Origin of the sequence: Pseudomonas sp. P8_229, from assembly GCF_034008635.1 — a bacterium.
In the GTDB taxonomy this organism is placed as follows: domain Bacteria; phylum Pseudomonadota; class Gammaproteobacteria; order Pseudomonadales; family Pseudomonadaceae; genus Aquipseudomonas.
In genome coordinates this window covers 776,045-831,503 of sequence record NZ_CP125378.1, presented here as the reverse complement: position 1 = coordinate 831,503, position 55,459 = coordinate 776,045, and the positions used below count along the sequence as shown (strand labels likewise).

General features: G+C 59.0%; 53 protein-coding genes, 5 tRNA genes and 1 pseudogene (2 of these 59 cut by a window edge). 30 read left to right on the top strand and 29 right to left on the bottom strand.

Annotated elements, in window-relative coordinates:
• Together QMK55_RS03665 and QMK55_RS03660 are read left to right on the top strand one after the other, a co-directional pair.
• Positions 1-604: the 3' portion of a capsule biosynthesis GfcC family protein gene (locus QMK55_RS03665; RefSeq protein WP_102356384.1), read on the top strand. The gene continues 143 nt to the left of window position 1, outside the view; the window shows 604 of its 747 coding nt (coding positions 144-747); its start codon lies off the left edge, out of view; it ends in the stop codon at positions 602-604.
• Positions 601-2,679, top strand: coding sequence for a YjbH domain-containing protein (locus tag QMK55_RS03660; protein WP_320328687.1), 2,079 nt, complete (start codon positions 601-603; stop codon positions 2,677-2,679). The genes QMK55_RS03665 and QMK55_RS03660 overlap by 4 nt, the downstream gene beginning before the upstream one ends.
• A 537-nt stretch (positions 2,680-3,216) precedes the next feature.
• Here QMK55_RS03660 and QMK55_RS03655 read toward each other — a convergent pair.
• From QMK55_RS03655 to QMK55_RS03645, 3 genes are all read right to left on the bottom strand, one after another.
• Positions 3,217-4,611 (bottom strand): undecaprenyl-phosphate glucose phosphotransferase, encoded by a 1,395-nt coding sequence (locus tag QMK55_RS03655; RefSeq protein ID WP_320328686.1) that lies wholly within the window; start codon positions 4,609-4,611, stop codon positions 3,217-3,219.
• 391 nt (positions 4,612-5,002) lie between these two features.
• Positions 5,003-5,656 carry a helix-turn-helix domain-containing protein gene (locus QMK55_RS03650; RefSeq protein ID WP_102355939.1) on the bottom strand — a complete coding sequence of 218 codons (654 nt, stop codon included), beginning with the start codon at positions 5,654-5,656 and terminating at the stop codon, positions 5,003-5,005.
• A 279-nt stretch (positions 5,657-5,935) separates the two neighbouring features.
• On the bottom strand, positions 5,936-6,676 hold the full coding sequence (locus QMK55_RS03645; RefSeq protein ID WP_102355938.1) for a winged helix-turn-helix domain-containing protein: 741 nt from the start codon (positions 6,674-6,676) through the stop codon (positions 5,936-5,938).
• Positions 6,677-7,181: 505 nt separating this feature from the next.
• On the opposite strand from QMK55_RS03645, the gene QMK55_RS03640 reads away from it, so the two are divergent.
• On the top strand, positions 7,182-8,012 hold the full coding sequence (locus QMK55_RS03640; RefSeq protein ID WP_102355937.1) for an undecaprenyl-diphosphate phosphatase: 831 nt from the start codon (positions 7,182-7,184) through the stop codon (positions 8,010-8,012).
• On the opposite strand, the gene QMK55_RS03635 is transcribed toward QMK55_RS03640, so the two are convergent.
• Positions 8,013-8,384 carry a DUF2388 domain-containing protein gene (locus QMK55_RS03635; RefSeq protein WP_102355951.1) on the bottom strand — a complete coding sequence of 124 codons (372 nt, stop codon included), beginning with the start codon at positions 8,382-8,384 and terminating at the stop codon, positions 8,013-8,015.
• Positions 8,385-8,459: 75 nt separating this feature from the next.
• Positions 8,460-9,455, bottom strand: coding sequence for a tRNA dihydrouridine(20/20a) synthase DusA (gene dusA / locus QMK55_RS03630; protein ID WP_320328685.1), 996 nt, complete (start codon positions 9,453-9,455; stop codon positions 8,460-8,462).
• Positions 9,456-9,657: 202 nt separating this feature from the next.
• Between dusA and QMK55_RS03625 the strand changes: the two genes are divergently transcribed.
• On the top strand, positions 9,658-10,035 hold the full coding sequence (locus QMK55_RS03625) for a DUF6232 family protein (protein ID WP_102355844.1): 378 nt from the start codon (positions 9,658-9,660) through the stop codon (positions 10,033-10,035).
• Between the two features lie 183 nt (positions 10,036-10,218).
• Here QMK55_RS03625 and QMK55_RS03620 read toward each other — a convergent pair whose 3' ends face one another.
• The 3 genes from QMK55_RS03620 to QMK55_RS03610 are packed head-to-tail and all read right to left on the bottom strand — an operon-like array spanning position 10,219 to position 11,904.
• A complete protein-coding gene (locus tag QMK55_RS03620) occupies positions 10,219-10,581 on the bottom strand; it encodes a hypothetical protein (protein WP_320328684.1) in 363 nt (120 codons plus the stop codon).
• Positions 10,566-11,348 (bottom strand): hypothetical protein, encoded by a 783-nt coding sequence (locus QMK55_RS03615; protein ID WP_320328683.1) that lies wholly within the window; start codon positions 11,346-11,348, stop codon positions 10,566-10,568. Before QMK55_RS03615 ends, QMK55_RS03620 begins: the two co-directional genes overlap by 16 nt.
• A gap of 10 nt (positions 11,349-11,358) precedes the next feature.
• Positions 11,359-11,904 (bottom strand): PAAR domain-containing protein, encoded by a 546-nt coding sequence (locus QMK55_RS03610; protein WP_320328682.1) that lies wholly within the window; start codon positions 11,902-11,904, stop codon positions 11,359-11,361.
• Positions 11,905-12,345: 441 nt separating this feature from the next.
• On the opposite strand from QMK55_RS03610, the gene QMK55_RS03605 reads away from it, so the two are divergent.
• A complete protein-coding gene (locus QMK55_RS03605) occupies positions 12,346-12,708 on the top strand; it encodes a DUF6124 family protein (protein WP_320328681.1) in 363 nt (120 codons plus the stop codon).
• A 50-nt stretch (positions 12,709-12,758) separates the two neighbouring features.
• Here the strand turns inward: QMK55_RS03605 and QMK55_RS03600 are convergent, their stop codons facing one another.
• Positions 12,759-13,127, bottom strand: a complete 369-nt coding sequence (locus QMK55_RS03600; protein WP_102355841.1) for a hypothetical protein — start codon at positions 13,125-13,127, stop codon at positions 12,759-12,761.
• A gap of 99 nt (positions 13,128-13,226) precedes the next feature.
• Here QMK55_RS03600 and QMK55_RS03595 point away from each other — a divergent pair, with 99 nt between their 5' ends.
• Positions 13,227-13,442, top strand: coding sequence for a hypothetical protein (locus QMK55_RS03595; RefSeq protein ID WP_102355840.1), 216 nt, complete (start codon positions 13,227-13,229; stop codon positions 13,440-13,442).
• A gap of 326 nt (positions 13,443-13,768) precedes the next feature.
• On the opposite strand, the gene QMK55_RS03590 is transcribed toward QMK55_RS03595, so the two are convergent.
• From QMK55_RS03590 to QMK55_RS03555, 8 genes are all read right to left on the bottom strand, one after another.
• Entirely contained in the window at positions 13,769-14,161 is a 393-nt protein-coding gene (locus QMK55_RS03590; RefSeq protein ID WP_320328680.1) for a hypothetical protein, read from the bottom strand.
• The gene (locus QMK55_RS03585) at positions 14,136-14,921 is read right to left on the bottom strand and encodes a transporter substrate-binding domain-containing protein (RefSeq protein WP_320328679.1); all 786 of its coding nucleotides are present in this window, start codon (positions 14,919-14,921) and stop codon (positions 14,136-14,138) included. Before QMK55_RS03585 ends, QMK55_RS03590 begins: the two co-directional genes overlap by 26 nt.
• Before the next feature lie 58 nt (positions 14,922-14,979).
• A complete protein-coding gene (gene copD, locus QMK55_RS03580) occupies positions 14,980-15,849 on the bottom strand; it encodes a copper homeostasis membrane protein CopD (protein ID WP_320328678.1) in 870 nt (289 codons plus the stop codon).
• Positions 15,850-15,852: 3 nt separating this feature from the next.
• On the bottom strand, positions 15,853-16,227 hold the full coding sequence (copC, locus tag QMK55_RS03575; protein ID WP_102358641.1) for a copper homeostasis periplasmic binding protein CopC: 375 nt from the start codon (positions 16,225-16,227) through the stop codon (positions 15,853-15,855).
• Positions 16,228-16,258: 31 nt separating this feature from the next.
• Positions 16,259-17,077, bottom strand: coding sequence for a copper resistance protein B (locus tag QMK55_RS03570; protein ID WP_256588268.1), 819 nt, complete (start codon positions 17,075-17,077; stop codon positions 16,259-16,261).
• A gap of 59 nt (positions 17,078-17,136) precedes the next feature.
• Complete coding sequence (locus QMK55_RS03565) at positions 17,137-18,843, bottom strand: copper resistance system multicopper oxidase (protein ID WP_320328677.1); 1,707 nt, start codon at positions 18,841-18,843, stop codon at positions 17,137-17,139.
• A 53-nt stretch (positions 18,844-18,896) separates the two neighbouring features.
• On the bottom strand, positions 18,897-20,168 hold the full coding sequence (locus QMK55_RS03560) for a hypothetical protein (RefSeq protein ID WP_320328676.1): 1,272 nt from the start codon (positions 20,166-20,168) through the stop codon (positions 18,897-18,899).
• Between the two features lie 125 nt (positions 20,169-20,293).
• Positions 20,294-20,764 (bottom strand): hypothetical protein, encoded by a 471-nt coding sequence (locus QMK55_RS03555; protein ID WP_098964677.1) that lies wholly within the window; start codon positions 20,762-20,764, stop codon positions 20,294-20,296.
• A 164-nt stretch (positions 20,765-20,928) separates the two neighbouring features.
• On the opposite strand from QMK55_RS03555, the gene QMK55_RS03550 reads away from it, so the two are divergent.
• The 5 genes from QMK55_RS03550 (at position 20,929) to QMK55_RS03530 (ending at position 25,275) form a co-directional block, all read left to right on the top strand.
• On the top strand, positions 20,929-21,594 hold the full coding sequence (locus tag QMK55_RS03550) for a ribonuclease T2 (RefSeq protein ID WP_102358644.1): 666 nt from the start codon (positions 20,929-20,931) through the stop codon (positions 21,592-21,594).
• A 136-nt stretch (positions 21,595-21,730) separates the two neighbouring features.
• Entirely contained in the window at positions 21,731-22,228 is a 498-nt protein-coding gene (locus QMK55_RS03545; protein WP_003226482.1) for a PAAR domain-containing protein, read from the top strand.
• Positions 22,229-22,231: 3 nt separating this feature from the next.
• Complete coding sequence (locus QMK55_RS03540; protein ID WP_320328675.1) at positions 22,232-22,960, top strand: alpha/beta hydrolase; 729 nt, start codon at positions 22,232-22,234, stop codon at positions 22,958-22,960.
• Positions 22,960-23,484 carry a hypothetical protein gene (locus tag QMK55_RS03535; RefSeq protein WP_320328674.1) on the top strand — a complete coding sequence of 175 codons (525 nt, stop codon included), beginning with the start codon at positions 22,960-22,962 and terminating at the stop codon, positions 23,482-23,484. Before QMK55_RS03540 ends, QMK55_RS03535 begins: the two co-directional genes overlap by 1 nt.
• Before the next feature lie 222 nt (positions 23,485-23,706).
• Positions 23,707-25,275 (top strand): diguanylate cyclase, encoded by a 1,569-nt coding sequence (locus QMK55_RS03530; RefSeq protein ID WP_320328673.1) that lies wholly within the window; start codon positions 23,707-23,709, stop codon positions 25,273-25,275.
• A 92-nt stretch (positions 25,276-25,367) separates the two neighbouring features.
• Here QMK55_RS03530 and QMK55_RS03525 read toward each other — a convergent pair whose 3' ends face one another.
• Together QMK55_RS03525 and QMK55_RS03520 are read right to left on the bottom strand one after the other, a co-directional pair.
• The gene (locus QMK55_RS03525) at positions 25,368-25,673 is read right to left on the bottom strand and encodes a hypothetical protein (protein WP_102358646.1); all 306 of its coding nucleotides are present in this window, start codon (positions 25,671-25,673) and stop codon (positions 25,368-25,370) included.
• An 89-nt stretch (positions 25,674-25,762) separates the two neighbouring features.
• Entirely contained in the window at positions 25,763-26,347 is a 585-nt protein-coding gene (locus QMK55_RS03520; RefSeq protein WP_320328672.1) for a GNAT family protein, read from the bottom strand.
• A 127-nt stretch (positions 26,348-26,474) separates the two neighbouring features.
• Here QMK55_RS03520 and xth point away from each other — a divergent pair, with 127 nt between their 5' ends.
• Positions 26,475-27,269 carry an exodeoxyribonuclease III gene (gene xth, locus QMK55_RS03515; RefSeq protein WP_102358648.1) on the top strand — a complete coding sequence of 265 codons (795 nt, stop codon included), beginning with the start codon at positions 26,475-26,477 and terminating at the stop codon, positions 27,267-27,269.
• A gap of 100 nt (positions 27,270-27,369) precedes the next feature.
• The gene (locus tag QMK55_RS03510) at positions 27,370-28,197 is read left to right on the top strand and encodes an arylamine N-acetyltransferase family protein (RefSeq protein WP_320328671.1); all 828 of its coding nucleotides are present in this window, start codon (positions 27,370-27,372) and stop codon (positions 28,195-28,197) included.
• A 2-nt stretch (positions 28,198-28,199) separates the two neighbouring features.
• Here the strand turns inward: QMK55_RS03510 and QMK55_RS03505 are convergent, their stop codons facing one another.
• Both QMK55_RS03505 and QMK55_RS03500 read right to left on the bottom strand, forming a co-directional pair.
• Entirely contained in the window at positions 28,200-28,532 is a 333-nt protein-coding gene (locus tag QMK55_RS03505) for a BrnA antitoxin family protein (protein ID WP_102358650.1), read from the bottom strand.
• Positions 28,533-28,535: 3 nt separating this feature from the next.
• Positions 28,536-28,821: pseudogene (locus QMK55_RS03500) on the bottom strand (BrnT family toxin).
• Positions 28,822-29,074: 253 nt separating this feature from the next.
• Here QMK55_RS03500 and QMK55_RS03495 point away from each other — a divergent pair.
• A complete protein-coding gene (locus QMK55_RS03495) occupies positions 29,075-30,601 on the top strand; it encodes a nucleobase:cation symporter-2 family protein (protein ID WP_320328670.1) in 1,527 nt (508 codons plus the stop codon).
• Between the two features lie 118 nt (positions 30,602-30,719).
• Here QMK55_RS03495 and QMK55_RS03490 read toward each other — a convergent pair.
• Positions 30,720-30,795 (bottom strand) — tRNA-Asn (locus QMK55_RS03490).
• A 228-nt stretch (positions 30,796-31,023) separates the two neighbouring features.
• Here QMK55_RS03490 and QMK55_RS03485 point away from each other — a divergent pair.
• Positions 31,024-31,254, top strand: a complete 231-nt coding sequence (locus tag QMK55_RS03485; protein ID WP_102358652.1) for a hypothetical protein — start codon at positions 31,024-31,026, stop codon at positions 31,252-31,254.
• Here QMK55_RS03485 and QMK55_RS03480 read toward each other — a convergent pair.
• Together QMK55_RS03480 and QMK55_RS03475 are read right to left on the bottom strand one after the other, a co-directional pair.
• Positions 31,251-31,451 (bottom strand): hypothetical protein, encoded by a 201-nt coding sequence (locus tag QMK55_RS03480; RefSeq protein ID WP_102358660.1) that lies wholly within the window; start codon positions 31,449-31,451, stop codon positions 31,251-31,253. The genes QMK55_RS03485 and QMK55_RS03480 overlap by 4 nt on opposite strands.
• A gap of 225 nt (positions 31,452-31,676) precedes the next feature.
• Positions 31,677-32,873 (bottom strand): amino acid aminotransferase, encoded by a 1,197-nt coding sequence (locus QMK55_RS03475; protein ID WP_102358653.1) that lies wholly within the window; start codon positions 32,871-32,873, stop codon positions 31,677-31,679.
• A gap of 337 nt (positions 32,874-33,210) precedes the next feature.
• Between QMK55_RS03475 and uvrB the strand changes: the two genes are divergently transcribed.
• On the top strand, positions 33,211-35,226 hold the full coding sequence (uvrB, locus tag QMK55_RS03470; protein ID WP_102358654.1) for an excinuclease ABC subunit UvrB: 2,016 nt from the start codon (positions 33,211-33,213) through the stop codon (positions 35,224-35,226).
• A gap of 116 nt (positions 35,227-35,342) precedes the next feature.
• Here the strand turns inward: uvrB and QMK55_RS03465 are convergent, their stop codons facing one another.
• Both QMK55_RS03465 and QMK55_RS03460 read right to left on the bottom strand, forming a co-directional pair.
• Positions 35,343-36,833, bottom strand: coding sequence for an MDR family MFS transporter (locus QMK55_RS03465; RefSeq protein ID WP_178082169.1), 1,491 nt, complete (start codon positions 36,831-36,833; stop codon positions 35,343-35,345).
• A gap of 49 nt (positions 36,834-36,882) precedes the next feature.
• A complete protein-coding gene (locus QMK55_RS03460) occupies positions 36,883-37,932 on the bottom strand; it encodes an HlyD family secretion protein (protein ID WP_102358657.1) in 1,050 nt (349 codons plus the stop codon).
• A gap of 228 nt (positions 37,933-38,160) precedes the next feature.
• Here QMK55_RS03460 and gltX point away from each other — a divergent pair, with 228 nt between their 5' ends.
• The 12 genes from gltX to QMK55_RS03400 all read left to right on the top strand — a co-directional run bounded on the left by gltX (position 38,161) and on the right by QMK55_RS03400 (position 47,700).
• On the top strand, positions 38,161-39,642 hold the full coding sequence (gene gltX / locus QMK55_RS03455; RefSeq protein ID WP_102358658.1) for a glutamate--tRNA ligase: 1,482 nt from the start codon (positions 38,161-38,163) through the stop codon (positions 39,640-39,642).
• A 203-nt stretch (positions 39,643-39,845) separates the two neighbouring features.
• Positions 39,846-39,921 (top strand) — tRNA-Ala (locus QMK55_RS03450).
• Positions 39,922-40,000: 79 nt separating this feature from the next.
• A tRNA-Glu gene (locus tag QMK55_RS03445) sits at positions 40,001-40,076 on the top strand.
• A 53-nt stretch (positions 40,077-40,129) separates the two neighbouring features.
• Positions 40,130-40,205 (top strand) — tRNA-Ala (locus QMK55_RS03440).
• Positions 40,206-40,283: 78 nt separating this feature from the next.
• Positions 40,284-40,359 (top strand) — tRNA-Glu (locus QMK55_RS03435).
• A gap of 181 nt (positions 40,360-40,540) precedes the next feature.
• Positions 40,541-41,080 carry a TetR/AcrR family transcriptional regulator gene (locus QMK55_RS03430; RefSeq protein ID WP_045122549.1) on the top strand — a complete coding sequence of 180 codons (540 nt, stop codon included), beginning with the start codon at positions 40,541-40,543 and terminating at the stop codon, positions 41,078-41,080.
• 29 nt (positions 41,081-41,109) lie between these two features.
• Entirely contained in the window at positions 41,110-41,943 is an 834-nt protein-coding gene (locus tag QMK55_RS03425; RefSeq protein ID WP_102358940.1) for an alpha/beta fold hydrolase, read from the top strand.
• Between the two features lie 48 nt (positions 41,944-41,991).
• Entirely contained in the window at positions 41,992-42,441 is a 450-nt protein-coding gene (locus QMK55_RS03420; RefSeq protein ID WP_025111177.1) for an acyl-CoA thioesterase, read from the top strand.
• A 158-nt stretch (positions 42,442-42,599) separates the two neighbouring features.
• Positions 42,600-43,559 carry a tRNA dihydrouridine synthase gene (locus QMK55_RS03415; protein ID WP_102358939.1) on the top strand — a complete coding sequence of 320 codons (960 nt, stop codon included), beginning with the start codon at positions 42,600-42,602 and terminating at the stop codon, positions 43,557-43,559.
• A 120-nt stretch (positions 43,560-43,679) separates the two neighbouring features.
• A complete protein-coding gene (locus QMK55_RS03410) occupies positions 43,680-44,126 on the top strand; it encodes an Hsp20 family protein (protein ID WP_320328669.1) in 447 nt (148 codons plus the stop codon).
• A 185-nt stretch (positions 44,127-44,311) separates the two neighbouring features.
• Positions 44,312-45,007 (top strand): DUF1266 domain-containing protein, encoded by a 696-nt coding sequence (locus QMK55_RS03405; protein WP_320328668.1) that lies wholly within the window; start codon positions 44,312-44,314, stop codon positions 45,005-45,007.
• Positions 45,004-47,700: a DUF805 domain-containing protein gene (locus QMK55_RS03400; RefSeq protein ID WP_320328667.1), complete on the top strand. Its 2,697-nt coding sequence runs from the start codon at positions 45,004-45,006 to the stop codon at positions 47,698-47,700. The genes QMK55_RS03405 and QMK55_RS03400 overlap by 4 nt, the downstream gene beginning before the upstream one ends.
• On the opposite strand, the gene QMK55_RS03395 is transcribed toward QMK55_RS03400, so the two are convergent.
• The 3 genes from QMK55_RS03395 to QMK55_RS03385 form a co-directional block, all read right to left on the bottom strand.
• On the bottom strand, positions 47,697-49,388 hold the full coding sequence (locus QMK55_RS03395; protein ID WP_102358936.1) for a molecular chaperone HscC: 1,692 nt from the start codon (positions 49,386-49,388) through the stop codon (positions 47,697-47,699). The genes QMK55_RS03400 and QMK55_RS03395 overlap by 4 nt on opposite strands.
• Positions 49,389-49,474: 86 nt before the next feature.
• On the bottom strand, positions 49,475-52,753 hold the full coding sequence (locus tag QMK55_RS03390) for a PAS domain S-box protein (protein WP_102358935.1): 3,279 nt from the start codon (positions 52,751-52,753) through the stop codon (positions 49,475-49,477).
• Between the two features lie 68 nt (positions 52,754-52,821).
• Positions 52,822-53,712: a LysR family transcriptional regulator gene (locus QMK55_RS03385; RefSeq protein WP_102358934.1), complete on the bottom strand. Its 891-nt coding sequence runs from the start codon at positions 53,710-53,712 to the stop codon at positions 52,822-52,824.
• A gap of 141 nt (positions 53,713-53,853) precedes the next feature.
• Here QMK55_RS03385 and leuC point away from each other — a divergent pair, with 141 nt between their 5' ends.
• Both leuC and leuD read left to right on the top strand, forming a co-directional pair.
• Complete coding sequence (gene leuC / locus QMK55_RS03380; protein ID WP_102358933.1) at positions 53,854-55,272, top strand: 3-isopropylmalate dehydratase large subunit; 1,419 nt, start codon at positions 53,854-53,856, stop codon at positions 55,270-55,272.
• Positions 55,273-55,282: 10 nt separating this feature from the next.
• On the top strand, positions 55,283-55,459 hold the start of the coding sequence (gene leuD / locus QMK55_RS03375) for a 3-isopropylmalate dehydratase small subunit (RefSeq protein ID WP_038363635.1). Its footprint extends 468 nt past the window's final position; 177 of the gene's 645 nt are visible here — the first part of the coding sequence; it begins with the start codon at positions 55,283-55,285; its stop codon lies off the right edge, out of view.

Genomic DNA, 55,459 nt, shown 5'->3' with positions numbered 1-55,459 from the left:
CGAAGGTTACTGGCTGGCGGGGGCGTTGCTGCGCCAGTCGTTGCTGGAAGAACAAGCCCGGCTCAAGGCCGGAGTGCTGTTTGATCTGGATGTGCTGCAGCGCATGGCCTCGCTGTTCGATCGACCGAGCCGCGCAGCGCTGGCGTTGCGTCTGGCCGAGCAGGTGCAGCAGATGCCGGTCACCGGACGCCAGGTCGCGGATCTCGACCCGGTCGCCGTGGAAGTCGGTTTTGCACGCAACATTCGTCTCGACGATGGCGATCGCCTGATCTACCCGAAACGCGTCGACGAAGTGCAAGTGCTGGGCGCGGTCGCCGACACCTGTCACGTGCCTTATCAGCCGCTGCTGGAAGCGCGCGAGTACCTGGAAAGCTGCACACCGCTGGGCGATGCCGAGGCCGATTATCTGTGGCTGATCCAGCCCAATGGTGCGGTGCGGCGTGTGGGCATTGCGCACTGGAATCGCGAGAGCGGGCACTTCCCCGTAGCCGGCAGCAAGATTCTGGTGCCGGTGAAAAATGATGATCTTGATCCGCCTGTTCCTGAACTGAATCAGCAGTTGGCCGAATTGATTGCCACGCAGCTGGCTGAGGTGGTTCGTTGAAGTTACGTGTTGCAGCTGTGTTGTTATTGCCGTGCGGCCTGGTGCATGCCGAGCCGCGCATTACTCAAAATGATTTCGGTGGCACGGGTCTGTTGCAGACGCCGACCGCGCGCATGGCCCAGGCCGGTGAACTGAGCGTCAATGCCAACCGCACCGAGCCTTACAGCCGCTACAGCGTGTCGCTACAGCCGCTGGACTGGCTCGAAGGTTCATTCCGCTACACCGCCATCACTAACCGCCCGTACGGGCCGGAGTCGATGAGCGGTAGCCAGAGCTATAAGGACAAGGCGGTCGACGCCAAAGTCCGGCTCTGGCAGGAAACCCACTGGGCGCCCGATGTCGCTTTGGGCTTCCGGGACATCGGCGGTACCGGCTTGTTCGCCAGCGAATATTTCGTCGCCAACAAGCGCTTTGATAATTTCGATTTCAGCGCCGGCATTGCCTGGGGTTATCTCGGTAATCGCGGTGACATCGACAACCCGCTGGGCTACCTCGATGATCGCTTCAAGACCCGACCGGCGATGGAAGGCACCGGTGATGTCAATGCCGGTTCGTACTTTCGCGGCAAGCCTTCGTTCTTCGGGGGCGTGAGCTATCAGACGCCGTGGGATCGGCTCAGCCTGAAACTCGAATACGAAGGCAACGACTACAAGCACGAACCGAAGGACAACGTGATCGTGCAGGACTCGCCGATCAACCTCGGCGCAGTGTTCAAAGTCACTGATTCGGTCGACGTCAGCGCGGCGTGGGAGCGGGGCAACACGGCGATGTTCGGCGTGACTTTTCACACCAATTTCGTTAGCCGCAAGGCCCCGGCCAAGACTTACGACCCAACGCCCGAACCGTTGCCGGCGAAGGCGCCGACCACGCCGCTCGATCAGGTCAACTGGGCCGATGTGTCGCAACGCCTGCAGCAAAATGCCGGGTACAAGGTCGAGCGCATCAGCCAGCGCGATTCCGAATTGATCGTGTACGGCGAGCAGCAGCGCTACTTCCATTCGTCCAAGGCGGTTGGCCGTGCGAGCCGGATTCTCGACAACAGTGTGAACGACGACATCAACTGGTTCACCGTGGTCAACAAGCGCTACGACCTGCCGCTGGAGGAGACCAGCGTGCCACGCCAAACCTTCCGCGAAGTGATCAACAACGAGGAACCGCTGGAGTCGTTGCACCGCACCACCGAGATCAATCCGGCGATGCCGCACAACGAGCAAACTCTCTACACCGAAGCGCCGCAGCATTTCAGTTATGGCGTCGGCCTGGGCTTCAAGCAAAACGTTGGCGGCCCTGATGGCTTGCTCTATCAGTTGAGTGCCGACGCGGACGCCGAGTACCGCTTCAACCGCAACACCTGGTGGAGCGGGCTGCTCAGTGCCAACCTGGCGAACAACTTCGACAAGTTCACCTACGATGCGCCAAGCGGCCTGCCGCGGGTGCGCACCGATTTGCGTCAGTACCTGACCACCTCGGAAGTGACCATGCCGTTGTTCCAGGTCAGCCATGCCGAGCAGTTGGACAAGGACCTGTATGGCATGGTCTACGGCGGGTATCTGGAATCGATGTTTGCCGGTGTCGGCGGCGAGGTGCTGTTCCGTCCGACCGGTGAGCGCTGGTCGGTGGGGGCGGACCTGAACTATGTGCGCCAGCGCGAATTCGACCAGGGTTTCGGCCTGCGCGACTACTCGGTCTGGACCGGCCACATCACCGGTTACACCGACCTGCCGTACGACACGTTGGCCGCGGTCAGCGTCGGGCGATATCTGGCAGGCGACTGGGGCGGCACGCTCGACATCTCTCGCGAGTTTTTCAACGGCGTACGCTTCGGCGCCTGGGCCACGATCACCACCGCCGGCAGTGCGGAGTACGGGGAGGGTAGTTTCGACAAGGGTATCTACCTGTCGATCCCGTTCGACGAAATGATGAGCATGTCGACCATGCGCCGCGCCAACCTCGTCTGGGCCCCACTGACCCGTGACGGCGGCGCAAGGCTCAATCGCAGCTTCCAGCTGCACTCGATGACTGATAGCCGCGAGGGCGACATGTTCTACCGCAACTTCTCGAAGATTACCGAGTAAACCCTCGGGGCCTGCAGGCTCGCTCCCACACAGGGGCCTGCGGCAAGCCACCCATGCCGATCCAGCCTCCAATCCCCTGTGGGAGCGGGCTTGCTCGCGAAGGCGTCAGCTCATTCAACAACCATGTCGCCTGACCCACCGCTATCGCGAGCAGGCTCACTCCTACAATGGTCCTGCGGCAAGCCACCCATGCCGATCCAGCCTCCAATCCCCTGTGGGAGCGGGCTTGCTCGCGAAGGCGTCGGACCATTCAACAACCATGTCGCCTGACCCACCGCTATCGCGAGCAGGCTCATTCCTACAATGGTCCTGCGGCAAGCCACCCATGCCGATCCAGCCTCCAATCCCCTGTGGGAGCGGGCTTGCTCGCGAAGGCGTCAGCTCATTCAACAACCATGTCGCCTGACCCACCGCTATCGCGAGCAGGCTCACTCCTACAATGGTCTTGTGGCGCGCCGTCGACCGTTCACCAAATCCCGCCCACAAAAAAGGGGACTTTCGTCCCCTTGTGGCATTGTCTGGTCTACCGTCAGCCCATCAATAAATATCCTTCGACAACAACGTAAACGGCGTCTTCACCAGGATCTTCAAGTCCAGCCACAGCGACCAGTTGTTGATGTAATGCAGGTCCATCTCGACGCGCCGTTGCATCTTGTCGATGGTGTCGGTCTCGCCACGGCAGCCGCTGATTTGCGCCAGCCCGGTGATGCCCGGCTTGATTCGGTGACGGGCCATGTACGCAAGGATTTTCCCCGAGTAGTAGTTGTTGTGCGCCACCGCGTGCGGACGTGGGCCGACCAGGGCCATCTGCCCCTGCAGCACGTTGAACAACTGCGGCAGTTCGTCCAGCGACGTGCGGCGGATGAAACGCCCGACCGCAGTAATGCGCGAGTCATTGCGGCTGGCCTGAATCACTTCACGATCATCGTGTACGCGCATCGAACGGTACTTCCAGACCTGAATCACCTTGCCGTTCCAGCCGTGGCGATCCTGCTTGAAAAACACCGGGCCAGGCGAGCTGATCTTCACCGCCAGCGCAATCAGCAGCAGCAGCGGGCTCAGCAGGATGATCGCCAGCAACGCTACGCCTTTTTCCACCAGGCTTTTGCTCAGCGCAGCGGTAGGGCGGCTGGTCAGCGGGCTTTCGTTGAGGCAGATCGCCGGCAGACCGTCCACCACCTTCACCGAGTGATTGAGCAGAGTCAGACTGTTCAAGTCCGGGACCCAGACCACGTCAACGTTGGCACCCAGCAAGTCGACGTACATCGCCTCGATTTTCGCGGCCTCCGCCAACGGCAGGGTGATGTACAAGCGGCGGATGTCATGGTCCTTGATCAGTTGCAGGAGATCTTCCTGATCGCCGACCACACGCGGTGCATCCGAATCCAGATCCGCCGTCGCGCCATTGCTGACCAAACCTACCAACGGCAGGTTTTCCACTTGACTGATCTTCTTCGCCAAGCCCAGTGCCAACTCACCCGTACCGACGATCAGGGTTTTCTGAGCGCTGGTGCGGGAACGCTGGTAGTACTTGGAAAAGGCATGCAGTGGCGCATACAGCAACGCCTGGCCGAGGAAGCCGTACACCGCCCAGCTCAGCGTCACTTCACGGGAGAACACCTCATCGGCCTTGCACACGAACGCGATGCAGGCCAGTGCGACCATGGTCATCGACCAGCCCATGAACAGCCGCCCCAGACCGGTCAGGTAATTGTCCTGTTTACGATACACACCGCTGAACGTATACGCCGGAACCGAGGCCAGTACCGCCAGTGTCGCGCACATGCGGTAATAGAACTCGACGGTTCCCGTGTGCTGTTCCGCCAGTATGAACAGCAGCGCAACAATGAAACTCTGCGCCAGCGCCCATTGGCCCCAGAAGGTAAGTCCCTTGAGGCCGTTATTTCGATTGATCCGTAGAGAAAGTTCCATGAAATATCCCCAGAAATACGTCCATTCAGGTTTCGACAGTTGAAGTCCGAGTTGCTAAGTAGGCTTGTTGTTGTTATTGGACGAGTGTCCTGAGGTAACAACGTCGATAGGCCGAACTGTCGTCAATCAATAGACTAAATTATTGCCGGAGAGGGTGTCTGACGAGTTCTAACAAGATGGCACAATGCCAACTTTTTAATAGTCAAATACAAGGCTGTTAGAAAAGGTCGTGGAGGAAGAGGTGAATAAATGATGTTGTGTTTGTTACTGTAGGAGGGGTGGAGGCAGGGAGCTTACATTTACCAGGGGAGGTGAAATCAAACAGAGTGCTCTTGTTGTTCTTGTAATCGCACTGTTTTCTGTTTGTTTTGTCCGCGGATATCGGCGGTGTTTACGCAACGATTTCCTGGATGAGGCAATAACCGCGGTTTCTTACGGCACGAAACAATCGCTCACCATTACTGGCGCTTTTGAACTTGTCCTGCAGGCGACTCAGGCACATCTCAAGGCCACGATACTGCTCCGGCTCGCGGCCGATGCTGAGGATCAGGTCATCTCGACTGACCACGCGTTCTTCGTGATGGAGCATCTTTCTGACCAGCGCGGTTTCCAGCCCGGTAAGGCTGATCTCGACGCCTTCCTTGACCAGTGCGCCTTGATCCAGGTGCCAGGTTTCGCTGCAGGGAGCACTGTCTTCAATGGCTGCCACTCGATTGTCGGTTTCCCCGCTCATCGTCGGGACGCTGTGAAACCGATTGGCCGATTGTGCGGCCAGCCATTCCGATTCGAGGGTGGCCAGTATGCGCTGGGTGTCGTGTTCAATCGTGCGGGCGACGTTTTTCCGGGTGCCACTTGGGTAAGAGAACTCCATCAGCATGGGGGCGGAAGAGGGCGAAGTAGCACCTTCAATAAACATTTGTGCCTGAGACGTACCAAACGAATTGAAGCGCTCGCTGGACAGAATGCTCTCAAGTTCACGCTGCGACGTTGTACTGTGAGTCACGACGACAAAATATTTTCTCGGGAGGGTTGTACTAGTTTCCATGTCTCTCTCCTAAAATGTGCACCAAAATGGGCGAAAAGATAAATCGGCAGGCGAGCAATGACTTCCTTGGAAGTAATCGACAGGCAGGGTCTGGGCCCAAAATGGCCCTCGATAAGTTCCACTCGTTCTGCTGCTATGTTGTTAAGTTTATTGTTATGGTTCGGTGTGGCCGCGCTCATTCAATTGCTTGATTATTAGTAGATTTGAAGTGGAGCTAGAGCTGTATGGTTGCATATGACGATCCTTCGTAAGTATGCAAAGAGGATGGCTGCCCGTGAGTCAGGCAGTCGATATCAGACCCCGCATCAGGCGATAGCCGTAGCCGCGGATGCTCTGAATCGCGTTCGTACCATACATGTCCTTGATTTTTCCACGCAAGCGGCTGATCGATTTTTCCAGTGCTCTCGGGTCGTAGAAATTGGTATTGAGCCCCATGATGCTGGCGATTTCATCATGGCTGAGAATGTGATTGCTGGTCTGCGCAAAAGCTTCCAGGATCTTCATCTCGGCAAACGAGATGTCGAGTTTCTGGCGGGTTCCCAGCAGGCAGATACGCGTCGGGTCGAGCGTCAGATTTATATCCCGCTGCCACTCTTCGCTGTTGAAGAACTCACCGAGCAACTCCGCGCCTTCGTCGGAAAGAGTATTGAGTTTGATACAGAAGTCGGCGCCGGCAAGAAAGTACTTGATCTTGTTGAAGGCGCCACGACCGGTGATGACCGCGCAGATGATCGGCTTCAAGTTGTCGGTGCGCAGGTTCTCGATCAGCGCAAGATTGTCTTCCAGCGCTTGCGGACTGTCGATAATGATGAAGATGGCGCGATACGAACCAGAAAGTTCATTGTGCTTATATGAACTAGTGTATGAACCGGCCTCAAGTGCCATATCAGTGCGTACGTGCTGTGCGACCAGCGCTCTAAAATGTTCGGCCACGCCACGGGTACGGCCCAGAGTGAGTACACCGGGATCATCGTTTGTCGGGCGCGGACTTCTAGTCGCCAAGTTCCCTGAGAGCATCATGCATTGACTCGAATTAGGTGCTGACATCGGGATGTTAAAGCACCGGTTCTCATCTGTGACTGACAATTGGTAACATTCACGCGATTTTTAGACGTGGCTCCCGAGTTTTCTAACAATAATTAAGCATTTCAAGCTTTTAGTTGATTTTCTCGGGGCTGTGAACTAGTCGTCACATAGTGGCAATGTGAAATTGTGCCACTATTTTGAATCTGCGACCAAAGCTTTGTTCATGTCCAATTGCCACTGCATGCGCTCATGGAATAGTGTGAGCTTGATCACACTTTATTGGTTGGTCGAACTTTTTGCTACTAAATGCTTAAATATTTTCACAGTGGTTCGTAGGCGGACGTTTATTAACATGGCTTGAGTGTGTCTTTTGATAAGACATATTCTCCGTCGCCTGATCAGGCAATGGGTGTCGTTATACCGATTGTTTAACTTCAGATACTCAATTCCTGAATGCAGTTGACCGGTCGCTCATCAAGAGCGCTCTGACGGAGGATTAATGGATTTCTGGACCTTTATCCAGGTGTTGATTTTAGGCGCGGTAGAAGGCCTGACCGAGTTCTTGCCGATCTCCAGTACCGGCCACCAGATCATCGTCGCCGACCTGCTGGACTTCGGCGGTGAACGCGCCATGGCGTTCAACATCATTATCCAGCTGGGTGCGATTCTGGCCGTGGTCTGGGAGTTTCGACCGAAGATTTTTGAAATCGTCAAAGGCCTGCCCACTCAGCGCAATGCGCAACGTTTCACCCTCAACCTGTTGATCGCCTTTCTTCCGGCGGTGGCGCTCGGCGTGTTGTTTGCCGACAAAATCCATCAATACCTGTTTAACCCGATCACCGTGGCAGTCGCGTTAGTCATGGGCGGCATTGTGATGTTGTGGGTCGAACAGCGTAGCCACGTGGTGAGCGTCGAGCATGTCGACGACATGCGCTGGTCCGATGCGTTGAAGATTGGCTTCGTACAATGCCTGGCGATGATTCCCGGCACTTCGCGCTCCGGCTCGACCATCATCGGCGGTTTATTGTTCGGCTTGTCCCGGAAAGCCGCCACAGAGTTCTCGTTCTTCCTCGCCATGCCGACCATGGTCGGCGCCGCAGTGTACTCAGGCTACAAGTACCGCGACCTGTTCCAGGCCAGCGACCTGCCAGTGTTTGCCCTGGGTTTCGTCATCGCCTTCATCTTTGCCATGATCGCCGTGCGCGGCCTGCTCAAATTCATCGCCAACCACAGCTACGCCGCGTTCGCCTGGTATCGGATCGCGTTTGGCTTGTTGATCCTGGCGACGTGGGTGTTTGGCTGGGTGAGCTGGACCGAAGCGGCGGCGTGATCACTGACTGCTGATCAATGTCGCAACGGCGAGGTCGCTCAATGCCGAGTCGGGCGACTCCTGACGGTAGCGCTGCAAGGCTGAGGTGAAATACGCGGCTTGCAGCATGCCGTCGCTGGCGAGGTAGAGGCGGGCATCCTCCAACTCTTCGGCAGAGTAAACGCGTTTGTGGCTCTCAGTGGTTTCCTGGCTGGCAGAAAACGGCGTGAGCAATAAAGAGACAAACGTAAAACCGGAGAACTGCGTGACCTCCCAAGGCGTGTCGGTACGCCCCATGCAGAAGCCGTCGCAGTGTGCGTAAACATTGGAAGTGACGCTGAGCAAGGAAAGGAGGGTGTAGCGTTTGAAACCAGTGAAATTAAACGCGGGCATAAACCAAAGACATCCTGTCAGCACAACAAAAAGCCGGGCAATGCTCATGCGTTGCCCGCACATTCAAACCATCAATCAACGGCCTTCAAGCAACTCAGCCGCCTGATCCAGCAACGCCAGCGGATCCTTGGCCTTGTGAATATCCACCGACAACAACTGGCGGAATTTACGCGCCCCCGGGAACCCGGTGCCCAAGCCCAGCACATGCCGCGTGATGTGATGCATCGCGCCGCCCGCCTGCAAATGCTCGGCGATATAAGGCCGCAACTGCGCCAGCGCCTCTGCACGGCTGATCACCGGCGCGGTGCTGCCGAACAACTGCTGATCCACCTCCGCCAGCAAATACGGATTGTGATAAGCCTCACGCCCGAGCATCACACCGTCAAAGGTCTGCAAATGCTCATGGCAGGCCTCCATCGTCTTGATCCCGCCGTTCAGCACAATCTCCAGCTCCGGAAAGTCCGCCTTCAACTGCGCCGCCACGTCATACCGCAACGGCGGAATGTCGCGATTCTCCTTCGGCGACAACCCCTCCAGAATCGCAATCCGCGCATGCACGGTAAAACTGGTACACCCGGCATCCCGCACCGTACCGACGAAATCACACAACTCGGCGTAACTGTCCCGCCCATTGATCCCGATCCGATGCTTCACCGTCACCGGAATCGACACCGCATCACGCATCGCCTTCACACAATCCGCCACCAACTGCGGATGCCCCATCAGGCAGGCGCCGATCATGTTGTTTTGCACACGATCGCTTGGGCAGCCGACGTTGAGGTTCACCTCGTCGTAGCCGTGCTCCTGGGCCATGCGCGCGCACGCGGCCAGATCGAGCGGCACACTGCCGCCCAACTGCAGCGCCAGCGGATGCTCGGCTTCGTTGTGGCGGAGGAAACGTTCGTGATCGCCATTGAGCAGCGCGCCAGTGGTGACCATTTCGGTGTAGAGCAGGGCGTTCTTCGACAGGAGGCGTAGGAAGAAACGGCAGTGGCGGTCGGTCCAGTCCATCATCGGGGCGACGGAGAAGCGGCGGGAGAGTGGGGCGGGTGTGGCGGAGATAGGGGACATTGGCGGTTCTGGATTGGGTGGGGCTGGGAGGTGGGGGAGTTTATCAGGATTGAGGGTGGTGGGCTTGCAGATGCTCTTCCATGGTACTCGTCGCATTTAAGAGTGCTTTTTTCGATCAATCGACTAGCTAGGGGTGGCGATTTGATGGCCGAACATCTATTTTCTAGAGCAACAAAACCACAAGCTTGTGAAAGGAAAAGCAATGGACGCTCAGCAAGAAAAGGTCTTTTTTGACGAACGTGAAGTAAAGGTTACCAACAGCCGGTTCATCCTTCCGGGGCAAAAGACGTTTGCGATGAGTGGAGTCACGGCTGTGAAAACCTCTCAAATAAATCCTAACCGTACTTGGCCCGTACTGCTGATGATCGTTGGGGTGATTATCGGATATAACAAAGGTATCAATACGGTTTCCGTCGTCTTGTTTTTTGCAGGTCTTGCTTGGTTCTTTATGCAGAAGACGATCTACACAATTGTGCTTACTACGTCCTCTGGAGAGCAACAGGCGCTGCAAGATGTGGATCTGTCCTGGATTTCCAGAGTCGTCGGCGCGATAAATGACTCAATCATTCATCGGGGATGAAAAAGTGACGGATTTATTTAGAGGCTGAGGTTTCGGCGGTAAATAAATCCGTCCCCTTTGTTAGTCCTTTGTTAGTCGTTGGGATGCTTGGTAGTAAATACATACGCCAATTTTTCGTTTCAAACACAGCTTCATCAGTAATCCTAAGCCTGCTATTTCGATATGGTCTTTTGTTCAAGGTGGTTAACTCTTGTAGTGTTTTTTAATCTCTTTCCAGATATAGCTGTACCTGAATTCTAGCCAACGTATTAATAGTTTGTCTTTTTGGCGGCGAAAGTAACTATTTTTTCGCATGCTTAGCATGCTCTCTATGTCCGCTTTCAAATTTTCTAAATTGAATGCTGACCATATCATTGGAATCACCGTCTCAAGATTCGTATGACAGACAGGCGCTATCTCGTGATAGAGAATTCGCCTGATCTCCTCAGGGTCATAGTTTTCGGTTTGGCGCGCAATAGCTTCGTAATCAACTTCTGTATCAACAAAAGCGTCAGATAGCGCCCAATAGACGTAAGCGAGTTCCTCATCCGTCATTGAACGTTCCATGTCAAAAACTCCTCCAGTTCTTCATCCAGACTATCCGCCACTACGTCGCCAAGAATACCGCCTGCGACGCCTCCCGCAACCACAACTGCGATTGCACAGACCGGGGCGGCGGGTCCGCACAGCATCGAAATACTCAATCCGGCTAACGCACCACCGGCGGCGCCTCCACCCAGGATAATCCCTTGGCGTCCGGCTTCTTTTGGCTTGTTGTCTGCTTTGTAGATCTCAGAGGCAGCGAAGGCAGCGGTTACAATCCATGCGACCTTACCGGTGACTTTCATCATCTTCGTGCCACGAGTAACCTTGGCATTGTCTACGCCGGACTTTTTCAGAATCAGATAATGGACTTTAGACTTTTCTGCATCGGTCAAAAGGTCAAACTTTTTCTTGAATAGCGTGTGAGCGTATTTGTCTAAAGTGGTCTGTAGTGTTGGGCCGTTGAGCTTGATGTATTCCGCAACGGCGACGCCCTGAGCAGACGTAAACTTGCGGTGCTCGTTCATAATGTTGTTTCGCATTTCTTGGCAGTAAGCAACGCCGTCTTTGGCTGAAACCTTTCCTGCCATGACCTCAGCCTCAACCAGGCGAGACATTTCCTTGATCTTGGCTTGATATTTCAGACGAGTATTAGCGTCTTTAATAGCATCAGTCGCAAAACGTGCTGCTGCGCCTTCCATTCCAGCGATTGCCATTTCTAAAGGTGAGCTATGAAGATCGTGCTCTCTCTTCAAGACATAGCTACCAGTAATGAGCATTGGTTCTGTCATGAGATACTCCTTATCTCTGAATTTTGCCGAGAATAGTTTCCAGAATCGACGGGCCGCTTTGGATCTCGTCAGTTCCGTAATCAATCGCAGTACAGGCCTTGCCCGTGGGATTTGAAAATTTCACCGTGTTATTTGCGTCAAACACGCCTTCCATTTTAGAGCCGTCTTCAAAATGAGCGACGCAGGAAAGTCCTTCATAGTTTTCGTTAGCCGGAATTTTGAACCCGATCCAGTCGCCGTGAACGACCATCGGGGTAGGTGGAATGAAGGGAGCAGGGGTATGCGAATCACCAATGATCACCGTACCTGATCCGCCAATGATGATGTCACCATGAGTGCCGACCGTATCGACAAGCGCGGCGTTTTTGCCGTTTATGAAAACTGTCCCTGAAACCGCTGATGCCAATGCGCTGCCACAGGTGCAGGCGTCGCCTTTTCGGGCGGCTGCAAGTCCGTCGAAGAATACGTCGGGGGAACCGGAGGCGATGGCTTTGGGGCCGTGCCCGGGCATTGGGCAACTGATGGGATCGGTGATGCGTGCGGCTGGCTTTGCCATGGTTGACTCCCTGTCAACGAATGAACCGGTGCCGACTTTATCAGACTTGCTTGGACCCGTGCCTTGGTACAGCGCCTTCAATTTAAACGGTTGAGATTCAGTCTGTTTAAAGTGTGGTGGTCAGCACGGATTCGGCCCTACACCACCTTGCGCCTCCCCCTACACCTAAGACAGAATCCGCCGGCTTGTGCGTCTAGACCGTGGGTTCTATCGTTCTCGGGTCACTGAAAACCAGTGATCGGGTTTGGTAGCCCGAGTGTTAGATGTACAGCGTCACCATCACCGATCGTACTTTCGATCGGGGTCTATGGTGGTCATGTACAGGGCGTCTTCGGGCGCGCCGGCTCCTAACACCCGGTCTACCAACCTGTTCATGGCCGCCACCCTTCGTTTGGTAGCGAAAGAGTGAAGCCTTCACTAAAAGTGTTAGGAGTTTCATCCATGATCAAACCAACCCCAAACCCACCAGAAACCGACCCCGCATCCCCCTACGAATCCCTCGATTCCCGCAAACTCCACGAAGCCGCCGAACGCGCTCTCGATCACTACCTCACTCCAACCAGCCAGATCATGGCCAGCGTCAACACCGCCAAACCGATGTTCCTCGCCAACCCGGCCTACGACACTGAATCCCTGCTCGCCAACGCCAGTGAGTCGCTGGGTTCCGCCACCACCATGCTCAACGATTTCGCCGCGTTGCTGGATATCTCGCACCGCAAGACGCTGCTGGGCATTGCGCAGGTGGTGATGTTGGGGGAGTTGGCGGTGAATCAGGCGTTGGATAACGTTGAGTTGAAGGCGTAGGGCGCGTGCCTCTGTGGCGAGCGGTCAGGCCGGTGCCACGGAGGGCTGTATCAGCTCGATTGTTTGAGGTGGGCTGACAGTTCTTTCCAGACGTCCCGATAGCTGAAGCGCAGCCAGGCGGTATGTAGATTATGAAGTTGCCGGCGAAACCTGCTGTTCCTGTTGGCGAGCAGCATTTGCTCGATTTCCCGGTTCAACCAGTCGGGTTCGAAGCCTGTCCAGATCGGGGGAAGTACGCATTCCAGGTTGTCGGCGCAGACGACGGCGACTTCCGAGTAGAGGATGTTTTTGAGCAGTTCCGGCTCGTAGCCTTTGATTTGCTCAGCGATGTAGGGGTAGTCCACCCCAGTGTCGACAAAGATGTCGGACAGGGCGGCCCTGATTTTGTACAACTCGCTGGGAGTTGGTGAGTGTCCCATGAACCTGAACCCGTGCTGTCGATCCGCAAAGTTTCATCTTGCCACACGCGGTGAAGGCCTACGATGCTTGCACAAGATCATCCCAAGGGGAGCCGTACCATGCGCACCAATGTCGTCAAAGTGCTGTTGATCGCTGCAGCTGTCTCGGTATTGAGTGCCTGTTCGGGCTCCGGTGGCTTGACCACCACCAGTTGTTTTTCCTCGGATTGCCAATCGCCGGAGGGTCGCAGTAATGCGACGACGCTCAAGTTTGGTGGCAACAGTATTGGCAGCAGCTTGAATCAGTACAGTTCCGGGATGTTGCATGACGATTGATGGAAATCGAGGCTGATACTGAACTTGTGATGAGGGGATTTGGCGAAACGTCGCACCGCCCCGATGGGTCGCGGACTCCGCTTTTAAAACAGAGGACTGCTACGCAGTCCATCGGGGATAAATCCCCTCGCCACAGGTGTAATTCGCTCCATTGGTGTATTGGCTCTACAGGTGCAATTAGTTCCACAGGTTCACCTGTTTCCTCAGGCTCCACCGGTTCAGTGTTCAGACAATAGAAAAGGCGCCCATATCGGGTAATGCCGATCAGTTAAGCGCAGATCCCCTGTGGGAGCGGGCTTGCTCGCGAAAGCGGTGGGCAGTCAACATCAATGTTTGTTGGGCCGATGTCTTCGCGAGCAAGCCCGCTCCCACAATTGATCTTCGTTGCTTTGAGCATTGAGTTCGCTTAACTGATCGGCGTTGGCCCATCTCGGGCGCCTTTTTTTTGTGCCTGCCGCGTTACAGGTAGTGCTTGAAGCTCCCCACCATTTTCTCCACCGCCGGCCCGACAAACTATTCCTTTCCTTGTCGTACAGGTCGATGTGGCTCGCGCCTTCAATCAGAATCAACTCCTTCGGCTCCAACGCCTTCTCGATCGCCAGTTCGCTGAAGTAACGGGTGTCGGCTTCAGAACGGGCGCTATCGTCCTGACCGCCGCGCCGGACAGCCAGGCCAGTGAAGCGCTGAAACCGCTTACTGCGGCACAGCCAACCATTCACCAATGATCTTCTGATAAGTGCCGGTGACTTTGCTCAGGTGCAGCCACTGATCGACGTACAACTTCCAGCTGATGTCATCGCGCGGCAGCAGGTAAGCCTTCTCGCCGTACTGCATGTACTGGTGCGGATTCACCGCGCACAAACCGGGTTTGAGTTTCTGCTGGTACAGCGCTTCCGAGGCGTCGGTGATCATCACGTCGGCCTTGTTGTCGAGCAACTGCTGGAAGATCGTCACGTTGTCGTGCAGGGCCAGTTGCGCCTTGGGCAGCAGGGCGTGGACGAAGGCTTCGTTGGTGCCGCCCGCGGGTTCGACCAGGCGCACGTTGGGCTGGTTGATCTGCTCGAGGGTCTGGTACTTGGTTTGATCGGCGCAGCGCACCAGCGGGATCTTGCCGTCGCTGTCGAGGGTGTTGCTGAAGTAGGCTTTTTTCTGCCGCTCCAGGGTGACCGAGATGCCGCCCATGCCGATGTCGCACTTGCCGGCCTGCATGTCTGGCGTCAGGGTTTTCCAGGTGGTCTGCACCCATTCCACTTTGACCCCGAGGCTGGCGGCCAGCGAGCGCGCCATGGCGATGTCGATACCTTCGAAGTCGCCGTCGCTGCGCTTGAAGGTGTAGGGCTTGTAGTCGCCGGTGGTGCAGACGCGCAGTTGGCCTTGTTGCTGGATGCTGTCGAGGTGCGAAGGCGTTTCCTGGGCCTGAACGGCGGTGGCCAATGTCAGCGCACCGCAAAGGATCTGGGTGCTTTTTAGAATTGTCATGGAGATCGGGCTTTTGAAGAGGACGGTGAGCCAGTGTAGTGAAAGGCCTTCGCGGGTGTCATCCCGCGTCCGGGCTCAACGTGCCGAGCCACGCCACCAAGGCGACGATCAGCAGGGCCATGCCCAGTTCCAGCAGCACGCTGCGTCTTAGCGCATTCGCCGCGACGACGTGCTGCTCATCGCGTACTGATCGTTCCAGCGCAGGCCCAAGGTGAAAGCGGTTCAGCGCGGCCAGCACCAACATCCCGGCAAACAGCAGAACCTTGATTGCCAGCAACATCCCGTAGGTGCCGAATAGCATGTCATCCAGCTTCGGGCCGACGATGAACAGGTAATTCACCACGCCAGTGATCGACAGCGTCAGCACAATCGCCGCGCCGACCCATTCGAAGCGTTTCACTGCATCAGCCAACAGGCGAATCCGCGTTTCATCCACACGGCCACGGGCCAGCAACACCAGCGCCAGCATGCCCCCCAACCATGCACCCGCCGCCAGCAGATGGAGGATGTCGCTGAGGAAATGCCAGGCCCGCAGCAGGCCCTCATCCATCGCCCCGTGTCCGCTCCACGCGAGAGAGGCGAGGGCGATCGCTCCGGCAATCGACACGATCCAGAAAACCGGCCGGATCAGCACTACAATCAGCACCACCAGGCGCACCACCCACGCCGCCCCGACATCCGTTTCCAGCAGCATCATCTGCAGGTGCGGCCACAGCGCGGCGAACTCGGTTTCGCCGCTCATGGCGCTGGTCATCAGCAACAATCCAGTCACAGACAGCAGCGCCCCGAGCAACGCCAACCCACGCAACATCGGGCCAAACCGCAGGACGACGTTACCGCTGTACAGCGCAAACAACGCCATCCCGAACAACAGCAGCAAATTCACATACAACGCCAGACGCAGGATGATGTTGCTCAGTTCAATCATCGCTCACTTCACTTTGAACATGACGTTGCCGGTGATCGGGTGCGTGTCGGACGACACCGCGCGCCACTCGACCTTGTAGGTGCCGACAGGCAGCGGGTCGAGCGGGGTGACGAGCATGGTTTTCGGGTCGCTGCCGGCGCTGATCCTGGCCTTCATCGGCATCGGCGAATGGGCCATGCCGGGCATCTCGGTCATCACCAGTTTGGCGCCAGAGAACTGGGTCAGCAGGTTCTCGGAAAAGTGCAGTTCGATCTTGCCGGGTGCTGCGCCGTCGGCGCCGTCGGCCGGGGTCGATGACAGCAGTTTCGGGTGGGCCTGGGCGAGGGTGCTCAAGAGCAATCCGCTGGCGAGTACAAGGGTGATATTCGACGTGCGCATGCAAGACCTCTGGGTTGTTTTCTAATGGGATTCAGAACCACATCCGCACGCCAAGCACGAGGCGCGCTTCGCTGCGATCCTCGCCTTCTTCGCGAGCGTAATCGGCGGTGTTGCCGTAGGTGCGGTTCCACGTCACGCCGATGTACGGCGCAAATTCACGGCGGATTTCATAGCGCAGGCGCAGACCTGCTTCGGTGTTCGACAGACCGGAGCCGAGGCCCCGTTGCGGGTCGTTCTTGCCGTAGACGTTGAGTTCGGCGGTGGGCTGCAGGATCAGCCGGTTGGTCAACAGAATGTCGTAGTCGCCCTCCAGCCGTACCGCGCTTTGCCCGCCCTCACCGAGAAACGCGGTGGCCTCGGCCTCGAAGTTGTACAGCGCCATGCCCTGCAAACCGAACGCGGCCCAGGTTTGCGGCGCGCCGGGTTTGAAGTCCTGGCGCACGCCGCTGACCACGTCCCACCACGGTGAAATGGCGTGGCCCCACAAGGCCTGGATCTCGGCGTCCTCGGTCTTGCCGTTGCTGCGTTCGCCTTCCGAACGCAGCCACAGGCGATCGATGTCGCCGCCGATCCAGCCAGACAGATCCCAGGCCAGCGTGCTGCCGTCATCGGCGTCCTGCCATTCGAGTTTGTCGGCAAGGAAGTACGTGTTGATTGCACTGTCATGCACCTGATGGCCGCCGGGACTGACGAACACGGCGGCGCGGTCGGCGTCGGTCAGCACCGGGATCGGCGTGCGGCTTTCAGTCGGCGCGGGTGGCTGCATCATGCCGTCGTCCATGCTTTGCATCGAGTGATCCATGCCGGGCATCTGGCTGTGATCCATGCCCGGCATGTCGTTGGCCGCCATGGCGCCTGTGCCGATGAGCAACACGCAGAACGCTGCGATTCGAGTCATGATCGGCCCCTTCATTCTTCCACCCGCACTTCGCGGAACATGCCCATTTCCATGTGATAGAGCAGATGGCAGTGATAGGCCCAGCGGCCCAATGCATCGGCTGTCACCCGGTAACTGCGGCGGGTGCCGGGCGGCATGTCGATGGTGTGTTTGCGCACCTGGAAGTTGCCGTTTTGGTCTTCCAGATCGCTCCACATACCGTGCAGGTGGATGGGGTGGGTCATCATTGTGTCGTTGACCAACACCAGGCGAATGCGCTCGCCGTACTTGAGGCGCAGCGGCTCGGCGTCGGAGAACTTGATGCCGTTGAACGACCAGGCGAATTTCTCCATGTGCCCGGTCAGGTGCAGCTCAATCGTGCGGCCGGGGTCGCGGCCGTCCGGGTCTTCGAAGGTGCTGCGCAGGTCGGCGTAGGTCAGCACGCGGCGACCGTTGTTGCGCAGACCGAGGCCAGGGTCATCGAGTTTGGGGGCGGTGCTCATGGCTTGCATGTCCACCAGCGGATTGTCTTTCTCGCTGGCGGGGTGGGATTGCATCGGGCCTATCGCCGAGTGATCCATGCCCGCCATGTCGCTCATGTCCATCGAGCCGTGATCCATACCGCCCATGCCCATGTCGTCCATGGTCACCAACGGACGTGGGTCCAGCGCAGGCACCGGGGCTGACAAACCGGCACGCGTTGCCAGGGTGGCGCGGGCGTAACCGGTGCGGTCCATGGCCTGGGCGAACAGGGTGTGGGCCTCGGCGGCGGGTTCGACGATCACGTCGTAGGTTTCCGCCACCGCGATGCGCAGCTCATCGACGCTGACCGGTTTGACGTGCAAGCCGTCCGCCGCGACCACGGTCATTTTCAGTCCGGGGATGCGCACATCGAAGTAGGTCGTGGCCGAGCCGTTGATCAGGCGCAGGCGCAGTTTTTCGCCGGGGCGAAACAGCCCGGTCCAGTTGGAATCGGGGGTGTGGCCGTTGATCAGGAAGGTGTAGGTGGCGCCACTGACGTCAGCGATGTCGGCAGGGTTCATCTTCATTTCGGCCCACATGGTGCGGTCGGCGACGGTGGCGCTCCAGCCTTTTTCGCTGACGTCGTCGATGAAATCGCCGACGGTGCGCTTGTGGTAGTTGTAGTAGTCGGACTGCTTTTTCAGGGTCTTCATCAGGCTGGCCGGGGCTTCGTCGGTCCAGTCGCTGAGCATCACCACGTAGTCGCGGTCGTACTGGAACGGCTCCGGTTCCTTGGCGTCGATCACCAGCGGCCCGTAGACTCCGGCCTGTTCCTGCAACCCGGAATGGCTGTGATACCAGTAGGTGCCGTGCTGCCGCACCTTGAACTGGTAGACGTACACGCCACCCGGTTCGATGCCATGGAAACTCAGGCCCGGCACGCCGTCCATGTTGGCCGGCAGCAGGATGCCGTGCCAGTGAATCGAGGTGCTGTCCTTGAGCCGGTTGCGCACCCGCAGCGTCACCGTATCGCCCTCGCGCCAGCGCAGCAGCGGGCCGGGCAGACTGCCGTTGATGGTCAGCGCGGTGCGTGGGCTGCCGGTGAAGTTGACCGGGGTTTCGCCGATGAACAGCTCGAACTCGCTGCCGCTCAGTTGGTTGATCTGCCCCGATTCGCTTAGCGCCCAGACCGGCGCGCGCCACAGGCCGAGGCCGCCGAGCAGGCCGCTGGCGGCGAGGCCTTTGACGAAGGCGCGTCTTGAAGTGGTGGAAGGCATGCGCTGGAAGTCCCCGTTTGACACATGACGGGGAGGCTAACCAGCGCTGGCTTTCAGTTGGCTGAGAGGGGGATTACAGTTTTGACAGGTTCAGCTGTCTGCTCACTCAAGCGTTTGAATTCCAGCGCTCGTGATGATGCGTGAATGGGATTTAAAACAGCTGAGCGCAAGTGCTCCCAGCCCACGACGTGTTCAGCGCGCTGTTGCCAGGTGAGCGCACGTGCAAGTCCGGGGCGCAACGGTTTCTGGGTCACCTTGCTGTTGCGTGTGGCAATGCAGAAACCTGTGTAGCGAGGCAGGTCATACAGGTTCAAGCGCAACAAATCTCTGCTGCACAACAGCAAGATATCGCCGAAGGCGAACAATGGAAACGCCGTGACTTCGACCTTTTTCTTTTCATTGAGTCTGGTTCGCCACTCTCTGTTATCTACGTCGCCGAGGCTGATGCTTTCATCCAGAATGAAACGCGCCGGCATTTGACGGATAGCCAGGTTTCCGGCGGCTGCGTAGGTGATGCTTGGCATTGCTCCAGGTGATAGAAGAAGAAACGCGCTGAACAGCACCAGTGCTGTTGCGATGCCATAAGCGATACGCGCAAAGACATGACCTTTACTGATGTAAAAAATGAAAACCGGAACGAGGCTCAAAACGAGTGTGCCTAAGCAGAGTAATCCGACGACCATTACTGCGTCAGCGTTATCTTCGCCGACGTAAGTCGAGAGAATTAATAAGGTCGGGAGTGAAGCGAAGAGAACGGCAAGGCCGACGATGCTACCGATAAGGAGTCGAAAGAAATTTTTCTCCCAGCCCAGCATTTTTTCGGTGTTTTGGTTGAAGATTTTTCGAAAGGGTTTGAACAGGAAAAGCGCGGAGTAGGCGAGCAGGGTTACCAAAAAGACTGTCAGCATCGAAATCCCGGCACTGAATCTTTCAGGAAAAATGAAAAGTAGAATAGTAAAAGTAAAAAAGCCAGAGCACAGAGGAAGTAGCAGCCAACTAGCGATTCGATTGTGTTTTTTGGGTACTTTATCGAACATCGACACCGTGATGCCGTAAAAACAAGCGCTGGCGGAGAGTACGACCAGATAGCCGATCATGATCAGCACAATTAATTGCAGCCAGATGGCAAGCACCGATTTGGCATCGATACTCGGCAGGAAAAGATCTGTACGACCAATCGCACGGGTATAGATATACAGCCCAAGGATCGCCAGGCCTGCACCAAGGAGGCCCAGCGTGACGGTGATCTGGCTCCAGTAATCAAGAACCCGTTTGAAATTGCGTTTAAAGAATTGCGTAAGCGGCGTTACGGTCAAAGCATCCATGCGGTCAGGTTTTCCAATGGGTTGGACTAGTGGTCCTGTAACGACAAGCGGCCAGAATCCTTTAGGAAATCTGGCCGTTGAGTGTGGCGGATCGAGCACTCAGTCTTGATGGTGACAGAGAGTACCTAAAGCCCCAGTCCTTCCTGCACCACCTGCAACAGGTTGTTTTCGGTCAGCGCGATGGCATCCAGCTCCTGACCGGTTTCCACCGTCTGCAACCACCAATGACTTTCGTGGTGTTCATCGACGGTGCGCAGCAGATAGGTGTTGCGCTCGGGCAGGGTGATCTGCACGCGCCCGGCGCCGTCCTCGGTAAAACGCGCGATGGGATCAAATGTCAGGGTTTGTTGGTTGGCCTCTATCACCAATTGGTCGATCGCGTAATCGTGGCTTTCGCCATCGGGCGAGCTTTCGCAAACGTGGGTCGGATTGCGGCGGATTTTCAGGCCGACTTCGGTGACTGGCTGCAGCCAGGCCTCGATGCGGTGGTACAGATCGTAGACCTGCGCCGGCCAGCAATCGATCTCCAGCGCGGCATCCGCGTGGGTATGCCGGGTTTGCTTGAGTTTGGCGGCCAGTTCGTCTGCTTTACTCATTTCGGATCCCTTGGTTTGATGTCTGCCTGTTAATCGTAGACCTTTCAACGGCGTACGGCGTTGCCTTGCGTCATGCGCTTGCAACACAAGCGTGTCGAAATCAGCGCTGGCCAGCCTGGCCAGGATCGAAAACCACGGACGCAGGCGTCCCAAGGAGCGGGTACATGAAAAAGCTGTTTACAATTCTGGCGCTGATCGCGCTGACGGCCGGTAGCATCGGCCTGAGTTCGGCGCGTCAGTCGCACGCCAGCAAAGTGCAAACGGAGGCGGTGGCGGGGCAGTTCGATTACTACCTGCTGACGTTGTCCTGGTCACCGACGTTCTGCCTGACCCATAAAGATGACGTGCAATGTTCCGGCAAGGGCTACGGCTTCGTGCTGCACGGTTTGTGGCCGCAATATGCCAACGGTGGCTGGCCGGAATCCTGCCCACCGCTGACCATGCTGACGGCGGCGGAAACCAGCAAGGGCCTGACGCTGTTCCCGACCAAGAAACTGCTCGACCACGAATGGTCCAAGCACGGTACCTGCAGCGGTCTGGGTGCGATGGGTTATCTGGACGAAGCGGACAAAGCCGTCGGCGCGGTGAAAATCCCCCAAGAGCTGCAACCGTTCAGCAGCTCCTACTACTTTGAAGCCCAGGAAATCGCCGACCTTTTCCGCAAGGCCAACCCGGGGATTCCAGCGGATGGTATCGCGGTAGTCTGCAGCGGTCCGGAACTGTCGGAAGTGCGGGTGTGCATGGGCAAGGATCTGCAGTTCGGTGCCTGCGGCAAGGGCGTGAAGACCCAGTGCCGGGCGGGGGATATTCGGGTGCCGCCGTCGCGTTGATGTGAGCAGTTCCCACGAACAGAAAAGGGCGCCCCGATCGGGCGCTTTTTTTTGCCTGAAGGTTTGAAGCACCCGGAAAATTCACGCATGCTTGCGCCCCCCAAAGGATGACCCGCCACACTGCAAGGAGCTGTTCATGAGCGGAAAACCCGCCGCCCGCGTCACCGACCCAACCGCCTGCCCACTCCCGGGACATGGCACCAATCCGATTGCCAGTGGCTCGCCGAATGTGAATTTCGACGGATTGGCGGCTGCGCGAATGACTGATAAATCAGCGTGCGGTAGCCCCATTACTGGCGGCGTTTCCTCGACGGTGTTTATCAATGGCTTGAACGCCGCGACCCTGGACAGCACCGGGGGGCACGGCAATGTGGTCATTGGTGGGTCAGGCACGGTCATCATCGGTGACACAGTAACAGCGGCGCCTTTCAGTGGTCTGCTGCCAATGCCGGTGCATTTCACGGACAAGTTGAAACTGGTCAATGACGTGACCGGTGAGCCCATGATCAATCATCCCTACGTGATTCAGCGCGCAGATGGGCGACTGGAACATGGGGTGTCTGACGCTAACGGGTTCACCCACGAAGTCAGCTCGCACCTGCCTGAAACCATCAAGTTGTTTTTGGAGGAGTGAGGCATGGCCGCTGAAACAGTAACGTGCGCGAAAGGCAACAATTACAAGTTGCACAAGGAACATGCGCTGACGGACAAGAAGGATGTCAGTGACAAGCCTGTGCCGGTGGAGAGTACCAAGGCGATTGTGTTTTTTATTGGCGGCGCAGGGGATAAGGAAAGTTATTATTTTTCCGGACCGTTCGGGAACGTGAACCAGGCCATGACCGGTTTCGACAAACGTAATTTAGACCTGACCAAACTAGGCAAGTATAAATCCCAATGGCTTGGGTATAACGAGGTTCGGGGAAAGAAGGACATCCAAAAAAATGTTCTCAACATAATTCCCTACAAGTCTTGCCCAATCTACATTGTCGGTCACAGCCTTGGGGGATGGAACGGCGCGCATTTGACCTGTGTAATGTCGGAGTGGGGTTACAGGATCAACATGCTCGTTACGCTCGACCCCGTAGGTGAAGGTACTTTGGTGTGGCTGGGGTCCGATATCTACGGAGACAAACCGACACCGGTGGCTGATTTCTGGATAAACATAAAGGCTATGCCCTCCAAGCCAGACCAATCCGACTCGGTGGCGGATTTTGGGGAAAAATGGCAAGTGCTGTGCGGGCCTGACATTAATGTCACCATGGATACGAACCACGCTAATGCTCCAGCGATGTTTACCCGACCTGTCGCTGAAGGAAAATCGGCAAGTGACTTGATGTTCGAGTCAATTCGAGAGAGCAATCGCTGATGAAAAGATTGTCTGTTCTTCTGTTGGCCATATTGTGCTCGTCATGTGCCAAAGATCACACAGTGCCTCCTGCGAATCTCAACTTTCTGTCAGTCGAAAGGGAAAGTATTGGTCTGCTTTACAAAATTCATTACGGCTCGGATGTAAATCTTTTGGATTTGTTCGGAAGAGGTATGGAGAAGGGCGCAGCGTCGACGATGTTTGAGTGTCCGCTTGGTGATGATCAGAATTTTTCCATCACTAACCGATTCAGGTACTCGGCTTACGGACTGATTGAGGTGGACGAAACCAGTCAGGCAGGCGGTAAATTCAACTACATGACGAGTGCTTTTTTGCGACAGACCCAAAATAACGGTACTTCGCAAGAGGATCTCTCTGTACAGGAGTTGAATGACCTTCTGTTTGGTAAACAACAAATCCCCTGCAAAGTCGTCGTCACCGCGTACGGCTACAAACCCTACTACTCAAACACCATGAACCTGCCGGTCGCGGATCTGCTGCGCGAAATCAACAAACCCCGATAACCGTCATCGGTGCCCTGCGCAGATACGCGAGGCGATCACCCGCAAAACCACAACTGAAAATAAATCGACGTGCGGAGGTCATCCATATCCCTCGCGCGCCGATACAACGGGGCGGGCGAGTGTTGGCGCGGCGGGTTTGCCGAGCACACCCCGGTGGGCTACGCTCACGAAAAGCAAGGGTTTCGGGCTGCGGCCCCTGTCGTACCTGCCCAGGACACGTTTTTGCCAATCCCCATTCACGACCCGCATCAGACTCCCGGCACGCTTAAACGCTTGCCGCTGCGCAAGGCGGCAGCGTTGTTCATCGTTGCGGTGTGCCTGTGCCTGTCCGGCTTGCTCTATTTGCAACTGGAGCAGACGCGGCGCCAGGATCTGGCGAACGCGCAGATCGCCTCCACCAACCTGACCCGGGCCATGGCGCAGCAGGCCGAAGACACCTTTCTGGCCGCCGACCTGGTGCTCACCAGTCTGGCCGATTGGGTCGAGGACGATGGTTACGGCGCCGCGCAACGACCGCGTCTGCAAAAAACCTTCGCCCGTCGGGTGCAGCAACTGGAACAACTGCACGGGATGTTCCTGTTCGACCGCGAGGGGCAGTGGGTGATTACCTCGTTTCCCGACTTGCCCCGTGGCGACGGCGTGGTCGACCGCGAATACTTCAAGTTTCACCAGCAGAACGTTTCCACCGTGGCGCACATCGGCCGGGCGATTCGCAGCCGCGAGAATGGCGAGTGGATCATCCCGATCTCGAAACGCATCAACGACCGCGACGGCAATTTTCAGGGCGTGCTGATGGCCGGGATCAAGATGGCGTACTTCGACCGGTTCTTCAAAAGCTTCAGCCTCGATGACAACGGCATCATGTTCCTCGGACTCAAGGACGGCACCCTGCTGGCGCGGCGGCCGTTTGACGAAAGCCTGATCGGTTCGTCGCTGGCGCAAGGCAAGATTTACCAGAAACTGCTGCCCGAAGCCCCCGCCGGCACCGCGATGATCCGCTCAGTGGTCGATGGCGTGGTGCGTTTGTACGGTTATCGGCAGTTGGGCTCGTACCCGCTGGTAGTCGCGGCGGCGTCATCGCGCGACACGATTCTCAAGGGTTGGTATGAGCGGGCCTTTCAGTCCAGCGTGATCGTCGCGCTGGTGATCCTTGGCGTTGGCTTGTTTGGCTGGGTGTTCATTCATCAGGTGCGCGACGGCGAGCGCATCGAGAAGAACCTGCGCAAGGCGCAACGGGCGCTGGAGCAGATCGCAACCCATGACAGCCTGACGGGGCTGGCCAATCGGAGACTGTTCGAGCGCTCACTGGAGATCGAATTTGCCCGTGGCGCGCGGCAGTCGAGTCCGGTCGGCCTGATCATGCTCGATATCGATTTCTTCAAACGCTACAACGATGCCTACGGCCATGTGGCGGGCGACCATTGCCTGACTCAGGTGGCCCAGGCGTTGAAGAGTTGCTGTCAGCGTAAAGCCGATCTGGCAGTGCGTTATGGTGGCGAGGAATTCGCGGTGCTGCTGCCGGACACTGACATCAACGGCGTGCTGGCGATTGCCGGGCAGATTCGCCGCAGCGTGATGGACAAGCGCATCACCCACAGCGGTTCGCCGACCGGGTATCTGACGGTGAGTCTGGGCTGTTACTCGTTTATTCCCCGCGGCAATGACAGCCTGGAAGTATTTATCCAGCGGGCCGACGCGGCGTTGTATCAGGCGAAGAATGCCGGACGCAATCGCGCGGCGGTGTTGTCGCTGGAGGCGGAGGTTGCCGAGTTGATGCGTTCGGATCGCTGAGGTTTTCGCGATCAACTGTGGCGAGCGAGCGAGCGAGCGAGCCGCCGTCGCCACAGTTTCATGTCTAACTACCAACCATCACGCCGGTTCATTCAGCTGCCCGAGCCACCGCCCGCGCCGCCAGTCCCGCCGCCTGCCGCACCGGTTCCGCCGCCAGCGCCCGAGCCCGATCCCATGGCGCCGCCGTTGGTGCCGGTGCCGTTGCCAGAACCGGGACTGCCAGCGCCGTTACTGCCGGCAGGCGCGCCCGGGGTGTTGTCCGGTGGCTTGGGCGTGCTTTTGTTGACGTCGGGGTTGGTGCCGGAGGTGGCGGAACTGTCGTTCGCCGCAAAGCTGGCGGCCGAGGCGCTGGCGAGCAGGCCGGCGAGCAACAAAGAGGTGAGTGTGTGCATTGTCATGGTACGTCTCCAGAAAGGGTCGGTTACCTGAATTTGGTCTGACACCGGTCGCGGTTGGTGCCGATTGGCTGACGAGCGGTTAACGAACCTCAGCGTCGCTCGTCCGCCAGTTTCTGCTCCAGCGCCAGGCGCACCTGCGGCCACTCGTCATCGATGATGCTGAAGCGCACCGAGTTGCGCTTGCGCCCGTCCGGCATGATCCGCTCGTGGCGCACGATGCCTTCCTGCTGCGCACCGAGGCGCAGGATCGCGTCGCGCGATTTCTGGTTGTTCTCGTCCGTGGTGAACTGCACCCGCACGCAGTCGAGCACCTCGAAGGCATGGCGCAGCATCAGGTACTTGGCTTCGGTGTTGACGAAGGATTTCTGCCAGCGCGCGGCGATCCAACTGCTGCCGATTTCCAGTTTGCGATTGAGCGGATCGATCTTCCAGAAACGGGTCGAGCCGATCACTTCGCCGTTGTCCTTCAACACAATCACAAACGGTATGACCGTGCCGGCGTCGCGGCCGTCGAGGGCCTTTTTCAGGTAGCTGTCGACGGTGCTCGCAGACGGCACCACGGTGACGGTGAGGTTCCACAGCTCGCCGTCGGCGGCCGCGTGGAGCAGGGCGTTGGCGTCGCTGTACTGAAGCGGGCGCAGGAGGAGGCGCGGGCCTTGCAGCGTGGTGAGCATGGGTGCAGGTCTCGGCAGATCGGGCGGGTGGCGAGCGCCTATTACGCCGCAGCCGGATGATCCGATGCAACCACCGTCGTCAGCCCAAGGTCACAATCTTCACACGTTGTTTGCCGGAGCCTGGACGATGAAAAACCTGCGGATCGCCACCTTCAACGTCAACGGCTTGCGTGCGCGGCTGCCGAACCTGCTGGAATGGCTCAAGCGCGAGCAGCCGGACATCGCGTGCCTGCAGGAACTCAAGTCGGTGGACAGTGCATTCCCTGTTGCCGAATTGGAGGCGGCGGGTTACGGCGCGACCTGGCAGGGTCAGGCGTCATGGAACGGGGTGGCGATCCTCGCCCGCGATGCGCAACCGCTGGAAAGCCGCCGTGGTTTGCCGGGCGACCCCGAGGATAAGCACAGCCGCTATCTGGAGGCGGCGGTGCACGGTGTGCTGGTCGGGTGCCTGTACCTGCCCAACGGCAACCCGCAACCGGGACCCAAATTCGACTACAAACTGGCCTGGTTCGAGCGCTTGATCCGCTACGCGAAAGACCTGCAAAGCAGCGATCATCCGGTGGTGCTGGCCGGTGATTACAACGTGGTGCCTACCGACATGGACATCTACAATACGCGCTCCTGGCTCAAGGATGCGTTGCTGCAACCCGAGAGCCGCGAGTGTTATCAACGCTTGCTGGCGCAGGGCTGGAGCGATTCGCTGCGACACCTGTATCCCGACGATCGCCTCTACACGTTTTGGGATTATTTCCGCCAGCACTGGCAAACCAACTCCGGCCTGCGCATCGATCATCTGCTGCTTAACCCAGCACTCAGTCCGTATCTACACGAGGCTGGGGTAGATGCGTGGGTACGCAATGAGCCACATGCCAGCGACCATGCCCCGACCTGGATTCGCATCGGTTCACGCAAACGTCGGTAGCGGTGATTGGCGAAATCAATTGTCGGACTCAGGGGGCAATCCCGTATACATGTCGGCCATCGGCGCAGCGATCCGCGGCCACATGCAAAAGGACTGAGCAATGAGCGAGCCACGTCTGGCGAATCCGGCGTTGTACCTGCAACGCCTGGGGTTCGATGCCCCACCGGCACCGACCCTGGAAACCCTGCGGCAATTGCAGTTGCGCCATACCGGGGTCTTTGCCTTCGAGAACCTGTCGACGATCACGGGCGCGCCGGTGCTGATCGATCTGGCATCGGTCGAGCAAAAAGTCCTGAACGGTGGCCGTGGTGGCTACTGCTACGAACTGAACAATCTGTTTCTGACGTTGTTGCTGGAATTGGGCTTCGAGGCGCGTGGCATCTCGGGGCGCGTGGTGCTGGCGCAGCCCGAAGGCACGTGGACGGCGCGCACCCATCGCTTGAGTCTGGTGATCATCGATGGCGAGCGCTACATCACCGATGTCGGCTTCGGCGGCATGGTGCCGACCGCGCCGCTGCTGCTCGATATCGAGGATGCACAGCCGACGCCGCACGAGTCCTATCGCATCGAAAAACAGGCCGACGGCTACATGCTGCGCGCCGATGTCGCGGGCGAGTGGCGGTCGATGTACCTGTTTGATCTGCAACGCCAGGAAGATATCGATTACACCCTCGGCAACTGGTATGTCTCGACCCATCCCGAGTCACCGTTTGCCAAGCGGTTGATGGTCGCGCGTACTGGCGATGGCTGGCGTCGGACACTGAACAACGGCAGCTTCGCGATTCATCGCATGGGCGCCGAGAGTGAGCGGCGCGAAATGGCGGATGTCGATGAACTGATTGAAGTGCTGGAGCAAGAGTTCGATCTGCGTCTGCCTGACCAGCCACAGGTGCGCCAGTCGCTGGCGCGGATGCTCGTGCCCGTCTGATTTCAGGGCTTGGCTTCCGGCTCCAGAACCCGGCGGATTTCCCCGACCGCCGCCGACAGCTTTTTTTCCAGACTCTTGAGGTCGGCGGCGGTAATCCCCTGCTTGAAATGCCCGGCGTGCGGCACGTCGGGCTGCTGCGGTTTGCTTTCAGCCTCCAGCAGGGCGTGGCGCAAGGTGTTGTTGATGACCGTCTGATAACCGAACCCTTCATTTTCCGCCACGCTGCGGGCGGCTTCGATGACGGCGTCGTCGAGCATGATGGTGATGCGGGTCTTGCCCTTGTTGGGCGCCAGAGCGCCGCGTTTGCCCTGCGAGAAGTCATATTCATCTTTCATCGGTCAAGCCTCCAGAAAGTAAGCGCAACATTCGCTCGGTGTAGCGACACGTGCAGAAATGATTCGAACGACATTGGCTTCGCGATAACTGTACGCAACCACCAGCAAACGCCCTTTGCCATCGAGACCGAGGGTGATCCAGCGCTGTTCGTCATGGTCGTTGTCCTCAATCCGTCAGGGCGCGTTCGTCGTGAAAGACCGGCTCGGTCTCGGCAAGGCTGACGCCCCTGTGCTTGAGTTTGTTGGCTGCGTTCTTGCTTTTGTCGAACTGAATTTCGAATGACTTCATTATGCATACTTTATATGTATAAAAAAGAGCGCCCATGCACCGCTGGTCGCCATGAACACTTCAGCCTGGTGCGATAAAAACGGGGGCAGGAGGGGATGTGTTGCCGGATTTGTGGGAGATGGAGGTGGCGAGATAGAAGGTTGGGTGGCTACCTATCCATTATGTGACCGGCAAGTTGTATACAACTCTATGGACATTTGTCACGAGTATTGAATACAGTGTGCGCATAACAAAAACCAGGGAACCCCCCAACATGAAAACGCCCCATGTTTCACACCAACGGCCCGAGGACGAAAATCTCGGGGTCGGCGCGAATATGGCTTACGGCCTGCAACATGTTCTGACGATGTATGGCGGTATCGTCGCGGTGCCACTGATCATCGGTCAGGCGGCCGGCCTGTCGCCGGCGGACATTGGTTTGTTGATTGCTGCTTCATTGTTTGCGGGGGGGCTGGCGACACTGCTGCAAACCCTGGGTCTACCGTTTTTTGGCTGTCAGTTGCCGCTGGTGCAGGGCGTGTCGTTCTCGGGTGTGGCGACCATGGTCGCAATCGTCAGCAGTGGCGGGGAGGGCGGCTTTCAGTCGGTGCTGGGGGCGGTAATTGTCGCGTCGTTGATCGGCTTATTGATCACGCCGGTGTTCTCGCGCATCACCAAGTTCTTCCCGCCGCTGGTGACCGGCATCGTGATCACCACCATCGGCCTGACGCTGATGCCGGTGGCCGCGCGCTGGGCCATGGGTGGCAACAGTCACGCGCCGGACTTCGGCAGCATGCAGAACATCGGTCTGGCGGCGGTAACGCTGGTGCTGGTGTTGCTGCTGAGCAAGGTCGGCAGTTCGACCATCTCGCGCCTGTCGATCCTGTTGGCCATGGTGATCGGTACGGTGCTGGCGGTGTTCCTCGGCATGGCCGACTTCTCCGGTGTCGCTCAAGGGCCGATGTTCGGCTTCCCGACACCGTTCCACTTCGGCATGCCGACCTTCCACTTCGCCGCCATCCTGTCGATGTGCATCGTGGTCATGGTGACCCTGGTGGAAACCTCGGCAGACATCCTGGCGGTCGGTGAAATCATCGGCACCAAGGTCGACTCCAAGCGCCTCGGTAACGGACTGCGCGCAGACATGCTGTCGAGCATGTTTGCGCCGATCTTCGGTTCGTTCACCCAAAGCGCGTTCGCCCAGAACGTCGGGCTGGTGGCAGTGACCGGGATCAAGAGCCGTTATGTGGTGGCCACTGGCGGTATCTTCCTGGTGATTCTCGGCCTGCTGCCGTTCATGGGACGGGTGATTGCGGCGGTGCCGACCTCGGTGCTCGGCGGTGCCGGTATTGTGCTGTTCGGCACAGTGGCAGCGAGCGGCATCCGCACGCTGTCGAAGGTGGATTACCGCAACAACGTCAACCTGATCATCGTCGCGACGTCGATCGGCTTCGGCATGATCCCGATTGCCGCGCCGAACTTCTACGATCATTTCCCAAGCTGGTTCGCGACCATTTTCCATTCGGGCATCAGCTCGTCGGCGATCATGGCGATCGTGCTGAACCTGACCTTCAACCACTTCACCGCCGGCAATTCGGATCAGCAGTCGGTGTTTGCCGCAGCGGAAGAGCGGACCCTGCGCTATCGCGATCTGGCGGCGCTGCGTGAAGGCGATTACTTCAGTGACGGCAAGCTGCATGATTGCGATGGCAAGGAAGTGCCGGTGATCGAGGTCGATTCGGATCATGACCATGGTCACGGTGCGCCGAAGACGCAGATGAAGAGCGGCGAACACGTCTGACCGCTGATGGCATGAAAAAGGCCGATCTGGAGACAGATCGGCCTTGTTCGTTTTGCAGCGGATTTTCGATCATCCACAAAAAAGCCCCTGAATCTTTCGATTCAGGGGCTTTGCTATTTGGCTCCACAACCTGGACTCGAACCAGGGACCCAATGATTAACAGTCATTTGCTCTACCAACTGAGCTATTGCGGAATTGGTGCGTATGTTACTGATTCAAAAAGAGAAGTCAAGCATTGGGTGTGAAGTTTCTGGTTTTATCAGGACGGACGGTGATTTGTCAGTGATTAGCGATTACCAGAACCGCCTCATACGTCTACCATGGTCGCCCGGAAGTGGTCACACGCGCTGCCGGCCATTCGCCGAAAAGGTACGCGCCATGAATCAATCCGTTCTCGTTTCCCGTCCAGACGAGGTGTTCGCATGAGCATCGCGCAAATCAGCCTGCCCAAAGGGGTCGGCCCGCACGCCGAGAAACTCTTCGACGCGATCACTCAGGCCAGCACCACTGAAGAATTGAACCGTGCTGGCGGCAAGGCCGAAGGGTTTGTGCTGGGCCTGGAAAGCACCAAGGCGATAAAAAGCCAGATCGCCGAATCGCTATACGTCGCTTATGACGATGCGGCCAGTCAGCGCGCGAGCGAGCTGGCTTAACTGCCGAAGGTGATCGTGCCTAGCAGCAACTTGGCGTAAGCCGCCGTGGCGGCCAGTTGCACCAGCCACAGGGCCAGGCCACCGAGAAACACCCCTGCTGCGACTTGCAGCACCAGGCTTTTTTCGCGTTTGGCCGATGCGCGGGGGATGAAATCATCCAGATCGTCACGGTCGGCGCGCAGGTTGTCGTTTTTCATTGGGTTTCTCACAAAATTCTGAGGTGTACACATTAACCTGTAGGAGTGAGCCTGCTCGCGATAGCGGTGTGTCAGACAGTGATGATGAGCCTGACGAGACGCCATCGCGAGCAGGCTCACTCCTACAATGGGATTTATGTGCAGTCTAGAGGTTAAGCAGCGTTCATTCGGACAAATAAAAAACGGGAAGCCCCAGGGCTTCCCGTTTCTCATTGCAAAGCGCAATCAGATGACCTGAACGATCGCATCCGTTACCGCTTTGATGTTGCTCTGGTTCAGCGCGGCCACGCAGATGCGGCCGGTGTCCAGGGCGTAGATGCCGAACTCGTTACGCAGGCGATGCACTTGTTCAGTGGTCAGGCCGGAGTAGGAGAACATCCCGCGCTGACGGCCGACGAAGCTGAAGTCACGCTGCGGGGCTTTTTCGGCCAGCAGGGCAACCATCTGCTCGCGCATGCCACGAATGCGCAGACGCATTTCAGCCAGTTCGGCTTCCCACTGGGCGCGCAGTTCCGGGCTGTTCAACACAGCGGCGACGATGCTTGCACCGTGGGTCGGCGGGTTGGAGTAGTTGGTGCGGATCACGCGTTTGACCTGCGACAGCACGCGCGCGCTTTCTTCTTTCGACTCGCTGACGATCGACAGGGCGCCAACGCGCTCGCCGTACAGCGAGAACGACTTGGAGAACGAGCTCGAGACGAAGAACGTCAGGCCGGACTCAGCGAACAGACGCACAGCTGCGGCGTCTTCGTCGATGCCGTCGCCGAAACCCTGGTAAGCCATGTCGAGGAACGGCACGTGACCTTTGGCCTTCACCACTTCGAGCACGTTGTTCCAGTCCGCCGGGGTCAGGTCGACGCCGGTCGGGTTGTGGCAGCAGGCGTGCAGGATAACGATCGAGCCGTTCGGCAGGGCGTTGAGGTCTTCGAGCATGCCGGCACGGTTCACGTCGTGGCTGGCGGCGTCGTAGTAACGGTAGTTCTGCACCGGGAAGCCGGCGGTTTCGAACAGCGCGCGGTGGTTTTCCCAGCTCGGGTCGCTGATCGCCACGACGGCGTTCGGCAGCAGTTGCTTGAGGAAGTCGGCACCGATTTTCAGTGCGCCGGTTCCGCCGACGGCCTGAGTGGTGACGATCCGACCGGCAGCGATCAGCGGCGAGTCGTTACCGAACAGCAGCTTTTGCACCGCCTGGTCGTAGGCCGCGATGCCGTCGATCGGCAGGTAGCCACGGGAGGCGTGCTGAGCAGCGCGAATGGTTTCGGCTTCGATCACGGCGCGCAGCAGGGGAATTCGCCCCTCTTCGTTGCAGTACACACCGACGCCCAGGTTGACCTTGGTGGTCCGGGTATCGGCGTTGAATGCTTCGTTGAGGCCCAGGATTGGATCGCGGGGTGCCATTTCGACAGCGGAGAACAGGCTCATTATTACGGCGGCTCTGAATGGATAATGGAGGGACGTGTGGCGCTCCAGCCGAATGCACTAGAGCGGTGCACAAACGGGGAGCTAGTATAGAGGCCATCACTGAGCAATGGCGACAGGCGATTAGGTTTTTCGGCCAAGTTTTTCCGATTATTTTTTGACCGTTAGTCGATTGGTCTTGTCGCAGACTTTACCGGATGTAGGACGTTTGCCTTGAAAGGTGAGGCAATCGACTCCACATTGAGCACAATCTTCGTTTTTCCTTGGGCGACAACGGTCGTTTGCGGTCATCCCCGTGACTCGACTGTTTTCTGCGCGAGCCGCGATCCCAGAGGTGTGTATGTCCGAATTCCAGCTAGTCACCCGCTTCGAGCCCGCCGGCGATCAGCCGCAAGCCATTCGCCAACTGGTCGAGGGCATCGAAGCCGGGCTGGCGCACCAGACGCTGCTCGGTGTGACCGGCTCGGGCAAGACCTTCAGCATCGCCAACGTCATCTCGCAAGTGCAGCGCCCGACGCTGGTGCTGGCGCCGAATAAAACCCTCGCCGCGCAGCTTTATGGTGAGTTCAAGGCGTTTTTCCCGAACAACGCCGTCGAATACTTCGTGTCTTACTACGACTACTACCAGCCTGAAGCCTATGTGCCTTCGTCCGACACCTTCATCGAGAAGGACGCGTCGATCAACGATCACATCGAGCAGATGCGCCTGTCCGCGACCAAGGCGTTGCTCGAACGCAAGGACGCGATCATCGTCACCACGGTGTCGTGCATCTACGGCTTGGGCAGCCCGGAAACCTATCTGAAGATGGTGTTGCACGTCGATCGCGGCGACAAACTCGATCAGCGCGCATTGCTGCGGCGTCTGGCCGACTTGCAATACACCCGCAACGACATGGATTTCGCCCGGGCGACGTTCCGTGTGCGTGGCGACGTGATTGACATCTATCCGGCCGAATCCGATCTGGAAGCGATCCGCATCGAGCTGTTCGACGATGAAGTGGAGAGCATTTCCGCGTTCGACCCGTTGACCGGCGAAGTCATCCGCAAGATGCCGCGCTTCACCTTCTACCCGAAGAGCCACTATGTGACGCCGCGCGAAACCCTGCTCGACGCTATCGAACACATCAAAGTTGAATTGCAGGAGCGCCTCGAATACCTGCGCAGCAATAACAAACTGGTGGAGGCCCAGCGCCTGGAGCAGCGCACCCGTTTCGATCTGGAGATGATTCTCGAGCTGGGTTACTGCAACGGCATCGAAAACTACTCGCGCTACCTGTCCGGACGCCCGGCCGGTGCCGCGCCACCAACGCTCTACGATTACCTGCCGGCCGACGCCTTGCTGGTGATTGACGAATCCCACGTCAGCGTGCCGCAAGTCGGCGCGATGTATAAGGGCGACCGCTCGCGTAAAGAGACGTTGGTGGAATACGGTTTCCGTCTGCCGTCGGCGCTGGACAACCGGCCGATGCGCTTTGATGAATGGGAAGGGGTCAGCCCGCAGACCATTTTCGTCTCGGCGACGCCGGGAAACTACGAGGCCGAGCACGCCGGGCGTGTGGTCGAGCAAGTGGTGCGCCCGACCGGTCTGGTCGATCCGCAAGTCGAGGTGCGTCCGGCGCTGACCCAGGTCGATGACCTGCTCTCGGAAATCACCAAGCGCGTAGCGGTTGAGGAGCGGGTGCTGGTTACCACGCTGACCAAGCGCATGGCCGAAGACCTCACCGATTACCTCGCCGATCACGGTGTGCGCGTGCGTTATCTGCACTCGGACATCGACACCGTCGAGCGGGTCGAGATCATCCGCGACCTGCGCCTGGGCACCTTCGATGTGCTGGTGGGGATCAACCTGCTGCGCGAAGGCCTGGACATGCCGGAAGTGTCGCTGGTGGCGATCCTCGATGCCGACAAGGAAGGCTTCCTGCGTTCCGAGCGTTCGCTGATCCAGACCATTGGCCGCGCGGCACGGAACCTCAATGGCCGGGCGATTCTCTACGCTGACCGTATCACCGGCTCGATGGAGCGGGCGATCGGCGAAACCGAGCGTCGTCGCGACAAGCAGATCGCCTTCAACCTGGAAAACGGCATCACCCCCAAAGGTGTGTTCAAGGACGTCGCCGATATCATGGAAGGCGCCACCGTGCCGGGCTCGCGCAGCAAGAAGCGCAAGGGCATGGCCAAGGCTGCCGAAGAAAACGCCAAGTACGAAGCCGAACTGCGTTCGCCGAGTGAAATCACCAAACGTATTCGGGCGCTGGAAGAGAAGATGTATCAGCTGGCGCGGGATCTGGAGTTTGAAGCGGCGGCGCAGATGCGTGATGAGATTGCCAAACTGCGTGAGCGGCTTTTGGCTGTGTAAGGATGATCGTTCCCACGCTCTGCGTGGGAATGCAGCCCCGGACGCTCCGCGTCCGCTGTGACGCAGAGCGTCACCGGAGTCATTCCCACGCGGAGCATGGGAACGATCAGTTGCAGTTAGTGGGATTCACCAGCCTTCAATCCTTGCGGCAGTTTTTTGGTCAGCAAAATCGCCAACATGCTGATCCCCAGCGCAATCCCGACAAAGTGAAACGCATCGTTGTAGGCCATGATCAGTGCCTGCTGATGAACGATCTCGCTCAACTTGCCCAGCGCCGCCGTATCGCTGCCAAACCGGTCGGACATCGACGCCAGGCGCTCGGCCACCTGCGGATTGGTCGGCACCACCGCCTCACGCAAGTAATCGAAGTAAGTCTTGGTGCGTGCATCCAGCAGCGTGGCGAGCAGGGCGATGCCGATCGCGCCGCCGAGGTTACGCAGAATATTGAACAGGCTCGACGCCGACCCCGCGTCCTGCGGCAGGATGTACGCCGTGGCGATCAGTGAAATGGTCACCATGATCAGCGGTTGGCCCAGTGCGCGGATGATCTGGATCTGATTGAACTGCGGCCCGGCGAAATCCGGGTTAAGCACCCCCGACGAAAAACTCGCCAGCCCGAACAAGCCGAAGCCCAGCGTGCACAGCCATTTTGGCGAGACGAACTGCATCAGCTTCGGCACCAGCGGAATCAGGAACAGCTGCGGCACGCCCATCCACATGATCACTTCGCCGATCTGCAGGGCGTTGTAGTTCTGGATCTGCGCCAGATACAGCGGCAGCAGGTAAATCGACCCATACAACCCGACACCCATGCCCAGGCTGGAAATGCTCGACAGGCCGAAATTGCGATTGCGCAGGATGCCGAGGTTGATCAGCGGATTGGGCTTGGAAACCTGCACGATCACAAAGGTGATCAGGCTGATGAGGGCAATGCTGCCCAGGGTCACGATCAGGTTCGATTCGAGCCAGTCCTTGCGATGACCTTCTTCAAGAAACACCTGCAGGCACCCGAGGCCGATGCCGAGGGTGAGGATGCCGGTGTAGTCGGTGCTCTTCAGCAGTTCCCAGTGCGCTTCTTTCTTTTCCAGGCCGTACATCAGTCCGGCGATCATGATCAGCCCCGGCGGGATGTTGATGTAGAAGATGTATTCCCAGCCCCAGTTTTCCGTGAGCCAGCCGCCGAGGGTAGGGCCGATGGACGGGGCGAAGGTGGCGGTCATGGCGAACATCGCCATGCCTTTGGCGCGGTGGTGTTCGGGGAGTTTGATCAGGGTCAGGGTGAACGCCAGCGGGATCAGCGCGCCGCCGGTGAAGCCCTGCATGGCGCGAAACACGATCATGCTTTCGAGGCTCCAGGCCATCGAGCACAGCAAGGACGAAGCCAGAAACCCCAGCGACACCCACACTGCCAGCCGCCGCGCCGAGAGCAACTGCACCAGCCACGCGGTCAGCGGGATCATGATGATTTCCGCGACCAGGTACGAGGTGGAAATCCACGAGCCTTCTTCCAGCGTCGCCGACAGCGCGCCCTGAATATCTTTCAGGGAGGAGTTGGTGATCTGGATGTCGAGCACCGCCATGAACGCGCCGAGCATCACGCTCATCACCGCAATCCAATCGCGCCGGGTCGGTTCGCCGACCGGGCGGATCAGCGAATCACCGGCCATTGTCTGGGGCGTCTTTGATGTTCACGGTGGCGGTGACCGACATGCCCGGGCGGATTTTGCCGTGCAGCGGATTGTCAGCCTTGAACGTCAGTTTCACCGGAATCCGTTGCACGACTTTGGTGAAGTTGCCGGTGGCGTTGTCCGGCGGCAGCAGGCTGAACTGCGCACCCGAGGCGGCAAACAGGCTGTCGACCCGCGCTGCGATCGGGGTGTCGCTGTAGGCATCGAAGGTCAGCTCGGCTTTTTGTCCGGGGAGCATGTGGCCGATCTGGGTTTCCTTGAAGTTCGCCTGCACCCAGATGTCTTCGTCCGGGACGATCGACAACAAGTAAGCACCGGCCTGCACCACCTGACCATTGCGCGCGGCGCGCTGGCCAACCAGGCCGCTGATCGGCGCGTGGATTTCGCTGCGGGTCAGGTTGAGTTCGGCTTGGGCGAGGTCGGCGCGGGCGTTGGCGATCTGCGCGTCGAGGCGTTTGATTTCGGCGGTGAGGGCATTGACCTGCTGGCGCTGGCTCTGTGCATCGGCCTGCGCCTTGGCAACCTGCGAGCGGGCGATGTGGGTGTCGGCGGAAAGGGTGGTGACCCGCTCTTCAGAGACATAACCGGGTTTGCGCAGGGTTTCGGCGCGCGACAAGTCGATCTGCGAACGGCCGAGGGTGGCTTGGGTGGTCGCCACTTGTGCGTCGCTGGCGGCGATCAGGCTCGATTGCTGGGTCAGCTTGCTCTGGGCTTGCAGGCGTTCGGCTTCGCGGGTGGCGAGCGCCGCATTGGCGCGATCCACAGCCAGGCGGAAATCATTGGGTTCAAGGCGCACCAGCAGTTGGCCTTTTTCCACGTGTTGATTGTCCTGCACCAGCACTTCGTCGATGCGCGCGCCCAATTGGCTCGACACGCGGGTGATTTCGCCCTGGACATAAGCGTTGTCGGTGCTTTCATAAAAGCGTCCCTTGAAAAACCAATGGGCGAAGAAGCCCCCGGCGATCAACAGAACCAGTAACAGGAAAATAAACAGGCGACGCTTGAGTTGGGCAGGCATGGGCAAACTGTAGTCGAGGAATTGTAAGGAAAGTTATCAGGAGGCGAATCTGGCACGAAGCCGATAAGCGGTAAATGCCATCGGCTGATATTCGACCATTCGCCGCGCTCTATGGGCGTTACAGACGCAAACTTGGCTTAAATGCCCTGCCCGCTGGAGCGGGGCGGGTATCGCCTGTTACCATTCGCCGCTTGATTGTTTTGCTTTTCATTCTTTTCGAGACATGCCATGACCACCGTCCGCACTCGCATCGCGCCATCGCCTACCGGGGACCCCCACGTAGGTACCGCTTACATCGCATTGTTCAACTACTGCTTTGCCAAGCAGCATGGCGGTGAGTTCATCCTGCGCATCGAAGACACCGACCAGTTGCGTTCGACCCGCGAGTCCGAACAACAGATCTTCGACGCCCTGCGCTGGCTGGGGATCGACTGGAGCGAAGGCCCGGACGTCGGCGGCCCGCACGGTCCGTACCGCCAAAGTGAGCGTGGCGATATCTATCAGAAGTATTGCCAGCAACTGGTCGACATGGGGCACGCGTTCCCGTGCTTCTGCACCGCAGAAGAACTCGACCAGATGCGCGCCGAACAAATGGCGCGTGGCGAAACCCCGCGTTACGACGGCCGCGCGCTGCTGCTGTCCAAGGAAGAAGTCGCCGCGCGTCTGGCTGCTGGCGAACCGCACGTGATCCGCATGAAGGTGCCGAGCGAAGGCGTCTGCGTGGTGCCGGACATGCTGCGTGGCGATGTCGAGATCCCGTGGGATCGCATGGACATGCAAGTGCTGATGAAGACCGACGGTCTGCCGACGTACTTCCTCGCCAACGTGGTCGACGACCACCTGATGGGCATCACCCACGTGCTGCGCGGCGAAGAGTGGCTGCCGTCGGCACCGAAACTGATTCTGCTGTACGAGTATTTCGGCTGGGAACAACCGGAGCTGTGCTACATGCCGCTGCTGCGTAACCCGGACAAGAGCAAGCTGTCCAAGCGCAAGAATCCGACCTCGGTGACTTTCTACGAGCGCATGGGCTTCATGCCGGAAGCGATGCTCAACTATCTGGGCCGCATGGGCTGGTCGATGCCGGACGAGCGCGAGAAGTTCTCGCTGCAGGAAATGGTCGACAACTTCGACCTCAAGCGCGTATCGCTCGGCGGGCCGATCTTCGACATCGAGAAGCTGTCGTGGCTCAACGGTCAGTGGTTGCGTGATCTGCCGGTGGAAGAGTTCGCCGCACGTGTGCAGAAGTGGGCGTTCAACTCCGAATACATGATGAAGATTGCGCCGCTGGTGCAGGGCCGCGTGGAAACCTTCAGCCAGGTTGCACCGCTGGGCGGGTTCTTCTTTGCCGGTGGCGTGAACCCGGATGCCAAGCTGTTCGAATCGAAGAAGCTTTCGGGCGATCAGGTTCGCCAACTGATGCAGTTGATCCTGTGGAAGCTCGAAAGCCTGCGTCAGTGGGAGAAGGACAGCATCACCGCAACGATTCAGGCGGTGGTCGAGTCCCTCGAGCTGAAGCTGCGTGACGCGATGCCGCTGATGTTTGCCTCGATCACCGGTCAGGCAAGTTCGGTGTCGGTGCTCGATGCGATGGAAATCCTCGGGCCGGACCTGACGCGTTTCCGTCTGCGTCAGGCGATTGACCTGCTGGGCGGCGTGTCGAAGAAAGAAAACAAAGAGTGGGAAAAGCTGCTGGGCGCGATTGCCTAAGCACGTCTGACTCTGCAGGAACCGCCGAGGGCCGGGATCGATTGATTCCGGCCTTCGGCGTTTTTCCCCCGGATTTTCGGGGGGAGGGCGGTAAGTGATTGTTATGCCGACAAAAAACTTTGATTTTTTTCAAAAATAAGTTTGACAGGCTTTCGATAGGCCCTTAAGATTCGCCCCGTCCTCAGCGATGACATCAACGATGAGGGGCTATAGCTCAGCTGGGAGAGCGCTTGCATGGCATGCAAGAGGTCGACGGTTCGATCCCGTCTAGCTCCACCAATTTACACTTCGAAGCCTGGCCACACCGGCTTCGAAGCGATCAACACCAGGCGTTGATCAGTTGTATAGAAGGGTTTGCGTCCCCTTCGTCTAGTGGCCTAGGACACCGCCCTTTCACGGCGGTAACAGGGGTTCGAGTCCCCTAGGGGACGCCAGTTTTACAGAAGTGATGTTGCAAGATGTCACTCCGCCGCGAGGCGAAAAATCCGGGGCTATAGCTCAGCTGGGAGAGCGCCTGCATGGCATGCAGGAGGTCAGCGGTTCGATCCCGCTTAGCTCCACCAATTTACACTTCGAGGTCTGGCCACACCGGCCTTGAAGCGATCAGCACTCAGCACTGATCAGTTGTAGAAGGGTTTTGCGTCCCCTTCGTCTAGTGGCCTAGGACACCGCCCTTTCACGGCGGTAACAGGGGTTCGAGTCCCCTAGGGGACGCCACGATTACCCGCTCTGCGGGATTTATAAGGGTCATTCAATTATTGAATGGCCCTTTTGTTTGTCTGGCGTTTGGCCAATTCCCCTTTTTCCTTACACTGTGCTTCAGACCAGCGGTCATATCCTCGACTTGCAGAATATTATTATGCGAATAATATTCTAGTCGTAATATTCGGAGGCAACGATGAACGATAAAAAAGCTCAAACCCGCGAACGCATCCTCAAGGCTGCCAGCGCCGCACTGATCCAGCGTGGCCCGGCAGATCCAAGCGTGGGCGAAGTGATGGGCGCCGCCGGCCTGACCGTCGGTGGTTTCTATGCGCACTTCGAAAGCAAGGACGCGATGATGCTGGAGGCGTTCAAGCAACTGCTCGGCCGTCGACGCGATCTGATTGCCGACATGGACTCCGAGCTCACCGGCGAAGAGCGTCGCGCCTTGGTCGCTGCGTTCTATCTGTCGCGCAAGCACCGTGATTCCAGCGACGCGGCGTGCCCGATTCCGGCTTCCATCGGCGAGCTGGGGCGCTTGCCGGAGTCGTTCCGCATCGCGCTGAACGAACACCTGGAACTGATGATTGCGCAGTTGGCGTCCAGCCCCGAGGACACCGATAAAGCGTTGGCCGATGTGGCCTTGATGGTGGGTGGTCTGGCGCTGGCAAGAGCGCTGGGCCCGGGCGATTTATCCGATCGATTGCTGCGTGCTGCCAAGTCGGCGGTGCGTTGACCTGAAGGCTGCAGCCTGAGGAGAGAGCGATGAGCACGTTGAAGTGGGTTCGCGGCGTTAATGGCACCTTGGGCTGGTTTGCACCGAAACTGGTGGCGAGCAAAATGCGTCTGGCGTTCATGACGCCGCGCTCGCTGCCGCTGCGCGATTGGGAGCTGCCGCTGTTGGCGAGCTCCGAGCGAATCACCTTGCGCTTCGGCCTGTCGGCGCTGCGCTGGGGGCAGGGGCCTGCGGTGCTGTTGATGCACGGTTGGGAAGGCCGGCCCACCCAGTTTGCGGCACTGATCACTGCACTGGTCGAGGCCGGCTATACCGTGGTCGCGCTCGATGGCCCGGCCCATGGTCGGTCGCCGGGGCGTGAAGCCAATGTCGTGCTGTTTGCTCGGGCGATGCTCGAAGCCGCTGCCGAGTTGCCGCCGCTGCAAGCGGTCATCGGTCACTCCATGGGCGGCGCCAGCGCCATGCTTGCGGTGCAACTGGGCTTGCGCACCGAAACCCTCGTCAGCATCGCCGCTCCCGCGCGAATTCTCGGCGTGCTGCGTGGTTTTGCCCGCTACGTCGGCATGCCGCCGAGGGCGCGTTCCGCTTTCATCCGGCAGGTCGAGCGGGATGTCGGCATGCGTGCCGCCACGCTGGATGTCGCCCACTATCAACTGGATATGCCCGGTCTGATCGTGCATGCCGAGGACGACAGCTTCGTCTCGGTCAAGGAGTCGCAACTGATCCACGAGTCCTGGTTCGACAGCCGACTGCTGCGCCTGGAAAGTGGCGGCCACCAGCGCGTGCTGGCCGACCCTCGGGTGGTTGATGGCGTGTTATCACTGTTGGCGGGGCGCAGCCTTCAGGCGCGGCAATCGGCCTGAGCATCCGTTACACTGCCCCGGTTGAAATAATCTGACCGGGAGTGGGGCATGGGCTGGGATCGGGCAACGCCGTTCACCATTGATCTGCAAGTAGGCGCCGAGGACATCGACGGGTTGGGCCACGCGAACAACGCTGTGTACGTGACCTGGCTCGAACGTTGTGCCTGGCGCCACTCGCAGCGGCTGGGGCTGGATCTGGTCGAGTACCGGCGCCTGGATCGGGCGATGGCCGTGGTGCGTCACGAAATCGATTATCTGGCGGCCGCCTACGAAGGTGATGAGCTGCAACTGGCGACCTGGATCGTCGATTGGGATCAGCGCCTGAAAATGACCCGACATTTCCAGCTGATTCGGCCCAGCGACAACACCACCCTGTTGCGCGCCCAGACCACCTTCGTCTGCATCGAGCTGTCCACTGGCAAGCCCAAGCGCATGCCGGCGGAGTTCATCGAAGGTTATGGCCCTGCCATCCAGTCTCTCGAGTCAGCGAATATCTAAATGTGGGAGCGGGCTTGCTCGCGAAGGCGTCGTGTCAGTCAGCATTCATTTAGCTGATCCACCGCCTTCGCGAGCAAGCCCGCTCCCACAGGGATCTGCGATTTCTTGCGATATCCAGTAAACTGCCGCACGTTTTTTCCTTGAGTAGTGTTTTCCCCATGCAAATTGCCCTGGCGCCCATGGAGGGGTTGGTCGACGACATCCTGCGCGACGTGCTGACCCGCGTTGGCGGCATCGACTGGTGCGTGACCGAATTCATTCGGATCAACGATCAGTTGCTCACCCCGGCCTACTTCCACAAGTTCGGCCCGGAGCTGCTCAACGGCGCCCGCACCCGTTCCGGCGTGCCGCTGCGCGTGCAATTGTTGGGTTCCGATCCGGTGTGCCTGGCGGAAAACGCTGCGCTGGCCTGCGAGCTCGGCTCCGAAGTGATCGACCTGAACTTCGGCTGCCCGGCCAAAACCGTCAACAAGTCCCGGGGCGGGGCCGTGCTGCTCAAGGAGCCGGAGCTGCTCAACTCCATCGTCGAGCACGTGCGCCGCGCTGTGCCGGCGCACATCCCGGTCACCGCGAAGATGCGCCTGGGCTTCGACAGCCCGGACGGCTCGCTGGTCTGCGCCACTGCGCTGGCCGAGGGCGGCGCCGAACACATCGTGGTTCATGCCCGGACCAAGGTCGATGGCTACAAGCCGCCGGCGCACTGGGAATGGATTCCACGGGTGCAGGACGTGGTCAAGGTGCCGGTGTTTGCCAACGGCGACATCTGGAGCGTCGAGGACTGGCGGCGTTGCCGCGAGATCAGCGGCGTGGAAGACATCATGCTCGGTCGCGGCCTGGTGTCACGCCCCGATCTGGCCAAACAGATCGCTGCCGCGCGCGCCGGTGAAGAAGTGGTCGAGATGACCTGGGCCGAGCTGTTGCCGCTGATCCAGGACTTCTGGCTGCAGGCCAAGGCACAGATGACTGCGCGGCAATCGCCGGGTCGTTTGAAGCAATGGCTGGCGATGCTGACGCGCAATTATCCCGAAGCCACCGAGCTGTTTACCGTGCTGCGCCGCGAGACAGAACCGGATCAGGTCTCGCGTTTGCTGGGCTTGCCGGTTGCCGAAGCGGCCTGAAAAAATCTGCAAATACTCTCTTGAAATCATTTCAGCGGTCCCTATCTAAGGGTTACGCGATGCCGAATTCGGGTCGCGGAGACACAAAACCTTGCTGATTGCTTTCAGGAGATTTGAACCATGAGTACTGCATTTTCCCTCGCGCCACTGTTCCGTTCCTCGGTAGGTTTCGACCGCTTCAATGACCTGTTCGAAACCGCCCTGCGCAACGAGCCAGGCAGCACCTACCCACCCTACAACGTGGAAAAACACGGTGACGATCAATACCGTATCGTCGTGGCGGCAGCCGGTTTCCAGGAAGAAGACCTGGAGCTGCAAGTCGAGAAGGGTGTGCTGACCATCAGTGGCGGCAAGCGTGATGCCAACGAAGGCGTGACCTTCCTGCATCAGGGCATTGCCCAGCGTGCTTTCAAGCTGTCCTTCCGTCTGGCCGATCACATCGAGATCAAGGCCGCCGATCTGAGCAACGGTCTGCTGAGCATCGACCTGTTGCGGGTGATCCCGGAAGAAGCGAAAGCCAAGCGTATCCCGATCAACGGGGTGCAGAAGCCGGCTCTGCAACACTGATTCACCTGCAGAAACAAAATGCCTGAACAGGCGCTGAGCCGCTGAAGAAAGGCCCCGATACGTCGGGGCCTTTTTTGTGGGCGCAAGAAAAGCGCTGTTCGGCTTTGCCCCTGACAGCGCTTTCTCTACAATTCGCCGCAGTTTTGCCGACCCCACTCCTTGGCGGTCGGCCCGGAGCCTTTTTCATGGACGATATTCAACAGCGCTGGCTGTGCGCCCTTTCTGCACCAATGGCTGCGCTCAATACCGGCGCCGGGTACGACGACCCCGCGTTCTGCGACGACCACTACATCGATCTGAAAGACAGCTGGGGGATCGATGATCGGCGGGAATTGTTCGACATGCTCGAACGGATGACCGATGACGGCCACGCCAAGCATCTCAGCGCGGCCTATCTGGCGTGGCAGCGTTGTCTGCCGAGTGAATGGCAGGCCTTGCTCGACGACTTGAGCCCTCGCCAACGTGTTCTGCATGAATTCGCCAGCCGCACGTTTGGCAGTTGCGGTCCCGGGGGGATTTTGTCCTGGGATTATGGGCGGATGGGCTTTCTCCTGCGATGCGCGGTGCGCAATCAGTGGATCGATCTGGTCGAGAGCAACTGGCTGCACAGTCGCTTGGCCATCAGGGCGCAATTTCACTACGGCAGCTGGATGGCTTATTTCAATGGTTTTGTGGTGGGGCGGACCTTTTGGTGCTGCCTGAGCACCAGCGATGACGAGTTGGCTGGCGAGTTGGACCGACAAGGCAACAGCGCCCATAACCTGCGGATCACCCGTGGTCTTGCGCAGAACATTCCGCACTTTCTCGCCGATTTGCCTTGGCACATGGAAATTGATCTGCCGCCACGTCCGGCATCGCTCAAGGAGTTCGACTGGTCATGAGTTGCTGGATCCGATTGGGCATCGAGCCTACGACTGACGAAAGCCTGATTCGCAATGCTTACCGCGCACGCTTGCCGTCGCATCACCCGGAGACCGATCCGGAAGGCTTTCAGGCGCTGCGCATGGCCTACGAAAACGCCCTGCGACTGGCGCGTGAAGACGAGGAGGAACAACTCGAGCCTGAGTTCGAAGCCTCAGAGCAGAAGGTCGTCGAGGTCCCGCAGGCGTTCGTGGATTTCTGCGAACTGCTGGACGATCCCGTGCGACGCTTCAATTTCGCGGCATGGCAGACATTTGTCGAGGCACTGGATGAGCTGTCGCTGGATGTGCTCGATGAACTCGGCTGGGGGCTCTACCACCGGATGGCCGATGCCGGTCCGTTGTCCTACCGTTGCGCGAACCTGTTGGCCAAGCGTATGGCCTGGGATCAACAGTTGCTGGATCTGGAGTTCGATGACGCCCATCGGGTGGAAGCCTTTCTGCAGCGAATCGAAACGCCTGACCCGTTCGACACGGATCTGATGGGCACCTGGTCAGAGGCTGCGCAGACTGAATCGCTGTGGTACGCCCGTAGTCTCGACTTCATTTTCACCCAGCGCCCACTCCATGAGTTTGCCGACTTCGCCAGTCAGCACACTTGCTTGCCGTTGCCGGATGATGCCGCGTTCATCAAGCGTCTGCTGGTGCAGTTCACGCAGGCGGGCATCGGTGTGTCGACATTTTTGCAGAGCTGTATCGAACAGCAACTTGCAGCACCGGATGATGTGGACTGGCTGTACCTGTTGGCGTGTCAGAACAGCTTGTTGGGGCGGGACGATCAGGCATTGCCTTGCTGGATCCGGCTGTGGAACGAACATCGTCATCCGATGGCTGAAAGCCGCCTGCTGGAATTGTGTGCCAAGCGACAGCCGACCTTTCTACCGCTGCTGATTCAGGCATTCGATCGTCTGCAGGACTGCGCTGACTGGTCAGAGGATCTCGGGGATGAATGCCAGGTATATGGCAGTCCGTCACAACGCCCCGAGACGCTGAACCGTTGGCTGGGTGTCGGACGGTTGCAGCTTGAGAGTCTGGCCCGGAGTTTTGTCGATTGGCGCATGACGGGCGATGAACTCCCATTGCTCGCGCAACTGTTGGGCGAAAATGCCGACAGCCGATTGCTGCAACTGTACCGCCACGCCTGGGCGCTGCATCGAGGTGACTCGGCATTGCTGCAGCAGGTTCTGGATGCGCCCCTGCCAGTCGATGCGCTCGAAAGCCTGGTATTGAGCGGGTTCAAATATCAGGCCAGTCAACATCTGCGCTGGTTGAGCAGGGCACCGATTGCGCAGGCAATGGACGCTTTCTGCAGCGCGGATTCAAGCGCGCGGCCATTGCCCGAGGTGCTGACAAAAGGCGAGCCACACAAGGTCTGTCGTGTCTGGCTGCAACGCTTGCGGCCCTACAACGACGCTGCGCTGGAGCGATTGGCCGAAGCGTTCAAGCTGAGTGCCGTCAAAGACGACTGTGACTTGTCCGGACTCGATTTGCTGCTCCAGTTGAGCTGTCGCGCAATCGAGTTGCCGCCGGTCGGACTGGGGCAGGCCACCTGGGAGTGGTACGCCCAGACCTTGTTTTTGCTGGCGTTGCTGGAGCAGCCCGAACGCTGGTTGCAATTGATTGATGCGCAGTGCCTGGAGCGCTTGGCGTTCAATCCTGCTCATCCTTTGGCTCGGTTGCAGCCACTGTTGCAACGCTTGCAACGTGAGCAAGGCAATTGCGACGGTTTATTGGGATGGCTGCAAGGCGATGATCCGGTTCATGGTTTGTTGGTGCAGCAATTGTTCAGCGTACAGCAGGCTCTCGACAGCGCCAGATTGCCTGCCAATACCTCGCTTTACACCTGCGTCGAAAGCGATCGGGATGCCTGCGGTGACGATCTGCTGGGCTTGTTGATGTTCTGGGGCGTGCTCTATCACGACCCGAGCCTGAGCGCCGAGCAGCATCGTGCCTTGCTGCAATCGATCGCGGCAGTCAGTTGTGAGGATGACTGGTTCGAAGGTTTTCGCGACGGCTTGATCAAGGGCGAGCCGGTGTGGCCACCGCGCAAGGTGCTGACGGATTTTGGCGTCGACAAACTGCTGGCGTATGAAGCGCTCGATGCCCTCAAGGGCCTGATTCGTTATGGCGCTGCCGGTGTGCCGAAAACGCGAGTGCTGCGCCAATTGCAGCAGGCCAAGGATGACGTGCAGAACAGCGTCGGCTTGCGGCTGGCACTGTGTGCCTTGCTGTCCTGGTCGGAACGTTTACTGCTGGCCAAAAGTGATATTCAACCGGCGCCGGCGGGTGCGATCTGGCGCCTGGGATCGCGGTTGGGGCGCAAGGCTTTTATCGCTCAGGTCCTGGGGTGTGTGGTGATCGCACCGGTGGCCGGTCTGATCAGTGGCACCACGGCCGCTGGCATTCTGATCCTGTTGCTCGGTGTTCTGTTGTTGCTCGGCGCCATTCTGCGCCGGTTGCACGACATGGGTCGGGGCATTCCCACATTGCTGATATTCATGGCGCTGTCACCGGTCCTGCCATTTTTGCCGTTGGTGCTGTTCGGTTTTCCGGGAGACAAATTGCCCAACCGCTATGGCGTGCCGCCGGACAACGGGGGGAGCGAAATGCTGTCCGGCGGCCTGCAGGCCGCATTGCGTCGACTCAACGGCTAGAGGCGCAGTTGGTCCAGCGCCTTGTTGAGCTCTGAGCGGTGGCTCGCAATCTCTGATGGTTGCTGGCCACCGAGGATCGTGGTGAAGCTGTGCAGCCATTCGGCAATGCGTTCGCGTTGCGCTCCGAGGCTCTGCATCCATGCCCGCTCCAGGCGAGCGAGCAAGGTGCGGTTGGGCAATGCATCACGCGGATGGACCTTCAATGTGGACAGCCGGTTATGGCTGTCCCGGCGTGCCTGCTCATTCAGCCCTGTAGGACTGCGGTCGATACTGTGGCTATGCCGATCGCCGGTCTCGAGCAAGGTGACGTCGACTTCGAGCAACCCATTGATGTCATAACTGAAACGCACATCCAGTTCCTGAATGTGATCGCAGGGCGTCAAGTCAACATCGAAAGCATCAATCAGGATGTTGTCGCGTACCCACGGCCGTTCACCCTGATAGACCGCAATACGGATCTGTTCCTGTCGGGGTTGGGTGGTGTGATAGCGCTCCACCCGTGACGTCGGGATGATGGTATTGCGTTCGATGATCGGCGAAAAAGCACCTTTGATGTCTTCGCCGCGGATGGTCGCAATACCCAGTGTATAAGGGCAGACATCGGTCAGGATCAACTCTTCCACCGCACCATCGCGCGCCTTGCACGCGGCTTGTGTGGCCGCGCCGAGTGCAACGATGGTGTCCGGGTCGAGATGCCGATAGGGCAGACGTCCGAACAGGGTGGCGACCATTTGTTGTACGGCCGGCATCCGCGTGGCGCCACCCACCAGTACCAGGCTGTCGAGATCCCGTGGTTTCAGGCGTGCATCGCGCAGAGCCTGTTCGATCGGCGCGCGCAGGCGGGCGAGCAGTGGCTCCCAGATCCTTACGGCGGCGGCTTCGTCCAGCGACCATTCAAATGACCGGTCGGCATGGCGCCAGCTCAATGCCTGGGTGCCTTCGCCGAGTTTGCACTTGAGCTGTTCCAGCGCATCGCCAAGGCTGGCCATGGCTTGGGCATCAATCATTGACGGGGTCAGTTGCCATTTTTTCAGGCACGCCTGCAGCAGCGCAGCGGTGAAGTCTTCGCCACCCAGAAAGTTGTCGCCGGTGGAGGCATGCACTTCGATCAGCGGCAGTGCGTATTCCAGCACCGTGACGTCGAACGTACCGCCCCCCAGATCGAAGATCAGTGTGCGTTCGAACTTTTGTTCGTGCAGCCCGTAGGCCATGGCGGCAGCGGTCGGTTCGTTGATCAGGCGCGTGACGGAGAGGCCGGCCAGTTCGGCGGCGAACAGCGTGCGTTTGCGTTGCTCGTCACTGAAATACGCCGGCACCGAAATCACCGCTTCAGAGACCGGGTGGCCGAGAAAGGCTTCGGCGTCCTGTTTGAGCGAGCCGAGCACCAGTGCCGACAATTCTTCCGGACTGAAGTGGCGGTTTCCGAGTTCGATCTGCTTGTCGCTGCCCATGAAGCGCTTGAAGGCAGCGGCTGTGCGGTCGGGGTGCGTGGTCAGACGGGCGCGAGCGGCTTTGCCCACCAGAATCGTGTCATCGTCATCGAGGCTGACCACCGACGGGGTGAGAACCTCGCCGAGGGCGTTGGGAATCAACCGGGCCTGTGCGTCCTGCCAGACGGCGATCAGGCTGTTGGTGGTACCAAGGTCAATGCCCAGCAGGGCTGGGCGGGGAAGGGTTGCATCCTGCATGATCGATCTCGAAACAGCGCAAAAAACGCGACCCTACAGGTTGTCGCAAATCCTGACAATTATTGTTCTGTTGCAAGCTGCGCGCGTCACGACAGCATCGTTTTCAACGCCTCCAGTGCCACCGGCCGACTGTGCAGATAGCCCTGATACAAATGGCAGCCGAGCCCCTGCAAAAACGCCAGTTGCTCCGGTGTCTCCACGCCTTCGGCAATCACCTCCAGTTCCAGGCTGCGGGCCATGGCGACGATGGCGCGGATGATCTCGGCGTCGTTGGGGTCGGTGGTCGCGTCGCGAATGAACGACTGGTCGATTTTCAGGGTGTCCACTGGCAGGCGCTTGAGGTAAGTCAGTGACGAGTAGCCGGTGCCGAAGTCGTCCATGGCGAAGCTCACACCGAGTTTTTTCAGGCGGCGCATCTTGCTGATGGTGTCTTCCAGGTTCTGGATGACGATGCCTTCGGTGATCTCCAGTTTCAGCAGCGAACAGGGCAAGCCGTGGCTGGTCATGCTGTGTTCGATGCGTTCGACGAAGTCGTTCTGGCGGAACTGTCGTGGGCTGATGTTCACACAGAGGCTGAAATTGAGCGGGTCGATCAGCTTCAAGGCGATCAATTGCTTGAACGCTTCGCACGCCTCGTCGAGGATCCAGGTGCCGACTTCCAGAATCAGCCCGCTTTCCTCCAGCACCTTGATGAACTCGGTGGGCGATTGCGCGCCGAGTTCCGGGTGGTTCCAGCGCACCAGCGCCTCGGCGCCGATGATGCGGTTGTCCTGTGCGTCGATCTGCGGCTGGAAGTGCACGTTGAATTCACCGCGCGACAGTGCCAGGCGCAAGTCGGTCTCCATGCGCAGACGTTCGCTGGCGGCTTTCTGCATGGTGTTGTGGTACATCTGCGTGGTGTTGCGCCCGGAATCCTTGGCCCGGTACAGCGCGATGTCGGCGCGTTTGAGCAGGTCGGTCGGGGTCGAGCCGTGGTCGGGAATCAGCGCCACGCCGATGCTCGGCGTCACTTGCAGGCGCTGGCCGTCGAGAAACATCGGTTCCGACAGCAGTTCGCGAATGGTGTCGGCCAGCTCGCGCACTTGCACACTGACTTCGTTGCGTGTGCCTTCCAGGCCGCTGAGCAGTACCACGAACTCATCGCCACCCAGGCGCGCGACGGTGTCTTCCATGCGCACGCTGGCTTCGAGTCGCGCGGTGATGATTTTCAGCACCGTGTCGCCGACCGGGTGGCCGAGCGAATCGTTGATGTGCTTGAAGTGGTCGAGGTCGAGGAACAGCAGCGCGCCACGCAGGTTGTGGCGCTTGAGCAGGGCGATCTGCTGGCTCAGGCGATCCATCAGCAGGGCACGGTTGGGCAAGTTGGTCAGCGGGTCGTGATAGGCCAGGTGACGGATCTGTGCTTCAGCGTTCTTCAGCAGGCTGACGTCCCGGGCGGTCAGCAGCAGGCATGCGGTTTCGTTGAGGGTGATCGGTTCGATCGACACTTCGACCGTCAGCAGCTCGCCACGCTTGTTGCGCCCGAGCATTTCCTGATGATGCACGCGGCCCTTGATCTGCAGTTCGGCGAGCAGTGCCGAGCGTTGTTTTTCCTCGGCCCAGATGCCGATCTGGTACACGGTTTTGCCCACCACCTCTTCGGCGCGATAGCCGGTGAGGCGACAGAAGCCGTCGTTGACTTCCAGATAGCGCCCGGTGTCGCGCTCGGTGATGGTGATCGCATCGGGGCTGGAGTGGAACGCCTTGGCGAATTTCTCTTCGCTGGCCTTGAGTGCGGCTTCGGAGCGCTGCTGTTGGGTAATGTCGCGCAGGGTGGTAACGATGCACGGCTGATTGCCGACGCTGATCTGCCGGCTGGAAATCACACAGGTCAGCGACTGGCCGTCCTTGTGCTGGACGATGATCGCGACATTGCTCAGGCCCTGTTCGCGGATCACCCGTTCGATACGTTGCAGGCTCTTTGCCGAGGCGTCCCACAGGCCGATGTCTTCGGCGGTGCGACCGATCACATCAGCGGCGCTCCAGCCGAAGGTCTGGGTGAAGCTGTTATTGATTTCGATGAATTCGCCGCTGTCCTGACGGGTCACGCAGATCGGGTCGGGGCTGACCTGGAACAGCGTGGCGAATTTCTCTTCCGAGGCGACCAGGCGCTGCTCGCGCTCGACCTGATCGGTGATGTCCAGCAGCGTCCCGGCCATGCGCAGTGGTGCGCCGTTTTCGTCGCGGTAGAGGCGGGCGCGGCTTTCCAGATAACGCGAACTGCCATCCGGCAGTTGCACGCGATAAGTCAGTTGATAGTTGCCCGCCGGGCCTTCACGCAGGCTGCGGTAAGCGTCGCGCATGCTGTCGCGCTCTTCGCCGGGCACGCCTTCGAAAAACTCCTCGAACGACTCGTGAAACGGGATCGGCTCCAGCCCGTGCAGTTGTGCGGCCCGCGCCGAGCCGTAAAGCATGCCGCTGGGGATATGCCAGTCCCAGGTGCCAAGCTGCGCCGAGTCCAGCGCCAGATCGAGGCGTTCCTGGCTGTCTTTCAAGGCGTGTTCGGCGGCTTTGCGTTCAGTGGTGTCGAGAAAGGTGCTGAGCAGGTAAGGCTGGCCTTCGAGTTCGACCTTCTGTGCGCTGAGGATGCCGTCATGAATCTGCCCGTTGCTGGCGCGAAACTGCACTTCCATGCTGATCAGTTCGCCTTTGGCCTTGGTCTTTTTCACCAGTTCGGCGCGTTGCTCCGGGTGCACCCACAAGCCCAGTTCCAGGGTGGTGCGGCCAATGGCGCTCTGCACCGGCCAGCCGAACAGGCTTTCGAAATGCTGGTTGGCCTCGGTAATCAGGCCGTCTTCCTGGCGGGTTAGCAGCACCATGTTCGGGCAGAGATGAAAGAGTGTGGCGAAACGTTTCTCGGAGCTGCTGAGGGCCTGTTCGCGTTGGCGCTGGTGGGTGATTTCGCGAATCACCCCGATCATTCGGGGGCGGCCGTGTTTGTCCGGCAGCAGGCTGCCGCTGATTTCCAGCCAGTGCAGGCTGCCGTCGGGCCAGCGGATGCGGTGATGCATCGCCTGTTCCAGTGGCGCGCCGGCAATCACCGCGTGGAAGGCGCGAACGGTTTTCGCCCGGTCTTCGGGCGGCAGCAGGTCGAGATATTCCAGATCCCGGGGCAACGGTTGACGTGGATCGAAGCCGAACAGCGCCTGGGTGCCCCGTGACCAGCTGATCTGCCCGCGTTCGATGTCCCAATACCAGGCGCCGAGCCGGGCGCCGTTGAGCGCGGCGAGCAATTGCGGCGCACTCTCCCAGCTCTGCTCGGAACGTCGCGGATCAATGGCCTGAATACGCGGCATCGGCGGAATTCGGTCAACAGATTTCGGCATTGTTAACGGGCCTTGAGCTGGTGGTGGCGTTAGGCACAGGGGCGGCGGCTCTATAGGAGTAGCACAAGTTAGCCTGGAGTCCCTGGCAGATCGATTTGCGCATCCAGCAAGGCCATGAAAGCCCTTGCTGCATTCGACAGCGTCCGTTCGGTGTGCACGATATAGCCTAGCTGGCGACTCAGTTGTATGCCCGGCAAAGGTATGCGCGCCACCTGTTCATCGAGCATGGTACGCGGCAGCACACTCCATGCCAGACCGATGGAGACCATCATTTTGATGGTTTCCAGGTAGTTGGTGCTCATGGCGATGTTCGGCGTCAGCCCCTGGGCCTCGAATAGGCGTTGGACAATATGGTGAGTGAAGGTGTTGCCTCCGGGAAAAACCGCCGGATGACCGGCAATATCCGCCAGATTGACCGCACCGTTGCTGATCAGTGAATGCTCTGGCGCCACCACGAAATCCAGCGGGTCATCCCACACCGGCGTGGCTTTGACCAGGGTATGCGGCTCTGGCGCCAGGGTGATCACCGCCAGTTCGGCGCGACCGTGGAGGATTTCCTCGTAGGCCACTTCCGAATCGAGGAACTGAATATCCAGCGCCACCTGTGGGTAACGGCGGGTGAACGCCCTTAATAGCGGCGGCAATCGGTGCAGGCCGATGTGGTGACTGGTGGCCAGGGTCAGGCGGCCGCTGACTTCGCCGGTCAGGTTGGTCAGGGCGCGGCGAGTGTCGTCCAGCACGTTGAGAATCTGATAAGCCCGGGGCAGCAGAGCGCGGCCAGCCTCGGTCAGACCGACTTCACGGCCCAGTCGATCGAACAGCCGCACCTTCAACTGTTGCTCCAGCCCGGCGATGCGTTTGCTGATCGCCGGTTGCGTCAGGTGCAGTCGCTCACCGGCGCCAGAGAAGCTGCCGGTCTCGGCGATGGCGATAAAAGCATTGAGGTTGGCCAGGTCCATGGGTCGTATTCCAGTTGGTTATCCAAAGCATAAAAAATATGAATTTGAGTTATTTAATCTAACCCCATAGGATCGGCCTCACAAGCCAAAGGGTTATTGAGAAGCCCAGGGCATAGAAACAAGCTGATGAGGAACCGTCTGATGGCCGGCAAAACGCTCTACGACAAGCTCTGGGATTCGCATTTGGTCAAGCAGCGCGACGATGGCTCGGCGCTGATCTACATCGACCGTCACATCATTCACGAAGTGACCTCGCCGCAAGCCTTCGAAGGCCTGCGTCTGGCCGGGCGCAAGCCTTGGCGCATCGATGCCAACATCGCGACCCCGGACCACAACGTACCAACGACTCCAGAGCGCAAGGGCGGCATCGCCGCGATTGCCGACCAGGTCTCGCGTTTGCAGGTTCAGACCCTCGATGACAACTGTGATGAATACGGCATCGTCGAGTTCAAGATGAACGACATCCGCCAGGGCATCGTCCACGTGATCAGCCCGGAGCAGGGCGCGACCTTGCCGGGCATGACCGTGGTCTGTGGCGACTCGCATACCTCGACCCACGGCGCCTTCGGCGCGCTGGCGCACGGTATCGGCACCTCCGAGGTCGAGCATGTGCTCGCCACCCAGTGCCTCGTCGCCAAGAAAATGAAGAACATGCTGGTGCGCGTCGAAGGCCAGTTGCCGTTCGGCGTGACCGCCAAGGACATCGTCCTCGCGGTGATCGGCAAGATCGGCACTGCCGGCGGTAACGGCCATGCCATCGAATTCGCTGGCAGCGCGATCCGCGACTTGTCCGTCGAAGGCCGCATGACCATCTGCAACATGTCCATCGAAGCTGGCGCCCGTGTGGGTCTGGTGGCTGCCGACGAGAAGACCGTCGAGTACGTCAAGGGCCGTCCATTCGCCCCGAAAGGCGCGCAGTGGGACATGGCCGTCGCAGCCTGGAAAGACCTGGTGTCCGACGCCGACGCAAAGTTCGACACCGTGGTTGAACTCGACGCCGCGCAGATCAAGCCGCAAGTCAGCTGGGGCACTTCGCCTGAGATGGTGTTGGCAGTTGACCAGAACGTACCGGACCCGGCCCAAGAGATGGATCTGGTCAAGCGCGACTCGATCGTCCGCGCCTTGAAATACATGGGGTTGAGCGCCAATCAGGCGATCACCGACATTCAGCTGGATCGCGTGTTCATCGGCTCCTGCACCAACTCGCGCATCGAAGACTTGCGCGCGGCGGCGGTGATCGCCAAGGGCCGCAAAGTGGCGTCGACCATCAAGCAGGCCATCGTGGTGCCGGGCTCGGGTCTGGTGAAAGCCCAGGCTGAGGCCGAAGGTCTCGACAAGATTTTCCTCGAAGCCGGTTTCGAATGGCGTGAGCCGGGTTGCTCGATGTGCCTGGCGATGAACCCGGACCGTTTGGAGTCCGGCGAGCATTGCGCCTCGACCTCCAACCGTAACTTCGAAGGCCGTCAGGGCGCCGGTGGCCGTACCCATCTCGTGAGCCCGGCCATGGCCGCTGCGGCGGCGGTGAACGGTCGTTTCATCGACGTTCGTGAATTGATTTAAGGAGCGCAGCATGAAAGCTTTTACCCAGCACACTGGTCTTGTCGCGCCTCTGGATCGTGCCAACGTCGACACCGACCAGATCATTCCGAAGCAGTTCTTGAAGTCGATCAAGCGCACCGGTTTCGGCCCGAACCTGTTCGACGAGTGGCGTTACCTGGATGTCGGTCAGCCTTACCAGGACAACTCC

Excerpts from the sequence above, each read along its gene's own strand:
- QMK55_RS03420 (WP_025111177.1), top strand. The coding sequence starts at position 41,992 with ATGGGCTGGGATCGGGCAACGCCGTTCACCATTGATCTGCAAGTAGGC.
- QMK55_RS03635 (WP_102355951.1), bottom strand. The coding sequence starts at position 8,384 with ATGCCCGCGTTTAATTTCACTGGTTTCAAACGCTACACCCTCCTTTCC.
- QMK55_RS03525 (WP_102358646.1), bottom strand. The coding sequence starts at position 25,673 with ATGACAATGCACACACTCACCTCTTTGTTGCTCGCCGGCCTGCTCGCC.
- QMK55_RS03555 (WP_098964677.1), bottom strand. The coding sequence starts at position 20,764 with ATGAGTAAAGCAGACGAACTGGCCGCCAAACTCAAGCAAACCCGGCAT.
- QMK55_RS03390 (WP_102358935.1), bottom strand. The coding sequence starts at position 52,753 with ATGCCGAAATCTGTTGACCGAATTCCGCCGATGCCGCGTATTCAGGCC.
- gltX (WP_102358658.1), top strand. The coding sequence starts at position 38,161 with ATGACCACCGTCCGCACTCGCATCGCGCCATCGCCTACCGGGGACCCC.
- QMK55_RS03600 (WP_102355841.1), bottom strand. The coding sequence starts at position 13,127 with ATGGGACACTCACCAACTCCCAGCGAGTTGTACAAAATCAGGGCCGCC.
- xth (WP_102358648.1), top strand. The coding sequence starts at position 26,475 with ATGAAAAACCTGCGGATCGCCACCTTCAACGTCAACGGCTTGCGTGCG.
- QMK55_RS03540 (WP_320328675.1), top strand. The coding sequence starts at position 22,232 with ATGGCCGCTGAAACAGTAACGTGCGCGAAAGGCAACAATTACAAGTTG.
- QMK55_RS03645 (WP_102355938.1), bottom strand. The coding sequence starts at position 6,676 with ATGATGCTCTCAGGGAACTTGGCGACTAGAAGTCCGCGCCCGACAAAC.
- QMK55_RS03400 (WP_320328667.1), top strand. The coding sequence starts at position 45,004 with ATGAGTTGCTGGATCCGATTGGGCATCGAGCCTACGACTGACGAAAGC.
- QMK55_RS03475 (WP_102358653.1), bottom strand. The coding sequence starts at position 32,873 with ATGAGCCTGTTCTCCGCTGTCGAAATGGCACCCCGCGATCCAATCCTG.
- QMK55_RS03405 (WP_320328668.1), top strand. The coding sequence starts at position 44,312 with ATGGACGATATTCAACAGCGCTGGCTGTGCGCCCTTTCTGCACCAATG.
- QMK55_RS03425 (WP_102358940.1), top strand. The coding sequence starts at position 41,110 with ATGAGCACGTTGAAGTGGGTTCGCGGCGTTAATGGCACCTTGGGCTGG.
- QMK55_RS03565 (WP_320328677.1), bottom strand. The coding sequence starts at position 18,843 with ATGCCTTCCACCACTTCAAGACGCGCCTTCGTCAAAGGCCTCGCCGCC.
- QMK55_RS03410 (WP_320328669.1), top strand. The coding sequence starts at position 43,680 with ATGAGTACTGCATTTTCCCTCGCGCCACTGTTCCGTTCCTCGGTAGGT.
- QMK55_RS03605 (WP_320328681.1), top strand. The coding sequence starts at position 12,346 with ATGATCAAACCAACCCCAAACCCACCAGAAACCGACCCCGCATCCCCC.
- QMK55_RS03615 (WP_320328683.1), bottom strand. The coding sequence starts at position 11,348 with ATGACAGAACCAATGCTCATTACTGGTAGCTATGTCTTGAAGAGAGAG.
- QMK55_RS03505 (WP_102358650.1), bottom strand. The coding sequence starts at position 28,532 with ATGAAAGATGAATATGACTTCTCGCAGGGCAAACGCGGCGCTCTGGCG.
- QMK55_RS03535 (WP_320328674.1), top strand. The coding sequence starts at position 22,960 with ATGAAAAGATTGTCTGTTCTTCTGTTGGCCATATTGTGCTCGTCATGT.
- copD (WP_320328678.1), bottom strand. The coding sequence starts at position 15,849 with ATGATTGAACTGAGCAACATCATCCTGCGTCTGGCGTTGTATGTGAAT.
- QMK55_RS03385 (WP_102358934.1), bottom strand. The coding sequence starts at position 53,712 with ATGGACCTGGCCAACCTCAATGCTTTTATCGCCATCGCCGAGACCGGC.
- uvrB (WP_102358654.1), top strand. The coding sequence starts at position 33,211 with ATGTCCGAATTCCAGCTAGTCACCCGCTTCGAGCCCGCCGGCGATCAG.
- leuC (WP_102358933.1), top strand. The coding sequence starts at position 53,854 with ATGGCCGGCAAAACGCTCTACGACAAGCTCTGGGATTCGCATTTGGTC.
- QMK55_RS03395 (WP_102358936.1), bottom strand. The coding sequence starts at position 49,388 with ATGCAGGATGCAACCCTTCCCCGCCCAGCCCTGCTGGGCATTGACCTT.
- QMK55_RS03430 (WP_045122549.1), top strand. The coding sequence starts at position 40,541 with ATGAACGATAAAAAAGCTCAAACCCGCGAACGCATCCTCAAGGCTGCC.
- QMK55_RS03485 (WP_102358652.1), top strand. The coding sequence starts at position 31,024 with ATGAGCATCGCGCAAATCAGCCTGCCCAAAGGGGTCGGCCCGCACGCC.
- QMK55_RS03560 (WP_320328676.1), bottom strand. The coding sequence starts at position 20,168 with ATGGATGCTTTGACCGTAACGCCGCTTACGCAATTCTTTAAACGCAAT.
- QMK55_RS03480 (WP_102358660.1), bottom strand. The coding sequence starts at position 31,451 with ATGAAAAACGACAACCTGCGCGCCGACCGTGACGATCTGGATGATTTC.
- QMK55_RS03545 (WP_003226482.1), top strand. The coding sequence starts at position 21,731 with ATGAGCGGAAAACCCGCCGCCCGCGTCACCGACCCAACCGCCTGCCCA.
- QMK55_RS03625 (WP_102355844.1), top strand. The coding sequence starts at position 9,658 with ATGGACGCTCAGCAAGAAAAGGTCTTTTTTGACGAACGTGAAGTAAAG.
- QMK55_RS03460 (WP_102358657.1), bottom strand. The coding sequence starts at position 37,932 with ATGCCTGCCCAACTCAAGCGTCGCCTGTTTATTTTCCTGTTACTGGTT.
- QMK55_RS03620 (WP_320328684.1), bottom strand. The coding sequence starts at position 10,581 with ATGGAACGTTCAATGACGGATGAGGAACTCGCTTACGTCTATTGGGCG.
- QMK55_RS03650 (WP_102355939.1), bottom strand. The coding sequence starts at position 5,656 with ATGGAAACTAGTACAACCCTCCCGAGAAAATATTTTGTCGTCGTGACT.
- QMK55_RS03595 (WP_102355840.1), top strand. The coding sequence starts at position 13,227 with ATGCGCACCAATGTCGTCAAAGTGCTGTTGATCGCTGCAGCTGTCTCG.
- copC (WP_102358641.1), bottom strand. The coding sequence starts at position 16,227 with ATGCGCACGTCGAATATCACCCTTGTACTCGCCAGCGGATTGCTCTTG.
- QMK55_RS03640 (WP_102355937.1), top strand. The coding sequence starts at position 7,182 with ATGGATTTCTGGACCTTTATCCAGGTGTTGATTTTAGGCGCGGTAGAA.
- QMK55_RS03415 (WP_102358939.1), top strand. The coding sequence starts at position 42,600 with ATGCAAATTGCCCTGGCGCCCATGGAGGGGTTGGTCGACGACATCCTG.
- QMK55_RS03570 (WP_256588268.1), bottom strand. The coding sequence starts at position 17,077 with ATGGCGGCCAACGACATGCCGGGCATGGATCACAGCCAGATGCCCGGC.
- QMK55_RS03510 (WP_320328671.1), top strand. The coding sequence starts at position 27,370 with ATGAGCGAGCCACGTCTGGCGAATCCGGCGTTGTACCTGCAACGCCTG.
- QMK55_RS03495 (WP_320328670.1), top strand. The coding sequence starts at position 29,075 with ATGAAAACGCCCCATGTTTCACACCAACGGCCCGAGGACGAAAATCTC.
- QMK55_RS03610 (WP_320328682.1), bottom strand. The coding sequence starts at position 11,904 with ATGGCAAAGCCAGCCGCACGCATCACCGATCCCATCAGTTGCCCAATG.
- QMK55_RS03655 (WP_320328686.1), bottom strand. The coding sequence starts at position 4,611 with ATGGAACTTTCTCTACGGATCAATCGAAATAACGGCCTCAAGGGACTT.
- QMK55_RS03520 (WP_320328672.1), bottom strand. The coding sequence starts at position 26,347 with ATGCTCACCACGCTGCAAGGCCCGCGCCTCCTCCTGCGCCCGCTTCAG.
- QMK55_RS03550 (WP_102358644.1), top strand. The coding sequence starts at position 20,929 with ATGAAAAAGCTGTTTACAATTCTGGCGCTGATCGCGCTGACGGCCGGT.
- QMK55_RS03585 (WP_320328679.1), bottom strand. The coding sequence starts at position 14,921 with ATGACAATTCTAAAAAGCACCCAGATCCTTTGCGGTGCGCTGACATTG.
- dusA (WP_320328685.1), bottom strand. The coding sequence starts at position 9,455 with ATGTCCCCTATCTCCGCCACACCCGCCCCACTCTCCCGCCGCTTCTCC.